The 53,931-nt window shown below is 64.1% G+C and carries 62 protein-coding genes and 1 pseudogene (2 of these 63 cut by a window edge); 24 read left to right on the forward strand and 39 right to left on the reverse strand.

From position 1 onward, the window contains the following. Positions 1 to 115, forward strand: partial view of a nucleoside deaminase gene (locus K3F49_RS35165; RefSeq protein WP_234685554.1) — the 3' end only. The gene continues 344 nt to the left of window position 1, outside the view; 115 of the gene's 459 nt are visible here — the last part of the coding sequence; its start codon lies beyond the left edge, outside the window; its stop codon occupies positions 113 to 115. Here the strand turns inward: K3F49_RS35165 and K3F49_RS35170 are convergent. Beyond that, positions 112 to 1,017, reverse strand: coding sequence for an alpha/beta fold hydrolase (locus K3F49_RS35170; protein ID WP_234685441.1), 906 nt, complete (start codon positions 1,015 to 1,017; stop codon positions 112 to 114). The genes K3F49_RS35165 and K3F49_RS35170 overlap by 4 nt on opposite strands. Before the next feature lie 133 nt (positions 1,018 to 1,150). After that, positions 1,151 to 2,434, reverse strand: coding sequence for a phosphoribosylamine--glycine ligase (gene purD, locus K3F49_RS35175; RefSeq protein WP_234685442.1), 1,284 nt, complete (start codon positions 2,432 to 2,434; stop codon positions 1,151 to 1,153). 445 nt (positions 2,435 to 2,879) lie between these two features. On the opposite strand from purD, the gene K3F49_RS35180 reads away from it, so the two are divergent. Together K3F49_RS35180 and K3F49_RS35185 are read left to right on the forward strand one after the other, a co-directional pair. Continuing rightward, positions 2,880 to 3,620 (forward strand): hypothetical protein, encoded by a 741-nt coding sequence (locus tag K3F49_RS35180; protein ID WP_234685443.1) that lies wholly within the window; start codon positions 2,880 to 2,882, stop codon positions 3,618 to 3,620. A gap of 41 nt (positions 3,621 to 3,661) precedes the next feature. Then, a complete protein-coding gene (locus K3F49_RS35185) occupies positions 3,662 to 3,943 on the forward strand; it encodes a hypothetical protein (protein ID WP_234685444.1) in 282 nt (93 codons plus the stop codon). Here the strand turns inward: K3F49_RS35185 and K3F49_RS35190 are convergent. From K3F49_RS35190 to K3F49_RS35220, 7 genes are all read right to left on the reverse strand, one after another. Then, positions 3,895 to 4,449 carry a hypothetical protein gene (locus tag K3F49_RS35190; protein WP_234685445.1) on the reverse strand — a complete coding sequence of 185 codons (555 nt, stop codon included), beginning with the start codon at positions 4,447 to 4,449 and terminating at the stop codon, positions 3,895 to 3,897. The genes K3F49_RS35185 and K3F49_RS35190 overlap by 49 nt on opposite strands. Before the next feature lie 68 nt (positions 4,450 to 4,517). Beyond that, a complete protein-coding gene (locus K3F49_RS35195; RefSeq protein WP_234685446.1) occupies positions 4,518 to 4,715 on the reverse strand; it encodes a hypothetical protein in 198 nt (65 codons plus the stop codon). 89 nt (positions 4,716 to 4,804) lie between these two features. Beyond that, on the reverse strand, positions 4,805 to 5,614 hold the full coding sequence (locus K3F49_RS35200; RefSeq protein ID WP_234685447.1) for a pPIWI-associating nuclease domain-containing protein: 810 nt from the start codon (positions 5,612 to 5,614) through the stop codon (positions 4,805 to 4,807). Next, the gene (locus K3F49_RS35205; RefSeq protein ID WP_234685448.1) at positions 5,611 to 6,180 is read right to left on the reverse strand and encodes a hypothetical protein; all 570 of its coding nucleotides are present in this window, start codon (positions 6,178 to 6,180) and stop codon (positions 5,611 to 5,613) included. The genes K3F49_RS35200 and K3F49_RS35205 overlap by 4 nt, the downstream gene beginning before the upstream one ends. Before the next feature lie 294 nt (positions 6,181 to 6,474). After that, entirely contained in the window at positions 6,475 to 6,774 is a 300-nt protein-coding gene (locus tag K3F49_RS35210) for a winged helix-turn-helix domain-containing protein (protein ID WP_234685449.1), read from the reverse strand. After that, positions 6,774 to 7,325 carry a hypothetical protein gene (locus K3F49_RS35215; RefSeq protein WP_234685450.1) on the reverse strand — a complete coding sequence of 184 codons (552 nt, stop codon included), beginning with the start codon at positions 7,323 to 7,325 and terminating at the stop codon, positions 6,774 to 6,776. The genes K3F49_RS35210 and K3F49_RS35215 overlap by 1 nt, the downstream gene beginning before the upstream one ends. Then, entirely contained in the window at positions 7,322 to 8,332 is a 1,011-nt protein-coding gene (locus tag K3F49_RS35220; protein WP_234685451.1) for an alpha/beta hydrolase, read from the reverse strand. The genes K3F49_RS35215 and K3F49_RS35220 overlap by 4 nt, the downstream gene beginning before the upstream one ends. A gap of 119 nt (positions 8,333 to 8,451) precedes the next feature. Between K3F49_RS35220 and xseA the strand changes: the two genes are divergently transcribed. After that, positions 8,452 to 10,092, forward strand: coding sequence for an exodeoxyribonuclease VII large subunit (gene xseA / locus K3F49_RS35225; RefSeq protein ID WP_234685452.1), 1,641 nt, complete (start codon positions 8,452 to 8,454; stop codon positions 10,090 to 10,092). A gap of 173 nt (positions 10,093 to 10,265) precedes the next feature. Here xseA and K3F49_RS35230 read toward each other — a convergent pair whose 3' ends face one another. Together K3F49_RS35230 and K3F49_RS35235 are read right to left on the reverse strand one after the other, a co-directional pair. Beyond that, entirely contained in the window at positions 10,266 to 10,415 is a 150-nt protein-coding gene (locus K3F49_RS35230) for a hypothetical protein (protein WP_234685453.1), read from the reverse strand. 135 nt (positions 10,416 to 10,550) lie between these two features. Next, complete coding sequence (locus K3F49_RS35235; RefSeq protein ID WP_234685454.1) at positions 10,551 to 11,381, reverse strand: dienelactone hydrolase family protein; 831 nt, start codon at positions 11,379 to 11,381, stop codon at positions 10,551 to 10,553. 180 nt (positions 11,382 to 11,561) lie between these two features. Between K3F49_RS35235 and K3F49_RS35240 the strand changes: the two genes are divergently transcribed. After that, positions 11,562 to 11,789: a DUF2093 domain-containing protein gene (locus tag K3F49_RS35240; protein WP_234685455.1), complete on the forward strand. Its 228-nt coding sequence runs from the start codon at positions 11,562 to 11,564 to the stop codon at positions 11,787 to 11,789. A gap of 16 nt (positions 11,790 to 11,805) precedes the next feature. Here the strand turns inward: K3F49_RS35240 and K3F49_RS35245 are convergent, their stop codons facing one another. Both K3F49_RS35245 and K3F49_RS35250 read right to left on the reverse strand, forming a co-directional pair. Beyond that, the gene (locus K3F49_RS35245) at positions 11,806 to 12,111 is read right to left on the reverse strand and encodes a hypothetical protein (protein WP_234685456.1); all 306 of its coding nucleotides are present in this window, start codon (positions 12,109 to 12,111) and stop codon (positions 11,806 to 11,808) included. 160 nt (positions 12,112 to 12,271) lie between these two features. Continuing rightward, positions 12,272 to 12,511, reverse strand: a complete 240-nt coding sequence (locus tag K3F49_RS35250; RefSeq protein ID WP_234685457.1) for a DUF1127 domain-containing protein — start codon at positions 12,509 to 12,511, stop codon at positions 12,272 to 12,274. A gap of 159 nt (positions 12,512 to 12,670) precedes the next feature. Here K3F49_RS35250 and K3F49_RS35255 point away from each other — a divergent pair, with 159 nt between their 5' ends. Continuing rightward, a complete protein-coding gene (locus K3F49_RS35255) occupies positions 12,671 to 13,732 on the forward strand; it encodes a winged helix-turn-helix domain-containing protein (RefSeq protein ID WP_234685458.1) in 1,062 nt (353 codons plus the stop codon). Between the two features lie 134 nt (positions 13,733 to 13,866). Here K3F49_RS35255 and lpxK read toward each other — a convergent pair whose 3' ends face one another. The 6 genes from lpxK to K3F49_RS35285 are packed head-to-tail and all read right to left on the reverse strand — an operon-like array spanning position 13,867 to position 19,415. Further along, positions 13,867 to 14,883 carry a tetraacyldisaccharide 4'-kinase gene (gene lpxK / locus K3F49_RS35260; RefSeq protein ID WP_234685459.1) on the reverse strand — a complete coding sequence of 339 codons (1,017 nt, stop codon included), beginning with the start codon at positions 14,881 to 14,883 and terminating at the stop codon, positions 13,867 to 13,869. Further along, positions 14,876 to 16,234: a 3-deoxy-D-manno-octulosonic acid transferase gene (locus K3F49_RS35265; RefSeq protein WP_234685460.1), complete on the reverse strand. Its 1,359-nt coding sequence runs from the start codon at positions 16,232 to 16,234 to the stop codon at positions 14,876 to 14,878. The genes lpxK and K3F49_RS35265 overlap by 8 nt, the downstream gene beginning before the upstream one ends. Then, positions 16,197 to 16,910, reverse strand: coding sequence for a lysophospholipid acyltransferase family protein (locus K3F49_RS35270; RefSeq protein WP_234685461.1), 714 nt, complete (start codon positions 16,908 to 16,910; stop codon positions 16,197 to 16,199). The genes K3F49_RS35265 and K3F49_RS35270 overlap by 38 nt, the downstream gene beginning before the upstream one ends. Further along, a complete protein-coding gene (locus tag K3F49_RS35275) occupies positions 16,907 to 17,152 on the reverse strand; it encodes a DUF4170 domain-containing protein (protein ID WP_234685462.1) in 246 nt (81 codons plus the stop codon). Before K3F49_RS35275 ends, K3F49_RS35270 begins: the two co-directional genes overlap by 4 nt. A 60-nt stretch (positions 17,153 to 17,212) precedes the next feature. After that, positions 17,213 to 18,025: an inositol monophosphatase family protein gene (locus tag K3F49_RS35280; protein WP_234685463.1), complete on the reverse strand. Its 813-nt coding sequence runs from the start codon at positions 18,023 to 18,025 to the stop codon at positions 17,213 to 17,215. Continuing rightward, a complete protein-coding gene (locus tag K3F49_RS35285) occupies positions 18,012 to 19,415 on the reverse strand; it encodes a TldD/PmbA family protein (RefSeq protein ID WP_234685464.1) in 1,404 nt (467 codons plus the stop codon). Before K3F49_RS35285 ends, K3F49_RS35280 begins: the two co-directional genes overlap by 14 nt. 279 nt (positions 19,416 to 19,694) lie before the next feature. Here K3F49_RS35285 and K3F49_RS35290 point away from each other — a divergent pair, with 279 nt between their 5' ends. Then, positions 19,695 to 20,213, forward strand: coding sequence for a DUF6101 family protein (locus tag K3F49_RS35290; protein WP_234685465.1), 519 nt, complete (start codon positions 19,695 to 19,697; stop codon positions 20,211 to 20,213). Positions 20,214 to 20,314: 101 nt separating this feature from the next. Here K3F49_RS35290 and ubiA read toward each other — a convergent pair whose 3' ends face one another. Then, entirely contained in the window at positions 20,315 to 21,256 is a 942-nt protein-coding gene (ubiA, locus tag K3F49_RS35295; protein WP_234685466.1) for a 4-hydroxybenzoate octaprenyltransferase, read from the reverse strand. Then, positions 21,253 to 21,912, reverse strand: a complete 660-nt coding sequence (locus tag K3F49_RS35300) for a hypothetical protein (protein WP_234685467.1) — start codon at positions 21,910 to 21,912, stop codon at positions 21,253 to 21,255. The genes ubiA and K3F49_RS35300 overlap by 4 nt, the downstream gene beginning before the upstream one ends. Positions 21,913 to 22,123: 211 nt before the next feature. Here K3F49_RS35300 and K3F49_RS35305 point away from each other — a divergent pair, with 211 nt between their 5' ends. After that, positions 22,124 to 22,879, forward strand: coding sequence for a 16S rRNA (uracil(1498)-N(3))-methyltransferase (locus K3F49_RS35305; protein ID WP_234685468.1), 756 nt, complete (start codon positions 22,124 to 22,126; stop codon positions 22,877 to 22,879). A gap of 15 nt (positions 22,880 to 22,894) precedes the next feature. Here K3F49_RS35305 and K3F49_RS35310 read toward each other — a convergent pair whose 3' ends face one another. Beyond that, complete coding sequence (locus K3F49_RS35310) at positions 22,895 to 23,839, reverse strand: helix-turn-helix domain-containing protein (RefSeq protein WP_234685469.1); 945 nt, start codon at positions 23,837 to 23,839, stop codon at positions 22,895 to 22,897. A gap of 70 nt (positions 23,840 to 23,909) precedes the next feature. After that, positions 23,910 to 24,416, reverse strand: a complete 507-nt coding sequence (locus tag K3F49_RS35315; RefSeq protein ID WP_234685470.1) for a hypothetical protein — start codon at positions 24,414 to 24,416, stop codon at positions 23,910 to 23,912. Between the two features lie 222 nt (positions 24,417 to 24,638). Between K3F49_RS35315 and K3F49_RS35320 the strand changes: the two genes are divergently transcribed. From K3F49_RS35320 to K3F49_RS35345, 6 genes are all read left to right on the forward strand, one after another. Next, positions 24,639 to 24,839, forward strand: a complete 201-nt coding sequence (locus K3F49_RS35320) for a hypothetical protein (protein ID WP_234685471.1) — start codon at positions 24,639 to 24,641, stop codon at positions 24,837 to 24,839. 263 nt (positions 24,840 to 25,102) lie between these two features. After that, positions 25,103 to 26,254 carry an ATP phosphoribosyltransferase regulatory subunit gene (locus tag K3F49_RS35325; RefSeq protein WP_234685472.1) on the forward strand — a complete coding sequence of 384 codons (1,152 nt, stop codon included), beginning with the start codon at positions 25,103 to 25,105 and terminating at the stop codon, positions 26,252 to 26,254. Positions 26,255 to 26,257: 3 nt separating this feature from the next. Next, entirely contained in the window at positions 26,258 to 27,235 is a 978-nt protein-coding gene (hisG, locus tag K3F49_RS35330; protein ID WP_234685473.1) for an ATP phosphoribosyltransferase, read from the forward strand. An 81-nt stretch (positions 27,236 to 27,316) separates the two neighbouring features. Beyond that, positions 27,317 to 28,363 (forward strand): glycosyltransferase family 2 protein, encoded by a 1,047-nt coding sequence (locus tag K3F49_RS35335; RefSeq protein WP_234685474.1) that lies wholly within the window; start codon positions 27,317 to 27,319, stop codon positions 28,361 to 28,363. After that, on the forward strand, positions 28,360 to 29,205 hold the full coding sequence (locus K3F49_RS35340; RefSeq protein ID WP_234685475.1) for a ChbG/HpnK family deacetylase: 846 nt from the start codon (positions 28,360 to 28,362) through the stop codon (positions 29,203 to 29,205). Before K3F49_RS35335 ends, K3F49_RS35340 begins: the two co-directional genes overlap by 4 nt. 132 nt (positions 29,206 to 29,337) lie before the next feature. Further along, positions 29,338 to 30,159: a DUF2076 domain-containing protein gene (locus tag K3F49_RS35345; protein ID WP_234685476.1), complete on the forward strand. Its 822-nt coding sequence runs from the start codon at positions 29,338 to 29,340 to the stop codon at positions 30,157 to 30,159. 62 nt (positions 30,160 to 30,221) lie between these two features. Here the strand turns inward: K3F49_RS35345 and K3F49_RS35350 are convergent, their stop codons facing one another. Together K3F49_RS35350 and K3F49_RS35355 are read right to left on the reverse strand one after the other, a co-directional pair. Then, entirely contained in the window at positions 30,222 to 30,440 is a 219-nt protein-coding gene (locus K3F49_RS35350) for a hypothetical protein (protein ID WP_234685477.1), read from the reverse strand. A 117-nt stretch (positions 30,441 to 30,557) separates the two neighbouring features. Next, the gene (locus tag K3F49_RS35355; RefSeq protein ID WP_234685478.1) at positions 30,558 to 31,373 is read right to left on the reverse strand and encodes a L,D-transpeptidase; all 816 of its coding nucleotides are present in this window, start codon (positions 31,371 to 31,373) and stop codon (positions 30,558 to 30,560) included. 311 nt (positions 31,374 to 31,684) lie between these two features. Between K3F49_RS35355 and K3F49_RS35360 the strand changes: the two genes are divergently transcribed. After that, a complete protein-coding gene (locus K3F49_RS35360) occupies positions 31,685 to 32,464 on the forward strand; it encodes a protein phosphatase CheZ (RefSeq protein ID WP_234685479.1) in 780 nt (259 codons plus the stop codon). An 81-nt stretch (positions 32,465 to 32,545) separates the two neighbouring features. Here the strand turns inward: K3F49_RS35360 and K3F49_RS35365 are convergent, their stop codons facing one another. Beyond that, on the reverse strand, positions 32,546 to 33,067 hold the full coding sequence (locus tag K3F49_RS35365; RefSeq protein WP_234685480.1) for a hypothetical protein: 522 nt from the start codon (positions 33,065 to 33,067) through the stop codon (positions 32,546 to 32,548). 318 nt (positions 33,068 to 33,385) lie between these two features. Between K3F49_RS35365 and K3F49_RS35370 the strand changes: the two genes are divergently transcribed. The 3 genes from K3F49_RS35370 to K3F49_RS35380 all read left to right on the forward strand — a co-directional run bounded on the left by K3F49_RS35370 (position 33,386) and on the right by K3F49_RS35380 (position 36,776). Beyond that, positions 33,386 to 33,682, forward strand: coding sequence for a co-chaperone GroES (locus tag K3F49_RS35370; protein WP_234685481.1), 297 nt, complete (start codon positions 33,386 to 33,388; stop codon positions 33,680 to 33,682). Between the two features lie 117 nt (positions 33,683 to 33,799). Then, complete coding sequence (gene groL, locus K3F49_RS35375; protein WP_234685482.1) at positions 33,800 to 35,428, forward strand: chaperonin GroEL; 1,629 nt, start codon at positions 33,800 to 33,802, stop codon at positions 35,426 to 35,428. 136 nt (positions 35,429 to 35,564) lie between these two features. Beyond that, complete coding sequence (locus K3F49_RS35380; RefSeq protein ID WP_234685483.1) at positions 35,565 to 36,776, forward strand: hypothetical protein; 1,212 nt, start codon at positions 35,565 to 35,567, stop codon at positions 36,774 to 36,776. Positions 36,777 to 36,779: 3 nt separating this feature from the next. On the opposite strand, the gene K3F49_RS35385 is transcribed toward K3F49_RS35380, so the two are convergent. Together K3F49_RS35385 and K3F49_RS35390 are read right to left on the reverse strand one after the other, a co-directional pair. Then, entirely contained in the window at positions 36,780 to 37,178 is a 399-nt protein-coding gene (locus tag K3F49_RS35385; RefSeq protein WP_234685484.1) for an META domain-containing protein, read from the reverse strand. 134 nt (positions 37,179 to 37,312) lie between these two features. Beyond that, positions 37,313 to 38,977, reverse strand: a complete 1,665-nt coding sequence (locus K3F49_RS35390; protein WP_234685485.1) for an L-lactate permease — start codon at positions 38,975 to 38,977, stop codon at positions 37,313 to 37,315. A 314-nt stretch (positions 38,978 to 39,291) separates the two neighbouring features. Here K3F49_RS35390 and K3F49_RS35395 point away from each other — a divergent pair, with 314 nt between their 5' ends. Beyond that, a complete protein-coding gene (locus K3F49_RS35395) occupies positions 39,292 to 41,055 on the forward strand; it encodes an ABC transporter ATP-binding protein/permease (protein ID WP_234685486.1) in 1,764 nt (587 codons plus the stop codon). A 199-nt stretch (positions 41,056 to 41,254) separates the two neighbouring features. On the opposite strand, the gene K3F49_RS35400 is transcribed toward K3F49_RS35395, so the two are convergent. The 5 genes from K3F49_RS35400 to K3F49_RS35420 all read right to left on the reverse strand — a co-directional run bounded on the left by K3F49_RS35400 (position 41,255) and on the right by K3F49_RS35420 (position 46,415). Continuing rightward, entirely contained in the window at positions 41,255 to 42,256 is a 1,002-nt protein-coding gene (locus tag K3F49_RS35400; protein ID WP_234685487.1) for a TorF family putative porin, read from the reverse strand. Positions 42,257 to 42,683: 427 nt separating this feature from the next. Further along, the gene (locus K3F49_RS35405; RefSeq protein ID WP_234685488.1) at positions 42,684 to 43,064 is read right to left on the reverse strand and encodes a histone; all 381 of its coding nucleotides are present in this window, start codon (positions 43,062 to 43,064) and stop codon (positions 42,684 to 42,686) included. 70 nt (positions 43,065 to 43,134) lie between these two features. Further along, complete coding sequence (glcF, locus tag K3F49_RS35410; protein ID WP_234685489.1) at positions 43,135 to 44,457, reverse strand: glycolate oxidase subunit GlcF; 1,323 nt, start codon at positions 44,455 to 44,457, stop codon at positions 43,135 to 43,137. Beyond that, positions 44,454 to 45,692 (reverse strand): FAD-binding protein, encoded by a 1,239-nt coding sequence (locus K3F49_RS35415; RefSeq protein WP_234685490.1) that lies wholly within the window; start codon positions 45,690 to 45,692, stop codon positions 44,454 to 44,456. The genes glcF and K3F49_RS35415 overlap by 4 nt, the downstream gene beginning before the upstream one ends. A gap of 33 nt (positions 45,693 to 45,725) precedes the next feature. Then, positions 45,726 to 46,415 (reverse strand): ArsR/SmtB family transcription factor, encoded by a 690-nt coding sequence (locus K3F49_RS35420; protein WP_234685491.1) that lies wholly within the window; start codon positions 46,413 to 46,415, stop codon positions 45,726 to 45,728. A gap of 180 nt (positions 46,416 to 46,595) precedes the next feature. On the opposite strand from K3F49_RS35420, the gene K3F49_RS35425 reads away from it, so the two are divergent. Beyond that, the gene (locus K3F49_RS35425) at positions 46,596 to 47,072 is read left to right on the forward strand and encodes a putative quinol monooxygenase (RefSeq protein WP_234685492.1); all 477 of its coding nucleotides are present in this window, start codon (positions 46,596 to 46,598) and stop codon (positions 47,070 to 47,072) included. Positions 47,073 to 47,123: 51 nt separating this feature from the next. Here K3F49_RS35425 and K3F49_RS35430 read toward each other — a convergent pair whose 3' ends face one another. Then, positions 47,124 to 48,617: an FAD-linked oxidase C-terminal domain-containing protein gene (locus tag K3F49_RS35430; protein ID WP_234685493.1), complete on the reverse strand. Its 1,494-nt coding sequence runs from the start codon at positions 48,615 to 48,617 to the stop codon at positions 47,124 to 47,126. 254 nt (positions 48,618 to 48,871) lie between these two features. On the opposite strand from K3F49_RS35430, the gene cycA reads away from it, so the two are divergent. Then, on the forward strand, positions 48,872 to 49,267 hold the full coding sequence (cycA, locus tag K3F49_RS35435; protein WP_148755061.1) for a cytochrome c-550 CycA: 396 nt from the start codon (positions 48,872 to 48,874) through the stop codon (positions 49,265 to 49,267). Between the two features lie 117 nt (positions 49,268 to 49,384). Here the strand turns inward: cycA and K3F49_RS35440 are convergent, their stop codons facing one another. Next, complete coding sequence (locus tag K3F49_RS35440) at positions 49,385 to 50,341, reverse strand: alpha/beta fold hydrolase (protein WP_234685494.1); 957 nt, start codon at positions 50,339 to 50,341, stop codon at positions 49,385 to 49,387. 329 nt (positions 50,342 to 50,670) lie between these two features. On the opposite strand from K3F49_RS35440, the gene K3F49_RS35445 reads away from it, so the two are divergent. Next, a complete protein-coding gene (locus tag K3F49_RS35445; RefSeq protein WP_234685495.1) occupies positions 50,671 to 50,853 on the forward strand; it encodes a hypothetical protein in 183 nt (60 codons plus the stop codon). A gap of 7 nt (positions 50,854 to 50,860) precedes the next feature. Here K3F49_RS35445 and K3F49_RS35450 read toward each other — a convergent pair whose 3' ends face one another. The 3 genes from K3F49_RS35450 to ykgO all read right to left on the reverse strand — a co-directional run bounded on the left by K3F49_RS35450 (position 50,861) and on the right by ykgO (position 52,120). Next, entirely contained in the window at positions 50,861 to 51,121 is a 261-nt protein-coding gene (locus tag K3F49_RS35450) for a hypothetical protein (protein ID WP_234685496.1), read from the reverse strand. 125 nt (positions 51,122 to 51,246) lie between these two features. After that, a complete protein-coding gene (locus K3F49_RS35455; protein ID WP_234685497.1) occupies positions 51,247 to 51,885 on the reverse strand; it encodes a tetratricopeptide repeat protein in 639 nt (212 codons plus the stop codon). Positions 51,886 to 51,994: 109 nt separating this feature from the next. Beyond that, positions 51,995 to 52,120: a type B 50S ribosomal protein L36 gene (ykgO, locus tag K3F49_RS35460; RefSeq protein ID WP_006611362.1), complete on the reverse strand. Its 126-nt coding sequence runs from the start codon at positions 52,118 to 52,120 to the stop codon at positions 51,995 to 51,997. A gap of 303 nt (positions 52,121 to 52,423) precedes the next feature. On the opposite strand from ykgO, the gene K3F49_RS35465 reads away from it, so the two are divergent. Then, positions 52,424 to 53,308, forward strand: a complete 885-nt coding sequence (locus tag K3F49_RS35465) for an amidohydrolase family protein (RefSeq protein ID WP_234685498.1) — start codon at positions 52,424 to 52,426, stop codon at positions 53,306 to 53,308. 91 nt (positions 53,309 to 53,399) lie between these two features. Here the strand turns inward: K3F49_RS35465 and K3F49_RS35470 are convergent, their stop codons facing one another. After that, a complete protein-coding gene (locus tag K3F49_RS35470) occupies positions 53,400 to 53,747 on the reverse strand; it encodes a MerR family transcriptional regulator (RefSeq protein ID WP_234685499.1) in 348 nt (115 codons plus the stop codon). Positions 53,748 to 53,831: 84 nt separating this feature from the next. On the opposite strand from K3F49_RS35470, the pseudogene K3F49_RS35475 reads away from it, so the two are divergent. Further along, positions 53,832 to 53,931, forward strand: a pseudogene (locus tag K3F49_RS35475) (zinc-dependent alcohol dehydrogenase family protein) (it continues 911 nt past the right edge of the window).

Consider the following 53,931-nt stretch of genomic DNA (forward strand, 5'->3'; position numbering starts at 1 on the left):
CGGCGTGCGGTTCTTTGCCTCGCCAACCTGCCACCACGCCCCGGATGTCTATTCCGGGGTCGGCGAGAGCGAGGCGGCGCGGCTGCTCAAGGAGTTCTTTCGCGAGCGGCGCTAGCCACCTGCGAAGAACGCGCGCAGCGCCTTTGCGGTGACGTCGGGGTTCTCCTCGGTGAGGAAGTGGCCGGAATCCACCGGCTGGCCTTCGAGATTGGTCGCCCATTGCTTCCAGCTATCGAGCGGCGTCGCAGCGGCCTGGGCGATGCCGACGCCACCCCACAGCGCCAGCATCGGGACGGTGATCTTCTTGCTGGAATCGAAATCGGCCTTGTCGAGGTCGTAGTCGAGATAGGCGCCGGCGCGATAATCCTCGCACATCGCGTGTATGCGGGCGGGATCGCGGAACGGGGCGATGTAGTGCGCGAGTGCGCGCTTGTCGATCGCGTCCAGCGTCTTCGACTTGGTCTGGCTCGCCATCTTGAAGCGCAGGAAGAATTCGCCCTGGCCCGAGATCAGCGTCTCCGGCAGCGGCGCGGGCTGGGCGAGAAAGGTCCAGTGATAGATCTTCAGCGCGTAGGCGCGGTTCATCCGCTCCCAGTAATTATAGGTCGGCAGGATATCGAGCACGGCAAGCTTCGACAGCCGGCCGGGATGATCGAGCGCCAGCCGATACGACACCCGGCCGCCGCGGTCATGGCCGGCGAGCGCGAAGTGGACGTGGCCGAGTTGCTCCATTGCCTCGACCATGGCCTTGGCCATCGCGCGCTTGCTGTAGGGCATGTGCAGCGCGTCGCTCTCGGGCATGTCGGACCAGCCATAGCCCGGCAGGTCGGCGATGATCAGCGTGAACCGGTCGGCCAGCTGCGGCGCGACGCGATGCCACATCACATGCGTCTCGGAGAAGCCGTGCAGCAGCAGCAGCGGCGGCCCCTTGCCGCCGACGCGGGCGAAGATGCGGCCGAAGGAGGTGTTGATCCATTCGGAGGCGAAGCCGGGATAGAGGTCGGCGAGATCGGACATGAGCTCCATCACCCCAGAACAAGAATGTCGAAAACAACCCCATGCACAGTAGCCAAGTTCAGGAGCTGCCTGCACATTTTTGGAGTGCCGACGGGCGCGGCCGGAATTTGCGCGCCCGCGCGAAAAACGCCGGTCAGCCCCGCGCCTTCTCGGCTTCCACCGCCTGCCAGCCGATGTCGCGGCGGCAAAAACCTTCCGGCCAGTTGATCCGGTCGACGGCCTGATAGGCGCGGGCCTGCGCTTCGGTCACGGTCGCCCCCAGCGCGCAGACATTGAGCACGCGGCCGCCATTGGCGAGGATGGCGCCGTCCTTCGCGACCGTACCGGCGTGGAAGATCTCGACGGTGTCGACCCGAGCCGCATCATCGAGCCCCTCGATCCGCGTGCCCTTCTGGTAGTCGCCGGGATAGCCCTTCGCGGCCATCACCACCGTGAGCGCGGATTCCGGATACCAGCGCAGATCGAAATTCTTCAGCTGCCCGTCGCAGGCGGCGAGGAACGCCGGCACGATGTCCGACATCATGCGCAGCATCAGCACCTGGCACTCGGGATCGCCGAAGCGGACGTTGAACTCGAACAGCTTTGGGCCCTGCGTCGTCAGCATGATCCCCGCATAGAGAATGCCGCGGAACGGCGTGCCGCGCTGCTTCATGCCGGCGACCGTCGGCAGAATGATTTTTGCCATGATCGCGTCGTGGATCGCGGGCGTCACCAAAGGCGTCGGCGAATACGCGCCCATGCCGCCGGTGTTCGGGCCGACGTCGTGGTCGAACACGCGCTTGTGGTCCTGCGCGGAGGCCAGCGGAATGGCGGTCTCGCCGTCGCACAGCGCAAAGAAGCTGATCTCGCGGCCGGGCAGAAACTCCTCGATCACGACCTCAGCGCCGGCTTCACCAAACGCGCCCTCGAACATCATGGCGATGGCGTCCTCGGCCTCGCGCACGGTTTTCGCGACGACGACGCCCTTGCCGGCGGCAAGCCCGTCGGCCTTCACGACGATCGGCGCGCCCTGGCTCTGCACATAGGCGCGCGCGTCCCTGGCGTTGGTGAATCGCTCATAGGCGCCGGTCGGAATGCCGAATTCGGTGCAGAGCGCCTTGGTAAAGCCCTTGGAGCTTTCGAGCTGGGCGGGGATCCTGTTCGGCCCGAACGCCTTGATGCCGGCCGCGGTGAGATCATCGACGATGCCGGCCGCCAGCGGCGTCTCCGGGCCGACTACCACGAGCTCGACCGCGTTGGTCTTGCAGAAGTCGATCACGGCCGCATGGTCGGCAACATCGAGCGCCACGCATTCCGCCTCGCGCGCGATGCCGGCATTGCCCGGCGCGCACCAGAATTTGGTCACCAGGGGAGAGGCTGCGATTTTCCACGCCAGGGCATGTTCGCGGCCGCCGGAACCAAGCAGGAGAATGTGCATCGAAGGCTCGAAATGAGGGGTTTTGCTGAGGGCGGAGGTCGCACGAATCGGCGCGGGTCTCAAGGGGAAACGCCCCGAACTCCCCGTCATTCCGGGGCGCGGCTGCTCCTCTTCCTCCCCCCCTTGAGGGTCACGATCAGACCACTTGCCGCTACTACATGGTTTCCCCGGGCGGTGTCTGTGGAGTGTCGGGAATAGCAAAACTGCACGGATTTCCATACTTTATTGCGTCGCCAGTGGTCTGCTCATTTGACGATGATCGAGCGCAACCACAGGTCCTGACTTGCAAGCTGCGCCCAGCGTGCCGCAATGTCCGCTTCTAATAGATGAGCTGACTCAGGTCGTGCTGGCTACCGAGGGCAGCCTTTGACCCACAACGGACTTGGTCGATTTGTCCGATTTGAATGAAGCTCTTAATATTGCTGAAGGGCCGTAGGCGATAGTGGTGGACGATAGCAGCATCATCGGAACCCAACGCAAGATCGCCATGTTACGTGTCGCCATAACCGTGACGGCAGCCCTCTTCTCGTGCGCAACAGCCTTAGCTGATCCACCGACATTTTCCTTGTCAGATCGTCCATCACTAGACGGTCGATGCATCGGCGATAAGGGCGTCGGTGATCTGGATCGGTCAGAACAGGCGTGCTTAGAACAGGTCGGCGACCTAGCCCGCCGGGTAGGACCGGCATTGCAATTGAAATTTCACAACGGGCTGGCGCGGGTCTACCTCAATGAAGACGCCAAATGTCAGACCCCCAAAGCAGAGGGCTGCGTCAAATATCGACTGACCGGATATTTTCCCAAGCATGATCTGTTGCTGATCGAAGTAGGCTATCGGGAGGGTGGGAGTTGGCTTCTGGTGCACCTCGATAGCGGCAAGACATCGGAGATCGTTGCGCCCCCGCACTATTCACCGGCCAAGCTTTGGCTTGTCTCCGTCGCTTCGGGCGTCGGGCCTTCGGGACCGCCTGACGGAATTGATATTGTCCCGGCCACGTCCGATCTCTCTCCCAAGGAATGGCACTACCGGAGCCCGGATGATGATCAATGGCTTTATGAGTTTGCAGGCTGGGAGGGCGATGATCATGTCAAGCTGGTGGCAACATCAACTGAGACACCAACGAAGCGCGTAACCGCTTCTGTCGAACGCCGGAACGGCGATTGGCATTTTGCAGGGCCAAACTAGACACCTGCCACTCGCAATCGCGTGGGATGGAATAAAAAGTCATGACCGATACCGAGAGGAAGCTCTTGATAGCGCTCGTCGCCATGGTTCACCAACATCTGCACGAGCATGGCGATGAAGTTGACAATCTCGCGGAGTCCGCCGGAGAGCGTGCAATCCAAGTACTTGCGGACTTTGGACTGATGGAAATGGTGAATACCCGCTTTGGGCGGTGGACAGAAGCGGGCAAGAAATTCTCTGAAGAAATCGGGTATGTGAGTCGCGGGCCAGCCGACTATCTGGGCTCGGTGCGATTGGTTGGGAGGCCTGATCCGGATGACTGAGCTGCCATGTCCGCCTCATCAGGGAAATTGCCTATCCGCTGCCAAGTGGTAGCGAGATTGTTTGGGGTATTGAAAAGTCGCCAATCAACGTCACTCCCGAAGCGAGTTACGGGATTAGAGAATTCCTTGAACCCCAATCGCTGCCGAACATCGCCGCCCTCCTGCAAGATCGGCTGAACGTAATACTTAACGGAGACAACTCGCTTTGTTGTCCGAAAAAACTTCATTGCCACATCACGCAGGATGGCCAACGACTCTGGGTCTTCATCCCATGCATACGGATATTTCACGAACAGGATTGCGGGTTCGCCTTCCGGAAACTGCTTCCGCCCCTTCCTAAGGGTGTTCTCTACCGAGGTTGGCGAAAATTCTTGGCCCTCAATTTTGCACTTGGCGTCAGCACAGGCGAACAGACCGTTGGGCAGCTTCACCAAAATATCGTAGTCATGCCCCTTTTTCATAATCGGTGTCACATACTTGAATTCAATGCCGTGGATGAAAAGCATCCGGCCAAGAGCCAGCTCCGCGAGCGACGCCTCGATGTCTCCAGTTCGCATACGATCAACGCAAGTGCCTACCCCTCAACCTGCTGAAGATTGTACAGCACCTCCGCCAGGTCGATGATTTTCGTATGGCCAATGGCCATAGAGAGATGGTCCGTTTCATCAAGCGCGAGCACGTTGGGCTTAGCGCCCGGCAAGATGTGCCTTGTTACCCATTCCTCGCCGATAATCTGATTGAGTACCGCGAGGGCTAGGTAGACGCTGGCCATCTGCTTATTGAGCTCGTTATGCTCCCTTAACAAATTCGCATGAGTGCGACGGAGCGCTTCAGGCGTTATGCGACGGAACGTCACTTGACTTAGATCTCCAGAATTTCGTGGAAGATGGCGACGATGTACCTTTTGATTTGGAGAACAGCCTTGCGTTCCGTTCCAACATGAGCCGCGACAGAGGATCGGTCGTAGACCGCGCGAAAGAGGCTCCCCACCAGTTCATCAATCGTCAAGGCCGTCTGCTCCGGTACCACCCCTGACGATTTGCTCTCGCCCCTCGCCTTGCGGATGAAGCGAACCTTTTGCTTCATCGTCGGGCCTTTTCTGTCTGGCTCGCGCTTATACCCCTCGGACGCCTCGACATCGGCGTCAGGGGCCAGATGATCCAATGTTTCTCGGAACGCCTCGCGTAGTTCTAGCGCGGGACCGCGAAACGAGACCCGATTGTCGTCGGCTAGGTCCGCGATTGCCTGCCGGAATGAGAGCGAGGCAGACGGTACGAGTCCCTCCAAGGTCTCGATGATGCGCTGGTCCTCGTTGGTGATGGCGACCTCCACCTTGACCGATCGCCCGCGATCCCTCTCCAGTTTGGCGACCACATCAGGGGAAATCTCCCGAAGCACGCGGAACGCCGCTGCGTACTTCGATTTCGCACTCTCGGCCTCGGCGAGCCGAATCAGGGTTTCGAACTCATCCGACAAAAGCTGAGCTTCTTCTTCGAGCCCAGCGCCGATAAGCCCGAGCTGCAAGTTCTGAAAGAACGACTGTCCCAGGCCGCGAGCTTCCTCCCGCAGCGGAATTGACTTAACCCTAGCGCTGGGGACGCGATTGATCTTCTTTTGGACCTTTGAAGCTTCTGATATGAGCGCCCGCCAATCATCGACGGTGTCACTCATCGCTTGCCTTTCTTTACTGCCTTCTTGACCGACCGGCGCGTCGATTTCGCGCCAGCGTCCTTGTTTGGCAGCTTATGGGCCACGAGGTTATGCCCGACCGAGTTAAGCCTATATTGGCCGCGTTCTAGGGCGTTGAGGTAGCCCGCGTTCTTAGCATTAGTGAGCGTCATGCTTCCGGTGGCCGTGGGCAGCTCGAAATCAGCCTGGATGAAATAGGGCTTGATGTCCTCCGGCGTAATGTAATCACGCCGCTCTGCCGGGGGCGCAAGCTGTGCAAGATAATAGGCCATCACCGCCACCTTCTCGTTCATCGTGTTTGGCGACTTGAGAGCGGCAAACGACCTGATGTCCTGTCCCGGTTGATCCGGGATAGGCGGCGTGGCTGGGGTTATGGGCGTGGGTGGGGTCGGCAAACCAGGATGCTGCATTGGAGCCGGTGCCGCGCCAAGCGATATACCAAGACGCTTCATAACGAAGTCCAGCGCGTGCTCTCGGGCCTCCTTATCGAGGGGCGTCAGTGCCTCCATCAGTGTAGAAATTGCCTTTACGACCTCGTCCTCAGCCATGCCTACCCCCGGTCAATAAAAAAGCCGAGACATGGTCTCGGCTAAAAACCTCAGGTAGCAGATTCCTCCCGGATAGGCTACCAGACGTTGTCGGCTTTCAACTGCTCCCGGATCTGCTGATCCCGCAGGGATACGGCCTCCGCCGTGACGACCACGAGGCAAATCAGCGCCAGGCCGAATAGCTGCTTACCGGTCATATCCACTTGGTCCGGTGGTTATCCTCGCCAATAGCCAGGTCCAGCAGAGCCCGAAACGGAAGACGCAGCGTCGTCGCCCGGTACCACGCTGGAGGCGCTAAACCTGCCCCCCCGCAATAATCTCCTGCAACGTCGCCACATGTCGCGCGAACGCGCCTCGGCCCGCCGCTGTGGCGGTCACCGTCGTCTGCGGCTTCTTGCCGACGAAGGCCTTGTCCACCGAGACGTAGCCGGCCTTGGCGAGGGTCTCGATATGCGCGCCGAGATTGCCGTCGGTGGCGCCGGTGAGCTTCTTCAGCCGCGCGAATTCCAGGCCTGACGCGACCGGCAGTGCGTTCAGAGCCGCCATGAGCTTCAACCGCAATGGCTGATGGATGATGTCGTCAAGCTCGGCCATCAGATTCGCCGCATCCAGAGGCCGCCCAGGATCAGGCCGCCGCCGTTGACGAAGGCCATCCAGAGCGGGAATGCCTCGCCGATCCAGAAGAAGCCGATCAGCGTCAGAGCGATGATGCCGAGGCCAATCGCGACGAATGCAGTGCCGAACCAGAGACCGGCGAGCGTGTAGAACAGCATGAAATAGATCGGCCAGAATGCACCGAGCTGGCGCGGGCCGAAATGACCGAGCATGTTGGTGCAGATATAGCCGAACGCGAAGAACAGCACGAACACCAGCACAAGTCTGATATCGAAGGCGGCGCCCTGGACGTGCGGTGGACTCAGCAGGCGGATCGCGACCAGGCCGCCGACACCGAGGATGTCGACGGCGGGCCAGGCGTAGACCGCGTAGTATGGCCAGAGCCAGGTGACGACGTTGCCTGCAAACACCAACACGCCCCACCAGATGGCCGCGAGGCTGGCCAGCTCATAGAGCTGCGATTGCTTGACGCGCTGGACGATGTCGTCGATCTCGGCCAGCGCGGCGGATGCCTGCTTGCTGTCGATCACGACTGCCCTGCCCCGCGCGTTGCCACGTCCTCCGCGATCGCATTGACCGCCTTCGGGTTCGTGACGATGCCGTTGTGGTTGACGCCCTCGATCAGCTTGACGTCCACCGAGGGCTTCACCGCCTGCACGGCCTCGGCATATTTGTCGGAGATCATCATCTCGTCCTCGACACCGCCGAAGATCGTCATCGGATGCGTTACCGCCGGCAGATCGAGGCGATAGCCGTGCGTGGCGAAATTGCGCATCAGGCGGTCGGAATAGGTCGCCGTCAGAATCCGTTCCGAATTCGCAGGCACGGCGAAGGCGAGGACCGGCAGCTGCGCGCAGCAGTCGATGCCAAGCTTGCGCAATGCGGCGAGGGCGAGGAAGCGCGGGATGTCGGCATTGGCCCAGCCGCCGGAATGCGGCTTGTTGGTCGGTGCATCATAGCCGAGATAGGGCGCGACCAGCACGGTGCGGACGAACAGATCCTGCACGATCGGCGTCGCGGCGACGCGCAGCGAGAAGCCGCCGCCGGCGGAATGGCCGACCAAAGTGAGCGGCAGGTCCGGCGCGTTCTTGCGGACATGGGCGACGAAATCGACGAGGTCGTCCTCGAGCTGGCCGACATAACCGATGTCGCCGCGCGTGCCGGAGGCGCCGTGGCCGCGCGTATCAAGCGCCCAGGTCTCGACGCCATGCGCCGCGAATGCCGCGGTCAGGGCGTGATTGACCGTGCCGGACGAGCCGGACGAGCCGTGGATAAAGATCGCGCCCCGGTCCGTGGCCGTGCCCTTCGGGGCGTAGTGGCGGAAACCGAGCCAGGTGCCGTCGCGCGCCTGGAAACGCTCGAGCGGCGGAAGCGTGGACCAGTCGACGCCCTTGGCGGACTCCGAGACCGATCGCATTTCGGCGGGCCGCTGCAGCGGGGTCGCGATCAAGGCGGTGAAGATCAACACCACTGCGCCGACCGCGCACAGACCCCATTTCAGCAAGCCCAGGACACCTCGCAGCAATCGCATCGCCATGGTCCATACTCCCTGATCAGATCGTCGATAGAGAACTCTATAATACAGAGTACTCTCGTGTTCAAGTCCGGGATTGGCGCCGTGCTGCGAAAATCCTTAACGTCGGGTCCGACCCCAAAATGCCGAATCGTTTGCCGATGCCGCCTGCGGAACAACTGAACAACGCGCCCGAATTCACCGTCTCCGAGCTCTCGCAGTCCCTGAAGCGAACGGTGGAGGACACCTATGGCCATGTCCGGGTCCGCGGCGAAATCTCCGGGTTTCGCGGCGCGCATTCCTCCGGCCATTGCTATTTCGCGCTCAAGGACGAGAGCGCCAAGATCGAGGCGGTGATCTGGAAGGGCGTGCACGGCCGCATGCGCTTCAAGCCCCAGGAGGGGCTCGAGGTCATCGCCACCGGCAAGCTCACGACCTATCCGGGCTCCTCCAAGTATCAGATCGTCATCGAGGCGCTGGAGCCGGCCGGCATCGGCGCGCTGATGGCGCTGATGGAGGAGCGCAAGAAGAAGCTCGCCGCCGAAGGCCTGTTCGACGAAGCGCGCAAGCAGCTCTTGCCGTGGCTGCCGGAGGTGATCGGCGTCGTGACCTCGCCGACCGGCGCCGTGATCCGCGACATCCTGCACCGGCTCGAGGATCGTTTCCCCCGCCACGTGCTGGTATGGCCGGTGAAAGTTCAGGGCGAAGGCTCGGCCGAGCAGGTTGCGGCCGCGATCCGCGGCTTCAACGCGATTGCCCCGGGCGGCAAGATTCCGCGGCCCGACGTGCTCATCGTCGCGCGCGGTGGTGGCTCGCTGGAGGACCTCTGGTCGTTCAACGAGGAGATCGTGGTCCGCGCAGCCGCCGAGAGCATGATCCCGCTGATCTCGGCGGTCGGCCACGAGACCGACATCACGCTGATCGACTTCGTCGCCGACAAGCGCGCGCCGACGCCGACGGCGGCGGCAGAGATGGCGGTGCCCGTGCGCAGCGATCTGTTCGTCGAGGTCGCCGATCTCGCGCGGCGCACCCGCGCCTATTGGCAGCGTGCTCATGAGAGCCGTCGCAGCGAATTGCGCGCCGCTGCACGTGCGCTTCCCGCGGCGTCCGACCTGCTCGCGATCCCGCGGCAGCGGCTGGATTCGGCGGGCAGCGCCCTGCCCCGCGGGCTCAAGGCCAACACGCATTCGCATTTCCGCAGGTTTACCGCCGCGAGCTCGAAGTTGACGCTGCGGGTGCTGCACGGGCAGATTTCGCAGGCCGATCACCGGCTCACCGTGTGCGGCGAACGGCTCGGACTGTCCGCCGGCTCGCTGCTGCGGCAACGGCGCGACCGTTTTGCTGGATTAGAGGTACGCTTGCGCGCCTCAAAGCTCTCCAACGCGCAAGCCCAGCGCAACGCCATTGCCCGCCAGCGCGAGCGCACGCATCGGCTTGCCGAACGCGCCAACCGCGCGCTGGTCACGTTGCTGCAGCGGTTCGATGCCCGCGTCGAGAACAGCGGCAAGCTGCTCTCCGCACTGTCCTATCGCGGTGTGCTCGCCCGCGGCTTTGCGCTGGTGCGCGACGAAGCCGGGCATCCGCTGCATTCGGCCGACAGCGTCGGGCCGAACGCGCGGCTCGCGATCGAATTCGCGGATGGACGCGTGAGCGCGACCGCGGATGCGGATCGGCCGGCGCCCGTGGCCAAGCGCGCGCCGGCGCAGCCGAAGGCGGCGGCGCAGGACGCAAAGCCAGCGCCGAAGCGCGTGGGCAAGCCGGTGGATCAGGGCAGTTTGTTTTAGAGGGGCGCGAAAGCGGCGGCGCACCGCTCTCACGCCGTCATTGCGAGGAGCTCGCGACAAAATTGCGAAGCAATTTTGCGCTGATGCGACGAAGCAATCCAGAGTCTTTCCGCGGAGAGACTCTGGATTGCTTCGCTTCGCTCGCAATGACGGGCGTGGAGACAGCCTCGCCCCTAGCGGCAGGACAATCCCGCGTCGATCGTGGTCCAGAAGCCGCAATGTTCCGGCGTGAGTTGCGGCGCGCCGGCGCGGGCTTCGAACAGGAAGATCACCACGGTGAAGACGACCAGTGCGGATGAGAAGATGGCGAGGCGGTTGCGCATGAGAGATGCGTTTAGCCGACATCATGGTCGAACTAAGGCGCCGACGCCAGGTGAAACCGGCGTGAGGCGTGAACCGTAGTTCCTCGGGCGGCCCCACCTTCGCTCGACCGAGCTACGGCGCGGCAGGCCCGCGAGCTATCGCGCCAGCCACTCCGCGACGTCCTTCTGCGACTCCGCGCGCGCCTCGGAATCGGTGCCGAGATGGCCATGCTCGGGAACGGCGGCGTCGGTGCTGCCGGCGAGTGCGTGCAGCGGCGTGTTGGCGCGGTCGAAATCGTGATAGGCGCCGGGATAGACCACGATGCGCGCGAGCGCGCTGCGGCCGTGGGCGCCATCCACCATCTGGCGGCAGGCCGGCGGCGACGAGACGTCGTCATTGGCGCCGATCAGCACCAGGGTCGGCACCCGCGTGCTCCAGCCGAGGCCGGCGGAGATGCGGCAATCCGGATAGAACGCAATCGCCGCGCGGAAATCCGGTCCCGCATCACGCGCCACGCTCTGCGGACGCACCGCCCAGAGCAGCGCGCTGGCGCCGTTGGCCCAGCCCATCAGGCTGACACGGTCACGCGCCACCCAGTTCTGCTTCATCAGCCAGGCGCGCGACGCCGCGATGTCGGTGACGCGCTCGCGCCGCGCCTTGACGTGCATCTCCTTGACGCGGCATTGCGGCCCGAGCTCGCGCGAGCCGTAGCTGTCGGGCAGCAGCACCGCATTGCCCGCCTTGAGCAGGCGCTCGGCCCAGTCGCGATAACGCGGCTGGACGGAATCGGAATGGCTGCCGAGGCCGCCGCAGCCGTGCAGCGCGATCACGGTCGGAAACGGCCCCTCGCCCTCGGGCTTGAAGAGTTGCGCGTGCAGGACGCCGGACGACAGCGGAATCTCGACCTGCGCAGGTGCAGGTGCCGGCGCAGCATGCGCGGCCGCCATCAGAAGCATTGGGAACAGGGCGGTCAGTCGAAGGCGCATCGGACTCTGTCGCAGGAGGTGCCGCACGGCCTCAAGCACTATCATGCGCAAACGGCGGCAAAACATCACAAACCGGTGGGTTTAACGGGCGGACAAGCCACCCTATCTATGCTACATCCGGTCCAACACATCGTGCCCCCAAGGTCTTCCAAGGAGGGCCATCCACGGAGACTTTCGACCGTGCTGAACAAGTTCGGCCCCTCGGGCCATGGCGAAGCCCAGGTGCAATATCTCGACGGCGATTTCCGCGTGATCTCGCCGGGGACATTCGTGCGTTGCGCCATCACCGACACGCGGATCCCGCTCGACGAACTGAAATACTGGAGCGTGGATTTGCAGGAAGCCTACGCCACGCCCGCCGCCGTGCTGCAGCGGCATTTTCCGAACGCGCCAAAGCCGCAGCCGTGAGCCCCCGCCCGCGCGGCTATTGCTGCTCGGGACCATCCGCGCCCACGCAAGTCTTGATCGCACTCTTGCGCGCTTCGCCGACCACCTTCTGATCAATCGCCTGCTTCAGGCAATCGAGCCGCGCCTGCGCCATGCAGAGCTGCATCTGGTCGCGCTTGTCCTGCCCCTTCAGATTTTGCGTCGCGCCGAGGCAGGTGACGCGCTTGGTCGCGGGAACCGGTACCGTGGCGGTCGGCGCCGCGGGAGCCGGCGTCGTTTGCGCGAACGCCGGCGTAACAATCAGACAAAGACTGGCGGCAACGGCCGCAAGAGGCAATTTCATCGCATTCTCCAGGATCGCACGAGATCGATAGGGGTTTTGCTATGAATGCCGGCTGAATGACGAGGTGCCGCAGGGTGGGCAAAGCGCAAGCGTGTCCACCGATTCCGTTCTGCCAAGGACACGTACCCGCGGCAAAGTTTGCCGACGGCAGATTCCGGATCTATTCGGCGCTTGGGCTGCCCCGAGGATCGATGTCCCGGTGCGACGCCACATAGTCAATCTCGCCGCGCGTGGTACCGATATCGAGCAATTCATGGTCACTGAGGCCGGACAAGATCGCATGCACCCTTTGGCGCTCGAGTCGGTCCAGAACCAAGTCCCTAACTCTCCTAAGAAATCCAACAGGTTTGATCGGGCCGAAGGTCCGGGGCAATCCGATTGTGTCGTAGGTCGTGCTCATCGCGGTAGCTCCGCTGACTGATCCACCGCCACAACGTTGCCACGTCAGGATCGGGCGCACTTGATATTCGGCTTACATTTTCCTGACCGAAGGCTTATTCTTTCCGGCAATCGATGCCAGGCCCTCAACGGACGAAGGGCAAGCTTGGGGAATGGTGCCATGCGCTATTTCTTCGAGGACTGTGTACTGGACACCGACCTGCGCGAGTTGCGCCGCGGGTGCAATGTCGTGGCGACAACGCCACAGGTTTTCGATCTGCTCACATATCTGATCCGCAACAGGGATCACGTCGTCAGCAAAGACGATCTCGTCGACGCAATCTGGAGCGGTCGCATTGTATCGGACGCAGCCCTGACGACCCGATTGAACGCCGTCCGACGTGCGATCGGCGATTCCGGCGAGCAACAGCGGCTTATCAAGACGTTTCCGCGAAAGGGCTTTCGCTTCGTAGGCGCCGTACAAGATGAGGATCGGCAACCCGAAGCCGCGACGGACGGAACGGTTTCCGTCCGGGATCTCTCTGAGAAAGCGATTGGCCGACAGCAATCCGATGGCCGGCGTCACCCCAGAGATCGCTGGCAGCTAACCGGCAGGGCGCTGACGGCGGCTGTCGTGATCGGCACACTGGCCTTTGGGCTTACCGGTTACCGGAATGTCGGGAAGACAGTCCCCACTGACGTCATTCGGGCAGCGCAGAATATCCAACCAGAACCGACAGTCCGGTCCGAGGGCCCGCTTCGTCTCTCCATCGTGGTGTTGCCGTTCGCCAACCTCAACAACGATCCGGAGCAGGATCATCTTGCTGACGCCATCACGGCGGATTTGGCAGCGCACCTCGCACGGACGCCCGCCACTTTCGTCGTTGGCCGTGAGACCGCGTCTGCCTACAAGAACAGAGCGGTCGCACTTGAGGAGCTCGGAACGCGTCTCGGCGTCCGCTGGGCCGTACAGGGCGCAGTGAAACGCACCGGAGATCGGGTGCGGGTGAACGTATCGCTCACCGATCTTCAGAATGCCCACGACATCTGGTCAGATTGGTTCGACGGCGACGATACAAATCTGGCTGGCTTGCAGGCCAATATCGCTGCGCGGCTTCTCTGCGTTGCGCATCTGCATCTCCGTCACTATGAAGAAGCCATCGAACAGTGCAGCCGCTCATTAAATATCACCGGCGTCAAAGCTTACATCAGTCTGATCCGGACTCGCGGATCGAAGGCATGAACGGAAACGATGCCGTAGGGCCGTAGGCTGGGCAAAGCGCAGCGTGCCCACCACCTGTCTCCGAACGCGAACAGATCGTGGGCACGGCGCTATGCGCCTTTGCCCACCCTGCGAGACCGGCGGCTGCTACGAGATCATCGCGTGCTGAAGCGCCGCTCGCGGGCCTTGTAGAGATGATCGCTGATCAATTGCCGCAGCTTGGCGGGATCGCCGAACTCGAGCTGGACGGCGAAGGGCGCGATGCCGTCGGGCACGCCCTCGATGCCGCGCAAGCGCGCGAGATCTTTTTCCGTCGTCACCAGGATGAGCTGCTCGCGCCGGGCGTCGGCTGCGAGCGCCAAGAGCTCATCCCGCGAAAACATGTGGTGATCGGCGAAGGGACGCGTGCGTGCGACCTCGATACCGCAGGCTGCCAAGCTGCGGAAGAAGCGCTCGGGATCGCCGATGCCGGCAAAGGCGAACACCCGCTTGCCGAACAGCTGCGCGACCGCGGCCGCGTCCGGCTTCAGGCGCGCGCGCAGAACCGGCTTGCCGCGCGCGGAAATCTTCGATGCGACATGATCCGCGGCATGGCCGTCGCCGATCAGCACCAGCGCGTCGGTGCGCGAGAGCTGCGCCTTCAGCGGCGCGCGCAGCGGACCTGCGGGAAACACCTTGCCGTTGCCGAGGCCGCGCTCGCTGTCGATCACGATCAGCGAGGCGTCCTTCAACAGACGCGGGTTCTGAAAACCGTCGTCCATCAGGATCACGGTGGCGCCTTGCGATTTCGCCAGCGCGACACCGTCGAGGCGGTCGCGTGCGACGGCGACGGGGACGTCGCGCACCATCATCAGCGGCTCGTCGCCGATGTCGGCGGCGGTGTGACGTTCGCGATCGACCATCACCGGACCGTGCAAGCGTCCGCCGTAGCCGCGGCTGAGCACCACCGGGGTCTCGCCGAGCTCGCGCAGCAGCTTCGTCAGCGCCAATACGGTCGGCGTCTTGCCGGCACCGCCGACATGGTAATTGCCGACGCAGAGCACGGGGATGCCGGCGTCAAATCCCCGGCGCGCCATGCGGCGTGCGGTGATGGCGCCGTAGAGCGCGCCCAATGGGCTGAGCAGATGCGACTTCGGGGAACGCGGCCGGTACCAAAAGGCCGGCTCACGCATTGGCGGCTCCCATCTCGATCCGCAGCTGCATCAGATACGGCTCGAGCGCCGTCATGGTGCGGTCGAGCGCGCCGCCGAGCTCCTCGACCACGCCTGAGCCTGCGCGCTGCATCTTGTCGCGCGCGGTCGGCTCGGCCAGCAGCAGGCCGAGCTGCTTGACCAGCGCCTCCTGCGTGTCGGCCTGGCGCGCACCGCCGCTGCCGTCCAGCGCCTCGTAGACATCGGCGAAGTTGAAGACGTGCGGACCATGGACGATGGCCGCACCGAGCTTGATCGGCTCGATCGGATTCTGGCCGCCATGGCGGATCAGCGATCCGCCCATGAACACGATCGGCGAGAGCCGGTAGAACAGGCCGAGCTCGCCCATGGTGTCGGCGACGTAAATGTCGGTCGCAGCGGTCGGCAGTTCCTCGCGCGAGCGCAAGGCCGGCTTCAGGCCGGACGCGGTGATCAGTCCCGCGATCGAGGAGCCGCGATCCGGGTGCCGCGGCACGATCACGGTCAGGAGCTGGGGGAAGAAGCCGACGAGGTTGCGATGCGCCGCGACCAGCATCTCGTCCTCGCCCGGATGCGTCGAGGCGGCGACGATGATCGGCCGCCCGCGCGTCATCATCATCAGCCGTTCGAGTTTTGCCGGATCGGCCGGCGGCGCCGGCACGTCGAGCTTGAGATTGCCGGTGGTCACGACGTCGCGGCTGCCGAGCGTGGAGAAACGCTCTGCATCGGTCTTCGACTGCGCGAGACAAATATCGAAGCGCGACAGCAGCGCCGAGATGGTGCCGTGCATCCGTCGCCAGCGCGGGAACGAGCGCGGCGACATCCGCCCGTTGATCAGCACCATCGGTACCCGGCGCGCCGCGCCCGCCAGAATCAGGTTCGGCCACAAGTCGGATTCGATGAACAGCGCCAGCGACGGCTTCCAGTGATCGAGGAAGCGCGCGACGTAGCGCGGGGAATCATACGGCACGTATTGATGGATGACGTCGGGCGGAAAACGCTTTGCCACCACGGCGGCGGAGGTGACCGTGCCCGAGGTGAGGAGGATGCGCAGATTGAGATCGCGCAGCCGTTCGATCAGCGCGGCCGCCGCCAGCACCTCGCCGACGCTGGCGCCGTGGATCCAGACCAGCGGGCCATGCGGCCGGACGTCCTGGCTGAGCCCCCGCCGCTCGCCGACGCGCGCGGGATCTTCCTTGCCCTGCTTCAGCCGCCGCTTGATCAGCGCAGGCGCGAGCGGCACCAGGCCCTTGGCCAGGCGCCGATACATCCGCAGCGTCATTGGCAGGGACTTGGGCAGCGCATGGGGCAGCGAATTAGCCATCTGCAGGTCCCGGGCGGCCGAGCTGCGCATAGGCGCGGCGGGTGGCTTCGTTCAGCGTGTCTTCCAGCTCCTGCCGCAACGCTTCCATGGTGGCGGCATCGGCATCCGGTGGCACGTGGATTTCCTTGATGCCGATCAGGGCGCCCCGCCCGAACGGCAGGTTGATGGTGGTACGATCCCAGTTCTTGAGCCGGATGAAGCGGCTGGTCGCCATTGCGAAAGGCATGATCGGCCGCCCCGATTCCCGTGCCAGCATGATGATGCCGAGGCCGGCCACGCGCGAGCGCTTGGGGACATCGGCGGTCAGCGCGACATTACAACCGTCCTGCAGCGTGTACACCATTTCCCTGAAAGCGCCGACGCCACCTTTGCGGTGGAAAGCGCCGCCGTGGTCTCCGGAACCCCGGATGAGGCCGATGCCCAGCCGCTCGACGGCGATCGCATTGAACTCGCCGTCGCGATGCCGCGAGATCAGGACCTTGGCCCGGTAGGACTCCTTGGTCTTGATGAACGGGGTGAGGAAATGCTGGCCGTGCCAGAACGCGAAGATCGCCGGGATCTGCGGCTCAACGATGTCATAGACATCGGGCGGATCGAACGTGAACTTGTTGGTCCGCCAGACCAGACGCAGATATTCGGCCGCCAGGACCCCGACGGCACGCTGAAACCAGCTGCTTCGCAGCGTATTGCGAAGCAGTTTTTTCAACGTGCCTTCGTTTCTTGATTCGGGTCGAGCAGCCGATGGAGATGGACGATGAAATAGCGCATCTGGGCGTTGTCGACCGTGCTCTGCGCCTTGGCGCGCCAGGCGACGTGCGCCGCCGCATAGTTCGGATAGAGGCCGACGATTTCGACGTCGTCGAGATTCTTGAAGGTGTTGTGCTCGAGATCGAGCAGCTCACCGCCAATGACGAGATGAAGCAGTTGTTGCGGGGCACTATCAGACATGGCTTCTGTTCCTAAGAGGCTGCCCGGCAAAGCAGTGTTCGACAAGCACGACGACAGCGCTCAGGCCAGGGGACGATTTCGAAAATGCGCGACAATGCTCGCATGACGATCGCGTCCCGCTGCCACCAGCACCCCGTGCGTCACTTCCCGACGATTATAGAGGATGGGATCTCCGGAGAGGTCGCTCATCCTACCATCCGCTTCCTGCACGATCAAATCGGCCGCCGCAAGGTCCCAATCATGGCTGTTGCCCCCCGCAAAAGCCGCATCCAGCCCGCCATGGGCGACCCGGCAGAGCCGAAGCGCCAGCGAACCGATTCGCGGATGCAGCTTGATGTCGCCGCCGCTTGTATTGAGTCGCTCGACCATCGGCTTCGGGCCGGCGACCCGGGCGAAGTCGAGCGCGGTCCCGCCCGATGCCCGAACAGGCGTGCCATTGAGCGTCGTGCCCTGGCCGCGGGCGGCGAAAAAGAATTCGTTGGAGGTCGGCGCGAACACCGCGGCCAGCACGGGCGAGGCATCCTCGACCAGCGCGACGCTGACGCACCAGTCGTCATGGCCGCCCAGATAATTGCGGGTGCCGTCGATGGGATCGACGATCCAGGTCAGCCGCCGCGACAGCCGCGTGGCATCGTCGGCGCTTTCCTCCGACAGCCAGCCATAGTCCGGCGTGGCGCCGCGCAAGCGTGCTTCGAGCAGGTCGTTGACGGCGATGTCGGCTTCCGAGACCGGCGAGGATGCGCCCTTGGTCCACGTCTTCAGCTCGGTGCGGAACATCGACTGCGCAAGCCGGCCCGCCTCCCGCACCGTGTCTTGCAGCAGTGCCGCGTCGCGCGTCAGAACGTTTGCGTCAAGACCGTCAGCGTCCGCCAAGCGTCAGTCCTTCAATGCGCACCGTCGGCGCATTGATGCCGTAGCGGAACTCGAGATTGTTGGCCGGCTGCATCGACTTGAAGATCTCGAACAGATGGCCCGCGATCGTCACCTCGCTCACGGCATAAGTGAGCTCGCCGTTCTCGATCCAGAAGCCGGAGGCGCCGCGGCTGTAATCGCCGGTGACGCCGTTGACGCCCGAGCCGATCAGATCGGTGACGTAGAAACCCTGCTTGATATCGGCGATCAGCTCAGTGGGCGTCGGCGTGCCGGGCTCGAGATGCAGATTGTACGGTCCGGGCGACGGCGAGGACGACACGCCGCGATGGGCGTGGCCGGTGGTGGTGAGCCCGAGCTCGCGCGCGGTGGCGCAGTCGAGCAGCCAGGTCGTCAACACGCCCTCGTCGATCAGCGCGGTCTTCTTCACCGCGACGCCCTCGGCATCAAACGTCTGCGAGCGCAGGCCGCGCTTGCGCAGGGGATCGTCGATGATGCGGATGTTCTTCGCAAACAACTGCTGGCCGAGCTTGTCTTTCAGGAAGCTGGTCTTGCGCGCGATCGAAGCCCCGTTGATGGCGCCGACGACGTGGCCGACCAGCGAGCCGGCGACGCGCGGGTCGAATACGACGGGCACCTTGCAGGTCTCGACCTTGCGCGGATTGTAGCGTGCCACGGTGCGCTCGCCGGCGGAGCGGCCGACGGTCTCAGGCGACAACAGATCGGCACCGTGCGGCGCCGAGGTGAAGTCGTAGTCGCGCTCCATGGAGGTGCCTTCGCCGACGATCGCGGTGGCCGAGATGCCCTGGCTCGAGCGCAGGTATGAGCCGTGGAAACCGGTCGAGGTGACGAGCACCATGCCGCCCATGCCGGCGGAGGCCGAGGCGCCGCCGGACTTCGACACGCCCTTCACGGCAAGTGCTGCAGCCTCGGCTTCAAGTGCGCGGCGCTCGAGTTCGGCAGTCGCAGGCACATTGGGATCGAGCAGATCGAGATCGGGGAAGTCGCGCGCGAGCAGCGCGGGATCGGCGAGCCCGACATATTTGTCCGACGGCGCGACCCGCGCCATCGCGACCGCGCGTTCGGCAAGCTTGGTCACCGCATCGCCGCTGGCGTCGTTGGTCGAAACCACGGCCTGGCGCTGGCCGACGAGAACGCGCAGGCCGACATCGTCGCCCTCGGACCGCTCGGATTCCTCGACACGACCGTCGCGCACTTCGACGCCTTGCGAGACGCCGCGCACCGCTACCGCATCGGCCGCATCCGCGCCGGCGCGCTTCGCCGCCTCGACCAGACGCTGAGCGAGATCGGACAGCGCGGACTGATCGAACAGGTCGCGATTGGACTTTGAAGAGTCCTGGGGCGAAAGCGTCGAGCTTGGTGAAGGGTTCACAAACGAAATCCAGTTGGGGCGCGGGAGGTTTCGGGGCGATCAGGGGCCCTGAACACCAGATGTGCCCAAATGGTGCGGACTTCAAGCATTATCAGCCTGCAAAACGCTCAGATTCGCGGCTTCGGCGCAACGTCTCGTCAATCATGCGTGCCAAGGTCTTGTCAATCATGGCGGGCGGTGACGCTGGATTAACCAGCCTTTTTAAGCGGTTTCGAAAACGGGCGCGCTAAGGTCCTCGCATCGACCGGGAACATAATCCTGGCGGGGAGAATTAAAGCCGTGAGGCGTCAAACAGCAACATGCGGGGCCAACCCCGCCGGGTCGAGCCGCGGCTTGCGGCTCGACCCTCTTTCCCTTCCGGTCCGCTTCGATGCGCATGATCCGCGCGCCGACGGCTACACCAGGCAAATCGAGCTTCATCGCGAGCGTGTCGTGCTGCGTCGTGCCGTCCGCGGCATGCAGATGGCGATCAACGTCCGCGTCAGCGACTTCACCGGCGTCGCGTTGCGCGGCAATGACGAGGCGCAGACCCTCGTCCTGGTGCATCGCGATCCCTCACTGTCCGTTCCCCTGCTGGTCAGTGCCGATGGCGACGATCTCGCCGAGGCCTGGGCCGTGTGGAGCGAAATCTTTGCGCTGCCGCAGCTCGACGAAGCGGCCCGCAAGCCGGCACCGCGTCGTCGTCGCCGCAACGCGATCCGCGACCGCCGTCCGAAATTCTTGATGCGCCGCCGCACCGCCATGGCGCGCGAGCTGCCGGTTCATCGCCAAGAACGCGAGATCATTGCAAGGAATTAAGCGGCAATCACAGGTGCCGGGTGGACAAAGCGAAGCGTGCCCACCTTTCCATCGAAATCATTGAAAGATCGTGGGCACGGCGCTTTGCGCCTTTGCCCACCCTACGAGACCTGCGACGCCCGCATCATCGCGTCGCCCAGCAATCCCGCAAACAGCAGCGCCCCCGCATATTTGTTCGAGTAGAACAGACGCTTGCACAATTCCGGATCCTCGATCCGGAGCCGCATGATCTGCCACGCCAGATGCGCGGCGAAGGCCGCAAGCCCGATCCAGGCCGGCCAGCGCGCATCGCCTGACGCCAGCGCGACACCAATCAGCATCACCGATAATCCGTAGAACAGGATCAGCGCCTGGTGCGTATGCGCGCCAAACAGGCGCGCGGTGGACTTGATGCCGATCAGCGCGTCGTCCTCAGCGTCCTGATGCGCATAGATGGTGTCGTAGCCGATCACCCAGGCAATCGCGCCGGCGTAGAGCACCAGTGCGGTGACGTCGATGCGCCCGAAGGTGACGGCGAATCCCATCAGGGCGCCCCAGGAGAAGGCCAGCCCGAGCACGATCTGCGGCCACCAGGTGATGCGCTTCATGAAGGGATAGATCGCAACGATCAGGAGCGAGGCGATGCCGGTCAGAATCGCGAAGCGGTTGAACTGCAGCAGCACCACGAGCCCGATCAGGGCCTGCGCGACCATGAAGGCCAGCGCCTGCTTCGTTGTCACCTGCCCCGACGGCAGCGGCCGCGAGCGGGTGCGCTCGACCTTGTCGTCGAGGTCGCGGTCGGTGATATCGTTCCAGGTGCAGCCGGCACCGCGCATCACGAAGGCGCCGATGAAGAACAGCACGATGACAAGCGGGAGGCGATGAACATCATGCGCCATGCCGCTCGCGAGCGCGGCCGACCACCAGCACGGCATCAGCAAGAGCCAGGAGCCGATCGGACGATCGAAGCGGGACAAGCGCAAATACGGCCGCGCCCATTGCGGCGCGAGCGTATCGACCCAGTTGCCGGTGGAATCGGCAACGCGGGCGGATGTGTCGCTCATCGGGTGAGGACGTTGCCGTTGAGCGTGTCGAAGGTGCTGCCGCCCTTCTTGCCGGCATTGGCTTCCGGCGCCGAACCCGAACCCACCACTTCGCTGAGCGACGGACCGGCAGGACCGCGCGGCTGGTTCTGCATCTGCTGCGCAACGTTGCAGACCTTCGTCGCCATGGTCTCGGTGTTCTTGTGGCCGTCCTTCATCTGTGCGCCGACGTTCGGCGGGATTCCGCATTTGGCGGCGTGAACCTCGATGTATTTGATCATCTTGGTCTCAGCCTGGCTGAAATTGCGGATCAGCTTGCAGGCCTCGTCCGGCGGCGCGTGCCGATCGCTCGCCGCCTTGATCAGCTTGCCGCGCTTCTCGGCTTCCTCGCGGAGCGGTATGAAGGCCTTCATGCAGTCCTCGCCGGGACCGCCTTGCGTCGGCGGGGCCGCGCTGAAGGCGCCGGCACCACCGATCGGGGCCGCGCCGTTGGTCGGGAACGAGGCTTGCGGCGCGCCGCCGACGGAGGCGACCGGCGCCGAACCGTTCACGGGCGGAAACGCGGAATCGGGTGCGGACCGACCCGGCAGCGGCGCCGGGAACCCCTGCGCGTGGGCGCCAGCAGCACCCATGGTGAGCAGGGCGGCAGTGATCGGGACCATCAATCGACGGATCATCAAGATAGTCTCTCCGGCAGGAGCAAGCGGGGCTCGGCGTCTTCCCAATTGAAGCGCAACCAGCGTGCTCGCGATTTTACGATTCCCGCCAGCGCTTAACAACCCGTCGAATAGGGCAAGAGCGCGGCGCGCCGACGCACCGATTCGGCAATATTTACCCCCGAAACGGCGGCTTTCGGTTAAGAACGGCGGCGAATCGGACTTTTGATCAATGCCTTCCCACGATTTTCGCGCGCCCCGCCTGTTCGTCGAGACCTCCCTGGCCCAGGATGCCAGGGTTCCGCTCGACCGTGATCAGAGCAACTACCTCGGCAATGTGCTGCGGCTTGCCGCCGGGGCAGAGGTTTTGGCCTTCAACGGCCGCGACGGCGAATGGCAGGCCGCGATCGAAGGTCGCAAGCGGCCCGACAATCTCGTCATCCTCCAGCAAGTGCGCCCCCAGGATCGGCTGCCCGACCTCGCTTACGTCTTCGCCCCGCTCAAGCACGCCCGGCTCGATTACACGGTCCAGAAGGCCGTGGAGATGGGCGCCGCCGTCCTGCAACCGGTCCAGACCCGGTTCACCCAGGCCTCCCGTGTCAACACCGAGCGCATGCGCGCCAATGTCATCGAGGCCGCCGAGCAATGCGGAATCCTGAGCCTCGCCACCGTGGCCGAACCCGCGCCGCTCGAGCGCTACCTCAGCCAGCGCCCCACCGACCGCCTGCTGGTGTTCTGCGACGAGGCGGCCGAGGTCGAGAATCCCATCCAGAGCCTGCAACAGGCGCGCGCGTCCGGGCACGGTATCGACGTCCTGATCGGTCCCGAGGGCGGCTTCGCCGAAGAAGAGCGGGCCCTGCTGCTGCGCCAGCCAAAAATCCTGCGGCTGGCGCTGGGCCCGCGGATCCTGCGGGCCGACACGGCCGCGGTGGCAGCGCTGGCGCTGGTGCAGGCCGTGCTGGGCGATTGGGGCGGCACGCGCGACTAAAGCGCGATCTTCCTTCTAGCTGTGCTCCCGCACAGATCGATGCAGGGTCTCGGACGGCAACTCGCCGAACGCCGCCCTGTAACTCGCCGCGAACTCGCTCAAATGCCAGAAGCCATGGGCAATGGCGCAGGCCTTCACGCTGCGCCGTCCGGGGCCGGTGCGCAGCTGCCGGCGCACCGACCAGAGCCGCAGGACTCGGCTATAGCGATGCGGGCTCATGCCGCAAATGGCCTGCGTCGCACTCTGGAGGGTCCGGACCGACACGCCCACGCGCTCGGCCATTTCGGTCGTCTTGAGCCAGATCGTCAGATCGTGCCGGATCGATCTTTCCATGTCGGCGACGATCTGGAGGTAGCTCTCCGTCGTGGCGTGCACGGACCTGCTGTCCACGCTGGTCTGGATGGCGCCGTCGATCGCGTTGAGCAGCGATTGCTCGACAACCGCGCGCGACGTCGGCTCGTTCAGGAAGTCCGGATCATTGGCGGCGGTTTCGAGCGTTGCGGAGATCAGGCCGCGCAGCGAGGCGAGCACGTCCGATGTCGGGCTCAGCAAATGATAGCCATCCAGGCGAGACCAGGGCTCGCACGCGGGCGGCGTGAAGTAGACGACACCGATCAGACGGCCGACCGGCTCATAGACCAGGCAATCGGACGCGCCCTTCAGAATGACGATCGAACTACCGATCGACTGCCCGTTGATGCGGGTCGAGGTCACATGATCCATCGGCACCACCACGGCGGCGGCATGCGCCAGCTGATAACCGCGAATGATGCGCGGGAAGGTTTTCACCAGCGACAGGCTCAGGGTCGGCAGGCTGAGCCGCGCGCGCATGATCGCAGTCGACCCGGCCGCCAACGGCATGCTGGACGCACCGGCATATCTCTCGCTGTCGCCGAAATGATCGATGTCATACGACTGGAGCTCGAGCGCCGATGATGGCTTGAGCCCCTGGAACGACAACAGACGCTCCGCAGCGCCTCTTTGAACGCCATCGCGAGCAATGTTGATGCTTTGACCCATGTCCAGCCGCTTACTTCGCTTTCTTCGTCGCCACCACGACTTTGGCGGCACTCAGATCATCCGGTCCGTCGATGCCGGCGCGCTTGAGATCGCGCAGCAGCTTCGTCAGGTGCAGCATATTGGTCTTCTGTAGCTCGTGGTTGTTGCCAAACTTGAATGCGTTCTGCTCGGTCACGATCAACCCGGCCTTGGTCTCCGCGAGAATTTTCCGCCGCTTCAATCCCGCCACGCGACGGCGAACCGTCTCCAGCGGCAGGCTGAGGAAGCGCGAGAGTGCCGCGCGGGACACGCCCTGCTTGATCACATCCGGCTCGACCGTGTGAATGCTGGAAAACTTCTCGTCCAGCGACGGGTCGTTCATCACATTGATAACGTTCGCATTGAGAATCGCATGAACGATCAGAAGGTCCATCGGATCGAATTCGTCGTAGTTCCGGAACATCTCGCTGATCGAAAACAGCATGTAGGCCAGTGTGTGGCGCGAGACCGTCCGGATGATATCAGAAGCATTGCGCATGAATCAGAAACCAACATTCATCTTGTAGACGAAGGCAGCAGCGAGCGTATCATCCGGCATACCCAAATTGAGTATGCGACAACTTGCCGGCCGTCCTCAATCTCATTGTGATGTCGGAGTCTGTGGTCGCTGCGCCGCGCTGAAACTTCGGTGCTGCACCACCGTATCTAACGATTCGATGATGCCGGCTCCGTTCCGCCGGCGGTCGCGAAATGAATGGTCATGAACGACGATGCTGGGGGACGCCTGGAGCTGCATCTGATCAAAGCATTTCTCGGCATCACTGACGCGCGCAAGAGGCAGAGAATTCTCGATCTGGCGGAGCAGCTCGCGGATGACGCGGCATCGGACACCTCGGGACCGGCCCCGACCAGGAACGCGACTGTGGAAGATCGCAGAGAAGGTCCCGGTCGAGTCGACTGAATGGCGCGGCATCCCCTCGCGGGACGGCCGCATCAGCAGCACGGAACTCAACAACCAGGTATTTTATTACCTATATACCGATGCGGCGGCGAATCCGGCCGAGCTTATCCGGACAGCTCCAAACTCGTTAAGCGATTGATCCTTTGGAGGTCGAAACCGTTTTCCGGCCATGCTAAGGGCAGCGCCAATTCCTGTGCCTCCCTTGGCACCCCCTTTGGCTTCTCCTTGCCTGCCCGGTTCCGCCGGGATGATGGACCCCTGTTATGACCGCGACTGCCACCTCAAATGCTGCCGGCTCCGCCGCCTGGGCGGATACGCTGCTGTTGTCGTTTGCGCAGGCCGGCTACGTCAGGGCCGAGCCCGCCATCCTGCAGCCGGCCGAGCCGTTCCTCGACCTGTCCGGTGAGGACATCCGCAAAAGCCTCTATCTGACGACGGACCTGTCCGGCGAGGAGCTCTGCCTGCGCCCAGACCTGACGATCCCCGTGGCGCGCGACTATCTCGCCTCCAGCCGCGCCGGCCAGCCGGCCGGGTTCAGCTATCTGGGTCCCGTGTTCCGCTACCGCAGCGGGCAGGCCAGTGAATTCCTCCAGGCCGGAATCGAGTCGTTCGGCCGCCAGGATCGCGCGGCCGCGGATGCCGAAACGCTGGCGCTGGCACTGGAGGCGACCGCCGCTTTCGGTGTGCGCGACGTCGAGATCCGCACCGGCGACGTGGCGTTGTTCAACGCATTGCTCGACGCGCTCGACCTTTATCCGGTCTGGCGCCGCCGCCTGGTCAAGGACTTCCATCGCAAGATCAGCCTGGAGCAGGATCTGGAAGGGCTGGCTCGCACCACCGCAACCACGCGCAGCGAATATGAGGGTGTGCTGGCCGCGCTCGCCGGCTCCGATCGCAAGGCGGCGCTGGCCTTCGTCTCCGATCTGATGTCGATCGCCGGCACCACCAATGTCGGTGGCCGCACCACGGCCGAGATCGCCGACCGCTTCCTCGAGCAGTCGACGCTGAAGGGCGGCGCGCTGCCGCGCGAGGCGATCACCGTGCTGAAGCGCTTCCTGTCGATCTCCGGCAATCCGGATGATGCAATTGCCGAGCTGCGCGCGCTGACCGCTGATGCGAAGCTCGACCTTGCCGGCGCGATCGACCAGTTCGAGAGCCGGATCGGCTTCATGGCGGCGCGCGGCATCGACGTGAAGACCACGCGCTTCTCGACCGCGTTCGGGCGTGGCCTCGATTACTATACCGGCTTCGAATTCGAATTGCATCACAAGGGCAACGGCGCCGAGCCGCTGGTTGCCGGTGGCCGCTACGACGGACTGATGACCCAGCTCGGATCGCCGGCGCCGATCCCGGCCGTCGGCTTCTCGGTTTGGGTGGACGCGCTGACCAGAATCGGCCGCAAGGTGGGAGCTTAAGTCATGAGCGCGCCATTCGTTCTGGCCGTTCCCTCCAAGGGCCGCCTGCAGGAAAACACCGAGGCCTTCTTCGCCCGTGCCGGGCTGAAACTGTCGAAGGCCGGCGGCGCCCGCGACTATCGCGGCACGCTTGCAGGCCTCGACAATGTCGAGGTCGCCTATCTTTCGGCGAGCGAGATCGCATCGCAGCTCGCCCGCGGTTTCGCGCATCTCGGTGTCACCGGCGAAGACCTGGTGCGCGAGAATATCGCCGACGCCGACAAGCAGGTGTCGCTGATCGACGGGCTCGGCTTCGGCTATGCCGACGTCGTGGTCGCGGTGCCGCAGGCCTGGATCGACGTCCGCACCATGGCGGATCTCGACGACGTCACCACCGGCTTCCGCGAGCAGCATCACATGCGGATGCGGGTCGCGACCAAGTTCGTCAACCTCACCCGCAGCTTCTTCCAGAGCCGCGGCATCACCGATTACCGCATCGTCGAGAGCGCAGGCGCGACCGAGGGCGCACCGGCGGCCGGCAGCGCCGAGCTGATCGTCGACATTACCACGACGGGTGCGACGCTCGCCGCCAATGGCTTGCGGGTGCTCGACGACGGCGTGATCCTGCGCAGCCAGGCCAATCTGGTCGCCTCAAGGGAGGCCGACTGGTCGCCGCAGGCCCGCGAGACCGCCCGCGTCATCCTCGACCACATCGCCGCCCGGGCCCGGGCCAACAAATACCGCGAGGTCCGGACCCGCTTCCGGCAATGCGACGCCGCCCTGCTCACCGAGGCTCACAGCCGTTTCGGCGTCGAGGCGCCGTTCGGCGGACCGACCTCGTCGGGCATGCTCACGCTGCACTGCCCACCCGGCCAGCTTTACACGCTCGCGAGCTTTCTGCGCGAACATGGCGCCGAGACCGTCTCGGTCGTCTCGCTCGACTACGTGTTCGACCGGGAGAACCCTCTGTTTGCCAAGCTCGAAGCGTTCCTGCGGCGGTGAGCCTCAGGTCCGTTCAGCGTAGCGACAGCAAGCCGCAGCTACCATATGCTGTTGACCTCGACGCCTCTGGAACCTCGATCGATGATACTGGGCTCTGACGTTTCCGCCCTGACCACCACCGCAGCGAGTGCCGCCGCGAAGGGGCTGTCGATTGTCGTCCCCGTCTACAACGAAGCGGCGGGCCTCGCCGTCCTGCACCAGCGCATCTGCGAGATCGCCAAGACCTTGCGGCAACGCTACCGCCTTGCCTGCGAGGTCGTTTATGTCGACGACGGCAGTGCGGACGCAACGCTGTCGATCGCCCGTTCGCTGCCGGCCGACGCGATCGACATCCAGGTGGTTTCGCTGTCGCGCAATTTCGGCAAGGAGGCGGCGCTGATGGCCGGCCTCGACCACGCCCGCCTCGGCGCGGTCATGTTCATGGACGGCGACGGCCAGCACCCGCCGGTGCTCGTCGAACAGCTGGTGCGGCACTGGATCGAGGACGGCTATGATGTCGTCTATACGGCCAAGGCACATCGCGACAACGAGCCCTTCCTGCGCCGAGTCGCCGGGCGCGGCTTCTACGCGCTGATCAATTGGGGCGCTCGCCAGAAGATCCCGGAAGACGCCGGCGACTTCCGTTTGCTGTCACCGCGCGCGGTCGCGGCACTCAGGCAGCTGCCGGAGCGCAACCGCTTCTTCAAGGGGCTCGCAAGCTGGATCGGCTTTCGCCAGATCCGCGTCGACTACGAGCCGGCGCCGCGCACCCACGGCGTCACGACCTTCAGCGCCGCGCGTCTGCTGGGTCTGTCGATCGAAGGCGTGACTTCGTTCTCGGTCGCACCGCTCCGCTTCGCGAGCCTGCTCGGCGTCATCCTCGCCGGTGGCGCCTTCCTGTTCGGCCTCTCGATCCTCTGGGAGGTCTGGACCACCGGCAAGCAGGTGCCCGGCTATCCCTCGCTCGTGATCGGCCTGATGACGATCGGCGGCGTGCAGCTCATCATGATCGGAATCGTCGGCGAATATATCGGCAAGATCCTCTCGGAGCTGAAGGCGCGTCCGATCTACTTCGTCGCCGAGCACAGCGAAAAGCATTTCGAGGCCGACAAGGCCGGCGACGCATCCAGCAGGACCGCAGCCGAATGAGCGCGGCGGCAGCGCCGCGGCCGATCTGGCTCTGCGCCGACGATTACGGCATCAGCCCGGGCGTCAATCGTGCGATCCGCGACCTGATCGAGCGCGGACGCCTCAATGCGACGTCTGTGATGATGGTCGGCCCCGCGATCGAGCCGAGCGAGGTCGAGGCGCTTCAGGCTGCCGTGAAGGCGAGCCCGCGCTGCGCGATCGGATTGCACGTGACGCTGTCGGCGCCGTTCCGCCCCCTCACCATGCATTTCCGTCCGCTCGACGGCGACATGTTCATGGCCTTTCCAAAACTGCTGCGCGCCGGATTTCTGCGACGGCTCGACAGCGAGTTCTTTCGCAACGAGGTCAGAGCGCAGCTCGCCGCTTTCGCGGAAGCCTTCGGCCGCGCGCCCGATTTCGTCGACGGCCACCAGCATGTGCAGCTGTTTCCGCAGGTGCGCGACGGCTTCGTGGAGGCCGTCAGCGAAGCGGCGCCAAACGCCTGGGTGCGCCAGGGCGGACGTGACCTGCCGCTGGCGCAACGGCTGGCTTCACCAAAGGCAATGGTGCTCGATATCCTCAGCGCACAATTCCGCCGCCGCGCGGTGCGCGCCGGCCTTGCGTTCAATCCCGCCTTTGCCGGCGCCTATGATTTCACCCGCGCGGCCGATTTCGGCGATCTGATGCGGCAGTTCCTGGAAGGTCTGCCCGAGGGCGGCCTGGTGATGTGCCATCCCGGCTTCGTCGACGAGATCCTCGCCGGCCTCGACCCGATGACGGATGTCAGGGAACGCGAGCATGCCTATCTCGCGAGCGACGCCTTCCCGCGGCTTCTGGCGGCCAGTCACGTGACATTGGGATGAAACCCACGACAGCCAGGGCCGGGGGGCCGGGGCAGTCTGTCGCATACCGAAATTTAATCCGGCCGCCACTGTTGGGGCCACAATGGAACCCTACATCCCGCTTGCGCTTGTTTTGCGCGAGGGAGACAGATCATGACGCCGCAGGAACGCCAGCTCGTCGACGAGCTTTTCGACCGGCTTTCGAAACTGGAAAATGCACCGCGCGATCCCGACGCGATCGCCGCGATTTCAGACGGCTTACGCAAGGCGCCGGGCGCAGTCTATGCGCTGGTGCAAACCACGCTGTTGCAGGACGAAGCGCTGAAGCGCGCGCATCACCGCATCCAGGAGCTGGAAGCGGACCATGCGCTGGAGCAGCCGCAGTCCGGCGGCTTCCTCGACACCATGCGTGACACGTTGTTCGGCTCGAGCCCGTCGCGCGGTTCGGTTCCGAATGTGCCGCCGCGTGACTCCCGGCCGGTCTGGAACAGCGGCCAGGCAATGCAGCAGGCCCAGCCGGGACAACCCGGCTACGGCCAGCCGCCTTATGGTCAGGCCTACGGACAGGGCCAGGGTTATGGTCAGGGCTACGGCGCCCCGCCGGTCGGCGGTGGCGGCGGCTCGTTCCTGGGCACGGCAGCGGCGGCCGCGGCCGGCGTGGTCGGCGGCTCGCTGCTGCTCTCCAGCATCCGCGGCATGATGGGCGGCGGATCGCATCAGGCTTTTGGCGACACCAATGCCTTGGGCGACCGCAGCCCTTGGAGCAGCGACCAGTCCAGTGGCTCGCTGGCCCGCGATGCCGGTCTCAACGACATCGGATCGAACCGGGATTCGCGTCAAGGCTTCCTCGACCAGGCGTCGAACGATCGCGATAACGACGACCAGAACTACGACAACAACGACAACGGCAATACGGACCTGGCCGACGACAGCGACTTCGGTGGTGGAGACGACGACGGCAGCGACTACGCCTGAGCAAGTCCGACCCGCAAAGCAGAACGGCCGCCAAAGGGCGGCCGTTTTGTCAGTTGCGGCGGTCAGCCGCCCCAGTACGGATAGGGATTGGGATTGTATTCGGCCGGCGCCGAGTACGGGACCGGGCGAGGAACATAGGCAAAGCCCTCAGCCGCGCGCGGCGTGAGCTGGGGGGCGAAGGTCTGGCCGGCAGGGGCGACATGGCGCCGATGATGCACGGTGCCCGCACCAGCCGAGGCGGTCAGAGCGACGAGAACACCCAAAGCCAAGATCGTACGCATCGCATTGCTCCAAGGTGAGTAGCTATGCGCACCCACATAGGACCAGGGCATTACCGCACCAATCCGCCGCTCCTTCACGACTGCTCACATCTGCGGCATCTCTGAAGCCGCAGGCCCTCACATCACCACGACCTTGGTGCCGACATTGACGCGGCCGTAGAGGTCGATGACGTCTTCGTTGCGCATACGGATGCAGCCGGAGGAGACGTTGGTGCCGATGGTCCAGGGCTCGTTGGAGCCGTGGATGCGGTAGAGCGTGGAGCCCAGATACATCGCGCGCGCGCCAAGCGGGTTTTCCGGGCCGCCCTCCATGTGCCGCGGCAGATCGGGGCGGCGTGCGATCATTTCCGCCGGCGGCGTCCAGTCCGGCCATTCGCGCTTCGCCGTGATCGACTTCACGCCGCTCCAGGTGAAACCCTCGCGTCCGACCCCGATGCCGTAGCGCATCGCCCGGCCGTTGCCCTCGACGAGATAGAGAAACTTGTTGTTGGAATCGACCACGATCGTGCCGGCAGTTTCCTTGCCGCTATAGTCGACGAGTTGTTTCTCGAATTTCGGATCGAACGTACGCTGCCGCGGATCGATCGCCTCCTGCTGGAGAGCTGCGCCTTGCTGATATCCACCCTGCATCTGCGGCCCGCCCATCGGCGGCAGACGGCGTAGATCGTTGTAGCCGGGCTGCTGCTGATAGATTGACTGCTGCGGCTCATAGGCCGGACCGCGGCCGGGCCCATCGCCGAACAGGAACTCGATGAAGCCGCCGCCCATGTTGGCATTGGAGACGACGCGCACCGGCGGCGGGACGACACGCGGCTGGTAGAGCATCGGGGGCGGATCGTTCGGCACCGTGTTGTCGAAAGCTGCGGCGCGATCAGCGCCGACAATGAAGGCGCAAGCGCTGCCGAGCAGCGCGACAGACATTTTCTTGAACATCGACGTACTCTGTACTGTTTCGTCTAGTTGCATTCGCCGCCGAACGCGTTGGTTGTGCGCGTCCTCGACGTGGTCAATAGAGAGCAAACTCCGTTTCGTTTGGTAAACGGGAGCGGCGTTTCGATTCACCACGTCGCGATCGGCGCGGCAATTTGTCGATCAGCGTTTATTTTCGATGAAGGGCCGAGCCTCATGGTTAATCGCCCGTTTGCATGCCGTCGCGCGCAACCGCACGACAGTTCCGGTTGTGAACCTCGTGTTAAATCGCTTCTGCCTACAAAGACGCGTGAATGAGGTGGGGGGAGTTCCTGATGGCTATTCACCGCAAGCGTTTTCGTGTCGAGGATATCGCCGGTGGCGAGATGCCAATTCTTGACGTAGCAGAAGAGGCAGGCCCGATGCATAGCGAGATTATGGCGGAGCTGCGCGCGATCCGCGCACAGATGGCAAAGGGCGCGGTGCCCTTGACCGGCAGCGCAGCCATGGCGGCGATCGACGCCTCCACGGCGCGGGAGCTTTCCGACGCACGCACGATGCTCGATACCTATCGGGCCCAGATCGAGCAGTGCGAGAAGCTGAAGGTCGAGCTCGACCTCATCCATGACGCCATCGACCGCACCAAGCGCGAGATCGCGACCCTGCACGGTAAGAGCTTCGACGGCGGCGAGATGGCCAAAGTCAATGGCGAGCTCGGCGCGGTGGTCGGCGGTACCGAACAGGCGACCCAGCAGATCCTCGAAGCCGCCGAATCGATCGACCAGGCGGCATCCGCTCTCGGCAAGGTCGACTCGATCGACCAGCAGAAGCGCCTCGCCGACGACATCCAGGAACGCGTCATCTCGATCTTCGAGGCCTGCAACTTCCAGGACCTGACCGGCCAGCGCATCAGCAAGGTCATGACCACGATGAAGTTCATCGAGCAGCACATCAATGCGATGATGGACATCTGGGGTGGCGTCGACGCGATCAAGTCCCACGTGCCGGCGCAGGTCGACACCCGCAGCGAGGACGACAAGCTGCTCAACGGCCCGAAGCTCGCCGGCGACGTCGGCCACGCCTCGCAGGACGACATCGACGCGCTGTTCGACTAAGCGAACGCGACAGAGAGACAAACGAAACGCCGGCGCGAGCCGGCGTTTTTTGTTGTCTTCGTGGTGAGGCCGGAAGCCCGATCACGCCTTCGGCGCGCAGCGGACGTAGACCATGTTGCCGTAGCGGGTGGCGGCGTCCTTGTCGACGAAGCGGGTGATCATGACGCGGCCGTCGAAGGAGACGATCTCGCGGTCCTGCTCCCCTGGGGTCGGGCCGGGTGGGCCGATATAGTTCTTGCCGCTCGGCGAGCCCTTCAGCCGCAGTTCCTGCGGCGTGGCCTGGTCGGCGAGATGCATGATCACGCCACCGGAGGAACCGGCGCCGATCACGTAGGGATTTTTGCACTGGGCTCGCGCCGCCGCCTCGGTGCGGGCGCGGTCGGCCGGGTTCTGGAACGAGGCGAGACCCCAGCGGCCGACGATCTCGTCGGCGCGGATCGAGGCCGGCATTTCCGGCGCGACGCCGGGCTCGGCCTCGGGGGCCGGCTGGGACGAGGAGAAGGACGGCAGGCTCATGCCGCCGCCGCAGGCGCCGAGCAGCAACGCCAGGCAAGAGGCGGCCGCCAGATTAGCAACCGTGCGCGCGTGAGCTGAACTGATCATGGCATCCCCCCGAACAAGACCATGGCCGCATCCCTTTCGCAGCCAAGCGCAAAACCGCAGCCGTAGCAATGACGTCCTAATATACGCCAGCGCCGCGAACGAGTTTCCAGTGCCACCATCCTATATCCGCCTCACCAATCGCTTAACCACCTTTGCTTGACAGGATCGCAGCCAAGCCATATCCCCTGCGCACTATTAGCACTCGGAAAGATCGATTGCTAAGCGCGCCGTTCGATCCTCGGAAAGAGGGTGGACGGGAGCGCCGCCCCCACCCACTTCCGCTGCTTTCGGAAAAGCGAGCCTCCAAAGGGAAACGTCATGGCTAAGTCCAAATTTCGTCCGCTGCATGACCGTGTCGTGGTCAAACGTATCGATGCCGAGGCAAAAACCAAGGGCGGCATCATCATCCCCGACACCGCCAAGGAAAAGCCGTCCCAGGGCGAAGTCGTCGCCGTCGGCCCCGGTGGCCGCGACGAGGCTGGCAAGCTGATCCCGATCGACCTCAAGGTCGGCGACGTCGTGCTGTTCGGCAAGTGGTCGGGCACCGAGGTCAAGATCGACAACGAAGACCTCCTGATCATGAAGGAGTCGGACATCATGGGCGTGATGGCCTAAGGCCAGACGCCTGAACGGCCGCTGAATGCCATGCCCGGATCATCAGGTCCGGGCATCCATCATTCGGCCGCACAGCACCAAACAAGACACATCACGAAACACGAGGGATTCCAGACCATGGCTGCCAAGGACGTCAAGTTTTCCGGAGACGCGCGCGATCGCATGCTGCGCGGCGTCGACATTCTCGCCAACGCCGTCAAGGTGACGCTCGGCCCGAAGGGCCGCAACGTCGTCATCGAGAAGTCGTTCGGCGCACCCCGCATCACCAAGGACGGCGTCACCGTCGCCAAGGAGATCGAGCTCGAGGACAAGTTCGAGAACATGGGCGCCCAGATGGTGCGTGAGGTCGCCTCCAAGACCAACGACCTCGCCGGCGACGGTACCACCACCGCGACCGTACTGGCCCAGGCCATCGTGCGCGAAGGCGCCAAGGCGGTTGCCGCCGGCATGAACCCGATGGACCTCAAGCGCGGCATCGACACCGCGGTCGCGGCCGTCGTCAAGGACATCGAGAAGCGCGCCAAGCCGGTTGCCGCCTCCTCCGAGGTCGCCCAGGTCGGCACCATCTCGGCCAACGGCGACGCCGCCATCGGCAAGATGATCGCTCAGGCGATGCAGAAGGTCGGCAACGAGGGCGTCATCACGGTCGAGGAAAACAAGTCGCTCGACACCGAAGTCGACATCGTCGAGGGCATGAAGTTCGACCGCGGCTATCTGTCGCCCTACTTCGTCACCAACCCCGAGAAGATGACCGCCGAGCTCGAGGACGCCTACATCCTCCTGCACGAGAAGAAGCTCTCCGGCCTGCAGGCCATGCTGCCGGTGCTGGAAGCCGTGGTGCAGTCGGGCAAGCCGCTCGTCATCATCGCCGAGGACGTCGAGGGCGAGGCGCTGGCGACCCTGGTCGTCAACCGCCTGCGTGGCGGCCTCAAGGTTGCCGCCGTCAAGGCGCCGGGCTTCGGCGATCGCCGCAAGGCCATGCTGGAAGACCTCGCGATCCTGACCGGCGGTCAGCTGATCTCCGATGATCTCGGCATGAAGCTCGAGAACGTCACGGTGAAGATGCTGGGTCGTGCCGGCAAGGTCGTGATCGACAAGGAGAACACCACGATCGTCAAGGGCGCCGGCAAGAAGCCGGAGATCGAGGCCCGCGTCGGGCAGATCAAGGCCCAGATCGAAGAGACCACCTCGGACTACGACCGTGAGAAGCTCCAGGAGCGTCTCGCCAAGCTCGCCGGCGGCGTCGCGGTGATCCGCGTCGGCGGCGCGACCGAGATCGAGGTCAAGGAGAAGAAGGACCGCGTCGAGGACGCGCTCAACGCCACCCGCGCCGCGGTGCAGGAAGGTATCGTCCCCGGCGGCGGCGTGACGCTGCTGCGCGCCAAGAAGGCGGTCGGCCGTCTCACCAACGCCAATGCCGACGTGCAGGCCGGCATCAACATCGTGCTGAAGGCGCTGGAAGCTCCGATCCGCCAGATCTCGGAGAATGCCGGCGTTGAGGGCTCGATCGTTGTCGGCAAGATCCTCGAGAACAAGTCCGAGACCTTCGGCTTCGACGCCCAGACCGAGGAATATGTCGACATGATCGAGAAGGGCATCATCGATCCCGCCAAGGTGGTGCGCACCGCGCTGCAGGACGCCTCCTCCGTGGCCGGCCTGCTGGTGACCACCGAGGCGATGGTCGCCGAAGCGCCGAGGAAGGACACCCCGTCCGCGCCGGCCGGCGGCGGCATGGGCGGCTTCTAAGCCGATCCTCATCTGACAGTGTTGCGAAGGCCGCCTCCGGGCGGCCTTCTTTTTTGCCGACACTGGCCTGCGCTTCAACCGGCGGCCAAAACCCACTACGGTGGCGCCCGATTCCATTCGTTCGAGGATTTCGTCGATGCGCGCGCTTCTGGTTTGTTCGACAGCCCTTTTGGCCGCCCTGCTCTCCGTCTCGCCCGAGCTCGCCTCTGCCCAGATGAAGCTGTCGCCGAAGGCCACGGCGCCCGGTGGCATGGAGACGCGCTATTTCACCTCGATCGACGGCCTGATGGACGGCAATGCCGACGTGATCCTGAAGGAGACGCGTCAGGGCAAGACGGTCACCGCGGCGGTGCTCGACGTCTGCTACCCCGTCGCCAAGAACTCCGACCGCAAGGACCGCTTCGTCGTCAATCTCCAGATCGCGGGCCAGACGCTGAGCGGAACGACGCAAAGCCTCGGCGCAAAGGCGCCGGTCAGCGTCAAGCTCACGCGCAAGCCGACCGGCGACACCTTCGAGTTCCGCGGCCAGATCGGCATCGGCCAGGCCGTGACCGAAGTGACCTCGCCCGACAATGCCGATCTCAGCGAGAAGGAATTTCTGGACAACCAGACCACCGACGACGGCATCACGCCCCAGCCGAAGGATTTTACCGAAGTTTCCCCGGAAGCGATCGCGGTCAAGGTCAAGCTGGATAACGCGACCGACTTCTTGAAGAGCCTCAAGGGCCAGGACGTCGAGGTGACGCTGGCAAGCCTTTCCGTCGGCTGCGACGCGCTGCGCGCCGGCGAGCAGACCATCAATATGTCGGTCGATCCGGAGCGCTCGGCCGCGCTGCTCGCGAAATTCAAGGCGATGCCGGGCGTCACGGCCGCCGGCTGGACCGTGGGGCTCGCCGAGATGGACCGCACCATCCGCATTCCCGCCGCCGACTGGCGCGACGGCGACAAGATCAACCGCGACAAGCTTGCCACTGCAATTGCCGGCGTGCTGAGCAAGACGCTCGCGGCCAAGCCGGCTTCGCAGAGCTTCAACGCCGCCACCGGCAAACTCAAGCTCGTCTTCAAGCGGCCGAACCAGGATTTCCCGGCGCTTGAGCTTACCGACACGATCGAGGTGTCAGGCCTCGTCTCCGCCGACAAGCCAGGGACGACCGACAGACTGATGGTCTGGATCGGCAGCCCCTCGACCACGACCGCCGATGAGAGCAGCGGCGCAAAGCTCAACGTGTCGGACGAGGCGACGGCCGACGAGGAAGCCGACCAGCCCGACGACAACGGCTCGCTCGAGGCGCTCGCCAAGGAGCTGAAGGGCCAGCGCTGGGACGCCGACAAGTCGGTGTGGAAATAACCGTCAATTCCCGTTGGCGCGAAACCGCAGCTGCTTCGGGCCGATCAGCGTGAGCACGTCGCCCTGGCGCTTCCAGGTCTCGACGGCGGCGAGAGCGGCGACGAGTTCGTCATCGGCCTGGGCTTTTGCCGGCGGACAGGACCGATCCTGAATTGCGCCGGGAACGAAAATCACGGTGTTGCCGGCCACCGAGAACTGGCCCTTGCCGCCCTTGCACCAGAGCTCGACCACCACCTCGCCATTGTCACCGATCTCGAGGTTCGGAATTCGTTTCGAACCGGGCTGCGGCACGGCCTCCAGCGTCATCTCGGTGCCGAACGGAAAGCCCTCTTCCGCACGCGCAACGGCGGACATCACCAGCGACGCAGCCGCCGCGCACACCATCTGCTTCAACGATATCATGAGACCTCTCGACCGACCCGCTTCGCGGTCTTTTATAAGACGGCAAAGCCTTTGAGAAGGTTCGCCGATTCAAGGCACAAAAAACCCCGCGGGACGATCCCGCGGGGTTTTTCACTGATGCTGGACGTCGCCTGCTACTTCAGCACGAGCTCCGTGAACGGATAGACATAGGCTTGCAACGTCACGAACACACCGACGAGGCAGGCCAGCACGATCGAGTGCCAGAACACGAAGCGCAGGATCGTGCCTTCGTGGCCGTACCAATTGGTCGCGGTGGAGGCGACGACGATCGATTGCGCGTCGATCATCTTGCCCATCACGCCGCCGGACGAGTTCGCCGCCGCCATCAGGATCGGCGACAGGCCGAGCTGCTGGGACGTGATCTTCTGGAGGTTGCCGAACAGGATGTTCGACGACGTGTCCGATCCGGTCAGCGCCACGCCCAACCAGCCGAGCAGCGTGCCGAAGAAGGGATAGAGCACGCCGGTTGCGGCAAAGGCGAGACCCAGCGTCGCGTCGACGCCGGACAGGCGCGTCAGCGTGCCGATCGCGAGCATCGCCGAGATCGTGATCAGCGAGATCGCGCAGAGCCGGATAGTACGGCCATATTCGACCAGCAGCCTGCCGGGACCCACGCCCATCAGGAAGCCGGAGATGATCGCCGCAATCAGCATGCCCGTGCCGGTGAAGGACAGATAGGTGAAGCCGAACACCGCCGCCTCCTTGGTCGGTCCTGGCGCGACCGGCGGCATCTTGTTGATCATCTGGTGCAGTTCGGGAACGGCGTAGTTCCAGGTGAAGATCCCGTTCGCCCAGGTCTTGAAGGCACCGTTGCCCCAGATCAACATCACGACGCAAACGATGATCCACGGCAGCAACGCGCTGAAGAGCTCGCTCTGCGTCAGCGGCGTCTTGTCGATCGGCTTTGCGGTCGCCATCGTCGCCGCCGATTCATCATGCCCGCGCAGCGCCGGCGATAGCCATAGCTGCTTCGGCTGCCAGATCTTCAGGAACAGGATCAGCGCGCCCATCGAGATCAGCGACGCACCGATGTCGACGATCCAGGGATTGACGTAGTTCGAGATCACGAATTGCGGGACCGCGAACGTCACGCCGGTGACGAGGATCGCCGGCCAAACGTCCTTCATTCCCTTCCAGCCCGCGAACGCCCACACCACCCAGAACGGCACGATCAGCGAGAACAGCGGCAATTGCCGTCCAACCATCGCACCGAGGATGTAGGGATCTAGCCCCGTGACCGAAGCGAGGCCCTGGATCGGCGTGCCCAGCGCGCCGAAGGCGACAGGCGCGGTGTTGGCGATCAGCGACAGGCCGGAGGCCGCAAGCGGCGAAAAGCCGAGACCGATCAGCACGGCGCCGGTGATCGCCACCGGCGTACCGAAGCCCGAGGCGCCCTCAAAGAAGGCGCCGAAGGAGAACGCGATCAGCAGTAATTGCAGCCGCCGGTCCTCGGTGACGCCGCCGACCGCGCGCTTCAGGAGTTCGAACCGCCCGGTCGTCACCGTCACCTGGTAGAGGAAGATGACGTTGAGAACGATCCAGCCGATCGGGAAAAAGCCGGTCACGATGCCGAGGATCGAGGCGCGGATCGACATGTTCACCGGCATGGTGAAAACGAAAATCGTGATGAGGTTGGTCACGATCACGGCAATGATTGCTGCGACGTGAGCCGGAACGCGCCCGCTCGCGATCAGGACCAGAAGCGTAACGACAGGTATCGCCGCCGCGATCGTCGACAGCACGGGGCTGTGCAGCGGATCATAGATTTGATTCCACATGGTCTTCCTCCCCCACGCATGTGTGCGGCAGCCGGCCCGCGTGGACAGCCGATCCTGCTTGACGCTGGAGCGATAACCCCCGAACTGGACGCGAATTCCTTGCGAATGCAGCGGTTCCCGCCCGCTCACAAGCTCGCGAAATCCCGGAGGCCCCCACCCCGCGCCGTTGAAGCCCATGCTAGGGTTGCAAGCCGCGACAAGCCAACGCAAATTGCAGAACTTGCGACTTTAGTCTAAGCGCACCCAATTTCTGCCATGGCCTCAGCCGCTTGGCTCCAAGGCCGCTGTGCATATCCGTCAGGAGATCCCCCTCTGTGAAGAACATCAGCGCCACGCTCGCGACCGTCTGGCGAATCGCCGCCCCGTATTTCCGATCGGAGGACAAATGGGCCGGCCGCGGCCTGCTCGGCGTCGTCGTCGTACTGGAGCTGACGCTCGTCGCGATCAATGTGCTGCTCAATCAGTGGCAGAACCGGTTTTACAGCGCACTCCAGGCCTACGACCTGAATGAGTTCGTCATGCAGGTCTGGATCTTCCTCGGCCTTGCCTTCGCTTACGTCGGCGTGGCCGTCTACAAGCTTTATCTGAACCAGTGGCTGCAGATCCGCTGGCGGCGGTGGATGACGCAACACTATCTCGGCGAATGGCTCGACGGCGCCACGCATTACCGCATGCAGCTGAAGGGCGACGCCGCCGATAACCCGGACCAGCGTCTCACCGAGGACGTCACGAACTTCGTCGAGCAGACGCTTGTCCTCGGTCTCGGCCTGCTGTCGTCCATCGTGACGCTGGCGTCGTTCATCGTCATCCTCTGGGGTCTGTCCAACAGGGCGCCCCTGCACATTTACGGTACCGATATCGTCATCCCGGGCTTCCTGGTCTGGTGCGCGCTGGCCTACGCGCTCCTGGGTACGGCACTGACGCACTGGATCGGCGCGCCGCTCATCAATCTTTATTTCGAGAAACAGCGCTACGAGGCCGACTTCCGCTTCAACCTGATCCGCGTACGCGAAAATTCCGAACAGATTGCACTCTTGAAAGGAGAGAGCGCGGAGCAAGGTCATCTGCTGCAGCGCTTCGGCTACGTCATCGGCAACTGGTATGCGATCATGAGCCGGACCAAGCGCCTCACCGCCTTCACGGCGAGCTACGGCCAGGCTGCGACGATCTTTCCCTATGTGGTGGTCGCGCCCGCCTACTTCGCCAAGAGCATCCAGCTCGGCGACATGATGCAGACCGGTTCGGCCTTTGGCCAGGTGCAGGATGCGCTGTCCTTTTTCGTCACGGCCTATCGAACGATAGCGGAATGGCGCGCGATCGTCGCACGTCTCGACGGCTTCGAGATGTCGGTCGCGACAGCGGCAAACCTGCCGGCGCATGAGGCGACGATCGAACTCAGGACGGCAGGCGGCAGCCGCACTATCGGCCTCGATAAGCTCTGCGTGTATCTCCCCAACGGCACGCCACTGGTCGCAGCCGACGGCTTCGCCGTCCAGGCGCCGGAGCACGTGCTCGTGACCGGGCCGTCGGGCTCCGGCAAGTCGACCCTGTTCCGCGCCATCGCCGGCATTTGGCCGTTCGGCACCGGCACCATCGCCATCCCCGCGCAGGCGAAGCTGATGATGCTGCCGCAACGCCCCTATTTCCCGATCGGCGCGCTGGGTGACGCCGTGATCTATCCCGCAGCACCCGGCGCATTCCAGGCAACCCAGATCCGGGACGCGGTGATCGCCGTCGGCCTGCCCGACCTCGCCGAACGGCTGGGCGAGGACGGCCACTGGAACCGGATGCTGTCGCTCGGCGAGCAGCAGCGCCTCGGGCTCGCCCGGGCGCTGCTGCATGGGCCGGACTATCTCTTCCTCGACGAGGCCACCGCCTCGCTCGACGAGCCGTCCGAGGCACGGCTGTACCGGCTGCTGGCGGAGAAGCTGCCGCAGGCCACGATCGTCTCGATCGGCCATCGCGCGACGCTCGACGCCTTCCACACCCGCAAGGTGGCGATGGTAAAGGAAGGCGCGATCCATGTGCTTGGCAACGGCGATGCGCCGGTCGAGCCAGAGCCGAGCGCGGCGCGCTGAGATTTCGAGATCGTCATGGCCGGGCTTGTCCCGGCCATCCACGACCTTGCCGGCAGCACAGAACAGAACGTGGATGCCCGGGACAAGCCCGGGCATGACGAGCGAACCTGGAGCGACCGCCAAGCCCTATGGCAACCCGCCAAAAACAAAAGGGCGGCAGATTGCTCTGCCGCCCTCGTTAGTCGTCTCGGGACAAAACTTACTTCAGGTTGGTCATCGCCGTCAGGTCGAAGGACAGCTTGGCGATACCCGCCGCGCCGCACCAGTTGGAGCCGGCGCCACCCGGATTGATCGCGGTCACGCTGGTGGTGCCGGTGGCGTTGAAGGCGCTGGTGAAGGCGTTGCAATCACCCTTGTTCAGGTTGCTGTCGGAGTAACGCAGATCCAGCGTGAACACCTTGTAGGTGAAGCCGACACCGACGTTCCAGGTATTGTAGCTCTTGTAGGGAATGCCGTTGGCATAGATCGTTCCGGGGATGCCGTAGAAGGCGTCCGAAGTGCCGAGCCACTGCCGGCCGAACTCACCCGACACGTACATGCCGAAGCCGGAAGCGCCGAAGGTCGTGCTCGGCGCGATCCACTTCGCGGTCACCGACGCGTAGTCGCCCCAGGCACCCGAGTTCAGGAAGTTCGGCGAGTAGTACTCGTTCACGCCGACCGACCAGCTGTCGTTGATGGTGTAGTTCATCTTGCCGTAGACTTCGAAGAAGCTGACGTCCTTCTTCATGACGTTGCCGTCGGCAAGGAAGATGGTCGTGGTGCTGACGGAACAGACGCCGCCGCCAGGAATGGCGCCGGTGAGCACGTTGTCGGCGCAGCTTCCGCCCGGATACAGGTAGCCCCAGACGCCGATGTCGAACGCGAAGGCGCCGAAGGTCGGGCGGATACCGCCGTAGACGTCGACTTCAGCCGCAGCGCGGTTGGCGAAGGAGATGCTCTCCGCGGACACACCGGCGTACAGCTGCAGGTCCTTGTTGATGTTGTAGCGGGGCTCGAAATAGGCCGCGACCGACGGTTTGTGGTTCGACTGGGTCACGCCGCGGAAGATGTAGTCGCTCATGATCGCGCCACCGAAGGCGATATCCCAGGGATCAAAGGCGGGCGCGGGAGGAGCCTTCAGTGCCTTCAAAGGCATGTCCGCCGCGAAAGCCGAACCCGTCACCATTGCCAGCGCCGTTGCTAACAAAGTTACTTTCTTCATTTCAATCCCCATCACCAGTTCTACCCAGTCGGATTCCCGGAAGCCCCCCGGGGCGTACGACCTGACTGCAAAATTGCGTTACAGCGGCAATCTGAAGGGAGGGGCGTAAAGCGAGAAGCAAAAAACAAGAGCATTTGCCGACTTTTTAGGCGTTCTGACGATTCCACGAAAGGTTGTCAGTCGGTGTTGCTTCTCGATCACATAATTTTCACTCTAAAGTGCACAGAGCGGTCCGGGATACTACGTGGGTCCGCGACGCCATGGCGCGCGTGCTACAAATCAACTGACTCAAAAAAGGGCAGCCTCCGGCATCCGTGGCGGCGATGCAAAAAAGCCGCAGCGTCACCGCTGCAGCCTTCCTGTTGTCGATCGTGGTCAGGGAATGAACCCCGCCGTCAGCGCAAGCTTGGGGCCTACCCCCTGAGACCTAACCCTGCCCTTCGGCCGGCGTCGGTTCCGCAGAAGACGAAGGCATCGCCCAGCTCGTCTCGGCCACAGGCTCAGGTGCCGGTGCTGCCACTGGAGCTGCGGGCTTCGGCGCGGGAGCTGCCTTCGCCTTCTTCGGTGCTGCTTTCTTGGCTGCTTTCTTGGCGGCCTTCTTCGGTGCCGCCTTCTTCACGGCCTTCTTGGCCGCGGCCTTCTTGGCCGTCTTCTTGGCGGCCTTCTTCGGCGCAGCCTTCTTGGCCGATTTCTTCGAAGACTTCCTGGCGGACTTCTTGGCCGCCTTCTTCTTCGTCGCCTTCTTCGCCGCTACAACCTTCTTGGCCTTTTTTGCCTTCTTGCTTTTTTTCTTACTCGCTTTCGCCATCGTGGTCCTCCTGTTGCCGCCAAACAATGGTCGATCGGGCGCCCTTCAGCCGTCACTTCCGGACGAAAGATCAGCGCGACGCATCCAGTGCTGGCCGCGCCCCGCCCGTAGCCCAATCAAGAAGCTCAATCGTGTGTACGACCGGGACTGACGTGCCACTGGCAATCTGCACCATGCAGCCGATATTGCCTGCGGCAATCATGTCCGGCTTGACGCTCGCGATGTTGGCGACCTTGCGATCGCGCAACCGGCCCGCAAGCTCAGGCTGGAGAATGTTGTAGGTCCCCGCCGAGCCGCAACACAAATGGCTCTCCGGCACATCTTTCACCACGAATCCATTCTTGGAAAGCAATTCTTTCGGAAGGCCCGTGATTTTCTGCCCGTGCTGCAACGAACACGCTGAGTGATACGCGACGACGATGTTGTCCTGCCGCGCGGTGGGTTCGAGTCCGAGGCCGGCGATGTACTCCGTGATATCCTTCGCAAGCGCGGACACCTTCGCCGCATCAGCTGCGAACGCGTGGTCCTCGCGCAGCAGATAGCCGTAGTCCTTGATCACCGTGCCGCAGCCGGACGTCGTCACCAGGATGGCGTCGAGCCCCTCGCCAGCGGCCTCCTTCTGCCACGCCGTGACGTTGGCGCGGGCCCGGCCCAGCGCATCGTCATCGTGTCCGAGGTGATGGGTCAGCGCGCCGCAGCATTGCTCGTCCCTGACCAGGACGACCTCGATGCCGTGACGGGTCAGCAGGCTGATGGCGGCCTGGTTGATGCGCGGCGCCAGCACCTGCTGGGCGCAGCCCTGGAGCAGCGCGACCCGGCCGCGTTTCTTGCCAAGCGCTGCGAACACGCTGCCCGGAAGCGCGCCCGGCGTCGGCAGCCGGCCTGGGGCCAGCGCCAGCATCGCCTTGAGGCGCTGGATCAGGCCGGGCGTGGCCGAGGGCCGCGGGGTCGGCAGGAAGACAGCAAAGGGTCGGGCCAGCTGCGCCAGCCGCATGCTGATGCGAAATCGTTGCGGGTCCGGCAGCACGAAAGCCAGCACCTGCCGCAGCAGCCTCTCGCTGAGCGGCCTCTGATAGCGCTGCTCGATCCTGACCCGGGCCTGATCGACGAGGTGCATGTAGTTCACCCCGGAGGGGCAGGTCGTCATGCAGGACAGGCACGACAGGCAGCGGTCGACATGCTTGACCACCTCGGCTGTCGGCGCCTGGTCCTTTTCCAGCATCTCCTTGATCAGGTAGATGCGGCCGCGCGGACTATCGAGTTCGTCGCCGAGCAGCACATAGGTCGGGCAGGTTGCGGTGCAGAAGCCGCAATGGACGCAGGCGCGCAGGATCTTGTCGGCTTCCGCGATATCGGGGTCGGCGAGCTGCGCCAGTGTGAATTCGGTCTTCATGCCGTAGCGCCCCGCCTCAAGCGTCCCCGGTTCAAGATCGACTTCGGATCGAAACTGGCACGGACCCGCTCGCTCAGCGCGGCAATGCCTGGCGCTTGCGGATGGAATACGTCGACAGTGCGCCTGACGTCCTCGGCGGCCCGGATCAGCGTGGCATGCCCACCGAACGCATTGGCCCGCTGGCGCACGGCCGGGGCATGCGCGTCGGCCTTCGGCGGCAGCGCCGCCCAGATCAGCCCGCCGCCCCAGTCGTAGATGACATCGCCGCCGGTCTCGCGCGCCAATTGCGTGCCGAGCGCCGCACCCGAAGCCGGCGGACAAACGATTCGCCACACCGGCCAGGCCCCGAGCGCACCCCCGGCCGCGAACGGCAGCACGTCGCGGATGGTCGCCCACAGTGCCGACGACGCGGCGTCCTCGATCAGGGTTGCGGTTCCGAACGGCGCGAGCAATTCGCGCAAGGAGCCGGCGCGATGAGCGGCGGAGGCCGTGATGCCCTCGAGCCGCAGCACCGTCAGCGCCTCGCCCTGACCGGCGATATCGCCAAGCCCATCGGTCCTGACGCGGAAGGCCGATTTCGGCAGATGCGCGGCGGCAGAGACGTCGAAGGGCGAGCCGAGGGCCGCGGTCATCGCCTTGTTCGCGGCGGCCTCGTCGGGCCCGCGCAGCAGCAGCGTCCGCTCGGCTTCGGGCTTCGGCATCACCTTCAGCGTCACCTCAGTCATCACCGACAACGTGCCCCAGGAGCCCGAAAGCAGCTTGCAGAGGTCGTAACCCGTGACGTTCTTCACCACCTTGCCGCCGGTCTTGAAGCTGTCGCCGAAGCCGGAGACGGCATGCGCCCCCAGGAGATGGTCGCGCGCCCCGCCCGCCTTGATCCGCCGCGGGCCGGCCAGCCCGGCCGCGATCATGCCGCCGATGGTGCCGAGCGCCGGCGTGCCGAGCAGCGGCGCGGTATTGATTGGCTCGAAGGCGAATTGCTGGTTCTTGGCATCGATCAGCGACAGCACGTCGGCCAGCGGCGCGCCGGCCTGGAGCGTCACGATCAATTCATTGGGTTCGTAGGAGGTGACGGCATTCAGCGCGGAGAGATCGAGCACGGCATTGGTCGACATTGCGTGGCCAATGCCGCGCTTGGAGCCATGACCGATGATCTCGAGCGGCTGCTCATTGGCAATCGCCGCGCGCACCACCTCTTCGACGTCCTTGGCGTCTCTGACCCTGAGCGTATCCACGCGTCTAGCGGGTAACGATATTTGGTCCCAAAATCAAATGCGGACACCGAACAGCGAGCGGAATGCGTCAAGCCCGGTATCGGTGATCTCGACGGAGCGCCCCTGCGGCCTGCGGCGGATCCAGTCCCGCTGGAACGCCAGCTCGGCGAGCGCCGCCCCAGCCCGCCCGGCCAGATGCGGCCGGCGTTCGCTCCAGTCGAGACAGGGCCGGCACAGCACCCGCCGGTGCCGCGCCGACGGGCGGAGATCGAGACCGAAACTGCCGAGAAACGCCGTGCCCACTTCCGTCAGCTCACCGACCTCCTGGTCGAGAACCAGATAATCGCGCTCCCGGAGCGCGTCGGCGAGGGCGACACCGAGCTCGCCCGCGAGGTGATCGTAGCAGGTCCGGGCTCGCCGCATCGCGGCATCGATCCGCGCCGGCGGCCGCGAACCCAGCGGACCGGTAACTGCGACCGTCATCATGCCCTCCAGGATCTGCGCGACCAGCGGCGTAGCCAGCCGGTACAACCGCCGCGGTCCCCGCCGCTCGACTTTCAGAAGCGCGTGCTGCACCAGCCGGCCGAGATGCCAGCTCGCCGTCTGCGGCGTGACGCCGGCGACCAGCGCCAGCTCGCCCGCCGTCTGCGCGCGTCCATCCATCAGGCGCGACAGGATCAGGGCGCGGCCGGGATCGGCGATAAGGGCGGCCAGGTCAGCGAGTTCGCGTGCGATGGTCGGCATGGCCGGCTCCGGCATGTGACGAAAACCCATCGCGCTTGTCGCACGGGACGTCGCCGCAACGTTTCGATCAGGATCGAAACGTTCACGACATCGACATTTCGATCACCGGCGAATCCAACCGGCGCGCCGTCGCGACATGGTGGCAGCGATCGCGATCGAGACGAAGCAACGGAGGCACAGATGGAGCGATCGACACATGCGCGGCCAGCGCCGCGCGCACGGGAAGCCTTCAGCCGCAGGTCGGTGATCACCATCCTCGCGATCTATCTCTCGCCATGGACGGCGACGCCATCCCAGGCACAGGAGCAAGGAGCAAAGACAATGAACCACTATGCAACACAGAAATCGATCAGCGACGCCGTCGACGGCGGCGGCCTACTCGTGGTCGCGCAATGGGAGGCGAAGCCCGGCGAGGCCGACAGGATTGCCGCCATCCTCGACCGCTTCCTTCCGGAGGCGCAGCGCGAGGACGGCGTCAAGCTCTTCCTGATCTCGCGGGCAAAGGACAATCCGGCGCAGTTCCTGTTCTACGAACTGTTCCGCGACGAAGCCGCGTTCAAGGCCCATCAGGAGAGCGCGCATTTCAAGACCTACATCGCCGGCGAAGCGCTGCCTTTGCTGGCGAAGCGTGAGCGCGCACAGTACGGGTTGCTGTAACGGCTGCTGGAGGGAAGCGCTCGCGTCGCAAGCTCTTCCCTCCACAGGATCCTAGAACCTTGGAATATCGGGGAATGCCACTTTACCCGCATGGACATGCATGCGGCCGAGCTCGGCGCAGCGGTGGAGGGTGGGAAACACTTTTCCGGGGTTGAGCAGGCCCTGCGCGTCGAAGGCGCATTTCAGCCGCTGCTGCTGGTTGAGGTCGATCTCGGTGAACATGTCGGGCATGAGATCACGCTTCTCGATGCCGACGCCGTGCTCACCGGTGAGCACGCCGCCGAACTCGACGCAGGCGCGCAGGATGTCGGCACCGAAGGCTTCGGCGCGCTCGATCTCGCCGGGCTTGTTGGCATCGTAGAGGATCAGCGGATGCAGGTTGCCGTCGCCGGCGTGGAACACGTTGGCGCAGCCGAGCTGGTACTTTTCCGAGAGCTCGCGGATGCGCGCCAGCGCCTTCGGCAGCGCGCCGCGCGGGATGGTGCCGTCCATGCAGAGATAGTCGGGCGATATACGTCCCACCGCGGGAAACGCGGCCTTGCGCCCGGCCCAGAACAGATTGCGCTCGGCCTCCGAGGTCGAGATCTGGCAGGTGGTCGAGCCACAAGCGTTCGCGATGGTCTCGACGCGCGTGATGAGCTCGTCGACCTCGATCTTGGGACCGTCGAGCTCGATGATGAGCAGCGCCTCGACATCGAGCGGATAGCCGGCATGAACGAAGGCTTCGGCGGCGTGGATCGCGGGCTTGTCCATCATCTCCATGCCACCGGGAATGATGCCGGCGCCGATGATGCGCGCCACGCATTCGCCGGCCGCCTCCACTTGCGCAAAGCCGACCATCAGTGCGCGCGCCGTCTCCGGCTTCTGCAGGATGCGCACGGTGATCTCGGTGATGACGCCGAGCAGGCCTTCCGAGCCCGTGATCACGCCCATCAGATCGTAGCCGGAATGCTCCGCCGACTTGCCGCCGATGCGCAAAATCTCGCCGCTCATCAGGACAATCTCGCAACCGAGCACGTTGTTGGTTGTCATGCCGTATTTCAGGCAATGCACGCCGCCGGAATTTTCCGCGACGTTGCCGCCGATCGAGCAGGCGATCTGCGAGGACGGATCGGGCGCGTAATAAAAGCCGGCATGCGCAACCGCCTGGCTGATCGCGAGATTGGTGACGCCGGGTTCGGTGACGACGACGCGGTTGTCGAAATCGATCTCGCGGATGCGCTTGAACTTGCCGAGACCCAGCAGCACGCCATCTTCCAGAGGCAACGCGCCGCCGGACAACGAGGTGCCGGAACCGCGCGGCACCACCTTGATGCCGTGGGCGGCACAATATTTCAGGACGAGCGAGACCTGCTCGGTGGTGTCGGGCAGCACCACGACCATCGGCGGCTGCCGATAGGCGGTCAGCCCATCGGATTCGTAGGCCCGCATCTCGGCAGGCGTATCGATGACGCCTTCGCCGGGCACGATTGCGCGCAATGCAGCAACGATCTCCGCGCGGCGCGCGAGCACCGCCTGATCGCTCGCGGGCATCATGATGGCCATGATTTATCCTTCCGGCTCACGCCGCGTGATCGATTTGTCGCGACAAATCAAGCACGTTCGGAGCTATTTGGGTAGGCCATCCGAAAGTCGGAGCAACGATCTCGGGCCGAGTTCGCTCTGGGACAAGTAGGAAATCATGAAACCTGTCATGGTTTCGTGGCTTGTCCAAGCCGAGCGGGCCGTGCCAAAACCGGCAGGGTTCGACGATCGCCGACCGAATAAGATCCCACCGGGAAAGAGACGAAGAGCACCCTATGAAAAAACTGACTTTTGGCGCGCTGATGATCCTCACCGTCACTGCCACGGCCACCAGCGCGATGGCGCAGGATGCCGCGGCCGGCAAATCGTCGTTCAACAAATGCCTGGCCTGCCATGCCATCGGCGAGGGCGCCAAGAACAAGGTCGGCCCCGAGCTCAACGGTCTCGACGGCCGCAAATCCGGCACCGCGCCCGACTATAGCTACTCGGATGCGAACAAGAATTCCGGCATCACCTGGAACGAGGCGCAGTTCAAGGAATACATCAAGGATCCGAAGGCCAAGATCCCCGGCACCAAGATGGCGTTCGCCGGCATCAAGAACGAGACCGAGATCAACAATCTCTGGACCTACGTGTCGCAGTTCGACAAGGACGGGAAGATCAAGCAGTAAGCAGGTGAACGGCGGCCGCTAGAGCTTCGGTCTGATTGAATCAGAACCGAAGCTCTAGCTCTTTGTTTTGACGCGTTTTCTTCACGCGAACCGGTATCCACTTCGCTCGAAAACGCTTTAGCCCGCGGCCGCCTGCGCCGGGGCGATTGTCCCGATCATCGTCTCGATCTCCGTCTTCACGAGATCAGGCACCGCGTTCTGCACCATGTGGCCGAGATCGGGCAGCACGATCAGCTTGGCGTTCGGCACTGTCGCGGCGAACGGGCGCGCGTGGATGTCGGTCTTCACCGTCTTGTCGGGCGCGCCGGCGATGATCGTGACCGGCACCCTGATCTCGCCGTAGCGCGGAGCCTGCTCGGCCACCGACGCCTTGAGCGTCACCAGATCATAGGCATTGGCGATGAATTCGCGCGGGCGCAGCAGCAGCGGCGTCGCGGACTCCTTCACGAAACCGTCCGGCATCGTCTGCGGGAGGAAGACGTTGCGCGCGCCGGCCGCGGCGACGAAATAGCCCAGCGGCAACGTGATCGTGTAGGCGAGCAGCGGGCCGATCACCGGCGTTGCGATGATCTCGTTGTAGCGGCCGACGCCGCCGCGCCAGGGATGGGTCACCGGCGCCAGCATCACGAGGCCGGCGACGCGGCTTGCGTGATCGAGCGCCAGCCGCGCGCCGAGCGCGCCGCTCCAGGAATGCACGACGAAGACCGCACGATCGATCCCGAGTTTGCCGAGCGCCGCGTCGATCATCCGCGCCTGGATGTCCGGCGTCGAATCCTGCCGTCGCGCGCGCGTGCTCCAGCCGTGGCCGGGACGGTCGATCAGGATGACGCGATGCTGCTTGGCCAGGAGCTCGCCGAGCGGATGCCGCATTACTTCGAGGTTGGAGCTCGCGCCATGCACCAGCACGATCGGCAGGCCGGCATCGCGCGGGCCGATGTCGACGACGTGGAGCACGGCGCCATCGACCGCGATCATCCGGCCCTGCGGCGGAAAGGCACGTTGCACGACGACAATTCCGGCCTGCGTAACCAGCGCCAGCAGCACCAGCGCCGTCACGGCTGACATCACGATCATGGAGAGAGTCCGGGCAATCCAGGGCACATCGCAGTTACGGGTTAGCCAGGCGGCAGTTTCGCTCAAGGCGGCTCAGCGCTTCCACCGGAAGTGCCGCCCTGTGGATATGTGCATAATTGCCGAACCAAAAGCTCAATTGAATCAATGATTGTAAGTGGTACCCCATAAGCTCCGGACCAGCTTCATGCAGTCGTCATCGCAGCTTCCTTATAATCGCCACGGTCGGTTCCGCCATTGAGACTCGGATGGGCGCCGATCCCTCCTCGCAACCTCAGGGGATGTGGGAAAGACCGGCAGGATTGTCCTGGTTTGAACCGGAGGATTTTTCGATGAGCTTGAGATCGAACGATACTGCAATCGACGAGATCGTCGCGAGCTGCAACGGTGACCTGCGCGGTGCCGTGCGGGCGCTGCTCCTGATCAACGAGCATCTCGAGACGGAACTCGCAAAGGCCTATGCCGCGGCCGCCGATCACGGTCTTGCGGAACGCGGCAGCAGCGTCCTGCACTAGCCGAAGGTTAGCCTGCGCCGTCCTCGGCCTTCTGCTCGTCGGGCGTGAGCGCGGGACAGGCGCGAATGGTCGAGCGTGCCAGCTTGGCATCGTCCTCGGATTTGTAGGGTCCGTCGCCGAACCAGATGTCGCCGTCGATGACCGGATTGCTGGTCACGATGTTGCATTTGCCGGTGGCGCGATTGCCGACCACCCAGAACAGTCCGTCGGCAAGGCTCATCGTTCCCGATGCCAACAGCAAGCTACAAGCAAAGATCAAACGCGTCATGGCTTTTGCTCCTGCCATGCAGGTAGACCTGCGGCGGCGCCGGCAATAGTCCTCGCGACGTCGCGCCTCCGATCGTGGTTAATCGGCGGACGCCACGACCGCTCAAGAAATGATCGAGTTAGAGGCTAGATGTCGCGGCCTTCGACCTTCTCGGTCAAAGCCTTCACCTGATCGGGAATCTTCTCGAGGTGCGGATTGACGGCGAGCGCCTTGCGATAGGCCTCGAGCGCGCGCTTCTCGTCGCCGACGTCCTGCATGATCATGCCGAGCCCTGCGAGCGCGCCGAAATGACGGGGCTCGCGGATCAGCACCTCGCGGATGTCGGCGAGCGAGCGGGCATAGTCGTTCTGCATGTAATAGAGCGTGGCGCGGCGATTCCAAGCTTCGATATAGTCGGGGCGGAGCTTGACGACCGAGTCCAGCAACTTGATCGCGACATCGATCTTCTTCGCATCGACGGCCGCCTTGGACCGCGCCATCAACAGCGCTGCGGTGTCGCTCGGGGTCTGGAGCCAGATCGCCCAGATCCGTGCCTCGACATGCTTGGCGCTGTCTTCGTCGGGGGCGGCCTTCAGCGCGCCGAACAGGAAATCGAGATTCTTGGTGCGCTCGGCCTTGGGCAGCTTGGGCGGAGGCTCGGGCAGCTTCTTCTGCTGCTTCGCCGGCGGGGCCGGATCATCCTGCGCCAGCGCCGGCGCAAGGCCGGCCGCTCCGAGAACCAGGGCCAGACACAGGGTACGTGCGAAAGGGAATCTCACTGCCATGGTCAAAGTCTAAACGCGCAAAGCCGCCCTTGCAAAGCAGGGCGGCGTCAAACTCGTGTGAGACGGTGGTCTTGCGGGGCGCGCGTGCGCGAGGCGACCGCGAGGGCGATCAGCCCTGGCGAGCCTTGAAGCGGCGCTGCACCTTGTTGATCACATAGACCCGGCCCTTGCGGCGGACCAGGCGGTTGGCGCGATGGCGACCGCGCAGCGACTTCAACGAGTTACGGACCTTCATGGCAGAATCCTGAACGTTCGAAAGGCCGTGTTCGGCACTACCGTTTCGGCACGCGCGAATGTGGCAAAATGAAATCTTTCCCGCAGGCGGACGGCCGCCCGGGATGGGGCGGTTCTTAAGGCATGGCGGGAGGTGATGTCAATGTTAACTGCCCGGTTCCGAACCGGCAAATTCGTGAAAACAACCCCATGCACAGTAGAAACGGCCGGATCGGCCCGATCTGTCCATGCCCTCGGTCAAGGGTTCGCTTGCCAAATTCGTTATATCATATAATCAATTTGGCAACCCGTCGGGAGGACACCAATGCCGAAGCTGAAGCTGCCGAACATCGACGATGTCGTCGCCATCGACATCCACACCCATGCCGAGGAGCCCTGCGGCTGCCATGCCGACGATGGCTACGACGACTTCCAGGCGCAGATGGCCGAGTATTTCAAGTCACCGAACAAGCATCCGCCGACCGTGCCAGAGACCGCGGCCTACTACCGCTCCAAGAACATCGCAGCCGTGATCTTCCCGGTCGATGCCGAGCGCGAGACCGGCTTCCGCCGCTACAACAATTACGAGATGATCGAGGCCGCCTCCGACCATCTCGACGTCCTCATCCCCTTCGTCTCGATCGACCCGCACAAGGGCAAGCTCGGCGCCCGTGAGGCGCGCAAGCTGATCGAGGAATACGGCGTTCGCGGCTTCAAATTCCATCCGACCATGCAGGGCTTCTACGCCAACGACCGCATGGCCTATCCGCTCTACGAAGAGATCAACAATGGCGGCGCGATCGCGCTGTTCCACACCGGCCAGACCGGCGTCGGCTCGGGCATGCCGGGCGGCATGGGCATGCGGCTGAAATATTCCAACCCGATGTACATGGACGACGTCGCGGCCGATTTCCCCGACCTCAAGATCATCCTCGCCCACCCCTCCTTCCCCTGGCAGGAAGAGGCGCTGTCGGTCGCGACCCACAAGCCGAACGTCTATATCGACCTCTCGGGCTGGTCGCCGAAATACTTCCCGCCGATCCTGGTGCGCTACATCAACTCGATCCTGCAGGACAAGATGCTGTTCGGCTCGGACTGGCCGGTGATCACGCCGGACCGCTGGCTGTCGGACTTCGCCAAAATCGACATCCGCGACGAGATCCGGCCGAAGGTGTTGAAGGCCAACGCGCGGAAGATTTTGGGGATCTAGGTGAGTCTTCAAAACCTCGCGGAGTCTGTGAGCGCTCCGCAGCATACGCTGCGCAGCGTCCGCCAACGGCGGACGTTCGCACGATCTGCGATCAATTCACGCTCGCCAGATAGCCCGCCAGAATGGTCCGGCTTTGGCTCAGCATCTCGATGCGTTCGTCGATCAGACCGACCTGCTGGGCCAGTATTCTTCGTAGCTCGTTGCAGGGCGTGAACGCCGGATCGTTGTTGCGCACGCACGGGAGCAAGCGCTGAATCGTGTCGAGCGTCATTCCGGCCGCGCCAAGCATTTTGATCCGCCGCACGGTTTGCTCTTCGTCCGGGCCATAATCGCGGTACCCGGACTCGGTCCGCAATGGCGCAAGCAGTCCTTCGGCTTCGTAGTAGCGCAGCATTCGGACGCTGACGCCCGTCCTCCGGGAGAGCTCGCCAATTTTCATCTGAAAACCTCTTGACCCTTACAGCGCTGTCAGACCCTACGGGCTGTGCTCATCCAAGTCATGCCGCTTGTGAAGGGTGCAACGATGAAAGCCTACCATTTGAACGGCCATGCCGATGCTGGCCAGCTCGTACGAACCGACGTCAGCAAACCTGAACCCGCCGGTGGCGAGGTCCGCATCCGCC

The organism is Bradyrhizobium monzae, assembly GCF_021458635.1.
Lineage (GTDB): Bacteria > Pseudomonadota > Alphaproteobacteria > Rhizobiales > Xanthobacteraceae > Bradyrhizobium.

Coding starts and splice junctions, on each gene's coding strand:
- K3F49_RS35170 (WP_234685441.1), bottom strand. CDS start 1,017: ATGTCCGATCTCGCCGACCTCTATCCCGGCTTCGCCTCCGAATGGATC.
- purD (WP_234685442.1), bottom strand. CDS start 2,434: ATGCACATTCTCCTGCTTGGTTCCGGCGGCCGCGAACATGCCCTGGCG.
- K3F49_RS35185 (WP_234685444.1), top strand. CDS start 3,662: ATGACCGATACCGAGAGGAAGCTCTTGATAGCGCTCGTCGCCATGGTT.
- K3F49_RS35190 (WP_234685445.1), bottom strand. CDS start 4,449: ATGCTTTTCATCCACGGCATTGAATTCAAGTATGTGACACCGATTATG.
- K3F49_RS35195 (WP_234685446.1), bottom strand. CDS start 4,715: ATGGCCAGCGTCTACCTAGCCCTCGCGGTACTCAATCAGATTATCGGC.
- K3F49_RS35200 (WP_234685447.1), bottom strand. CDS start 5,614: ATGAGTGACACCGTCGATGATTGGCGGGCGCTCATATCAGAAGCTTCA.
- K3F49_RS35205 (WP_234685448.1), bottom strand. CDS start 6,180: ATGGCTGAGGACGAGGTCGTAAAGGCAATTTCTACACTGATGGAGGCA.
- K3F49_RS35210 (WP_234685449.1), bottom strand. CDS start 6,774: ATGGCCGAGCTTGACGACATCATCCATCAGCCATTGCGGTTGAAGCTC.
- K3F49_RS35220 (WP_234685451.1), bottom strand. CDS start 8,332: ATGGCGATGCGATTGCTGCGAGGTGTCCTGGGCTTGCTGAAATGGGGT.
- xseA (WP_234685452.1), top strand. CDS start 8,452: ATGCCGAATCGTTTGCCGATGCCGCCTGCGGAACAACTGAACAACGCG.
- K3F49_RS35230 (WP_234685453.1), bottom strand. CDS start 10,415: ATGCGCAACCGCCTCGCCATCTTCTCATCCGCACTGGTCGTCTTCACC.
- K3F49_RS35235 (WP_234685454.1), bottom strand. CDS start 11,381: ATGCGCCTTCGACTGACCGCCCTGTTCCCAATGCTTCTGATGGCGGCC.
- K3F49_RS35245 (WP_234685456.1), bottom strand. CDS start 12,111: ATGAAATTGCCTCTTGCGGCCGTTGCCGCCAGTCTTTGTCTGATTGTT.
- K3F49_RS35250 (WP_234685457.1), bottom strand. CDS start 12,511: ATGAGCACGACCTACGACACAATCGGATTGCCCCGGACCTTCGGCCCG.
- K3F49_RS35255 (WP_234685458.1), top strand. CDS start 12,671: ATGCGCTATTTCTTCGAGGACTGTGTACTGGACACCGACCTGCGCGAG.
- lpxK (WP_234685459.1), bottom strand. CDS start 14,883: ATGCGTGAGCCGGCCTTTTGGTACCGGCCGCGTTCCCCGAAGTCGCAT.
- K3F49_RS35265 (WP_234685460.1), bottom strand. CDS start 16,234: ATGCGCAGCTCGGCCGCCCGGGACCTGCAGATGGCTAATTCGCTGCCC.
- K3F49_RS35275 (WP_234685462.1), bottom strand. CDS start 17,152: ATGTCTGATAGTGCCCCGCAACAACTGCTTCATCTCGTCATTGGCGGT.
- ubiA (WP_234685466.1), bottom strand. CDS start 21,256: ATGAGCGACACATCCGCCCGCGTTGCCGATTCCACCGGCAACTGGGTC.
- K3F49_RS35300 (WP_234685467.1), bottom strand. CDS start 21,912: ATGATCCGTCGATTGATGGTCCCGATCACTGCCGCCCTGCTCACCATG.
- K3F49_RS35305 (WP_234685468.1), top strand. CDS start 22,124: ATGCCTTCCCACGATTTTCGCGCGCCCCGCCTGTTCGTCGAGACCTCC.
- K3F49_RS35315 (WP_234685470.1), bottom strand. CDS start 24,416: ATGCGCAATGCTTCTGATATCATCCGGACGGTCTCGCGCCACACACTG.
- K3F49_RS35320 (WP_234685471.1), top strand. CDS start 24,639: ATGAACGACGATGCTGGGGGACGCCTGGAGCTGCATCTGATCAAAGCA.
- K3F49_RS35325 (WP_234685472.1), top strand. CDS start 25,103: ATGACCGCGACTGCCACCTCAAATGCTGCCGGCTCCGCCGCCTGGGCG.
- hisG (WP_234685473.1), top strand. CDS start 26,258: ATGAGCGCGCCATTCGTTCTGGCCGTTCCCTCCAAGGGCCGCCTGCAG.
- K3F49_RS35335 (WP_234685474.1), top strand. CDS start 27,317: ATGATACTGGGCTCTGACGTTTCCGCCCTGACCACCACCGCAGCGAGT.
- K3F49_RS35340 (WP_234685475.1), top strand. CDS start 28,360: ATGAGCGCGGCGGCAGCGCCGCGGCCGATCTGGCTCTGCGCCGACGAT.
- K3F49_RS35345 (WP_234685476.1), top strand. CDS start 29,338: ATGACGCCGCAGGAACGCCAGCTCGTCGACGAGCTTTTCGACCGGCTT.
- K3F49_RS35350 (WP_234685477.1), bottom strand. CDS start 30,440: ATGCGTACGATCTTGGCTTTGGGTGTTCTCGTCGCTCTGACCGCCTCG.
- K3F49_RS35355 (WP_234685478.1), bottom strand. CDS start 31,373: ATGTTCAAGAAAATGTCTGTCGCGCTGCTCGGCAGCGCTTGCGCCTTC.
- K3F49_RS35360 (WP_234685479.1), top strand. CDS start 31,685: ATGGCTATTCACCGCAAGCGTTTTCGTGTCGAGGATATCGCCGGTGGC.
- K3F49_RS35365 (WP_234685480.1), bottom strand. CDS start 33,067: ATGATCAGTTCAGCTCACGCGCGCACGGTTGCTAATCTGGCGGCCGCC.
- K3F49_RS35370 (WP_234685481.1), top strand. CDS start 33,386: ATGGCTAAGTCCAAATTTCGTCCGCTGCATGACCGTGTCGTGGTCAAA.
- groL (WP_234685482.1), top strand. CDS start 33,800: ATGGCTGCCAAGGACGTCAAGTTTTCCGGAGACGCGCGCGATCGCATG.
- K3F49_RS35380 (WP_234685483.1), top strand. CDS start 35,565: ATGCGCGCGCTTCTGGTTTGTTCGACAGCCCTTTTGGCCGCCCTGCTC.
- K3F49_RS35385 (WP_234685484.1), bottom strand. CDS start 37,178: ATGATATCGTTGAAGCAGATGGTGTGCGCGGCGGCTGCGTCGCTGGTG.
- K3F49_RS35390 (WP_234685485.1), bottom strand. CDS start 38,977: ATGTGGAATCAAATCTATGATCCGCTGCACAGCCCCGTGCTGTCGACG.
- K3F49_RS35400 (WP_234685487.1), bottom strand. CDS start 42,256: ATGAAGAAAGTAACTTTGTTAGCAACGGCGCTGGCAATGGTGACGGGT.
- K3F49_RS35405 (WP_234685488.1), bottom strand. CDS start 43,064: ATGGCGAAAGCGAGTAAGAAAAAAAGCAAGAAGGCAAAAAAGGCCAAG.
- glcF (WP_234685489.1), bottom strand. CDS start 44,457: ATGAAGACCGAATTCACACTGGCGCAGCTCGCCGACCCCGATATCGCG.
- K3F49_RS35420 (WP_234685491.1), bottom strand. CDS start 46,415: ATGCCGACCATCGCACGCGAACTCGCTGACCTGGCCGCCCTTATCGCC.
- K3F49_RS35425 (WP_234685492.1), top strand. CDS start 46,596: ATGGAGCGATCGACACATGCGCGGCCAGCGCCGCGCGCACGGGAAGCC.
- K3F49_RS35430 (WP_234685493.1), bottom strand. CDS start 48,617: ATGGCCATCATGATGCCCGCGAGCGATCAGGCGGTGCTCGCGCGCCGC.
- cycA (WP_148755061.1), top strand. CDS start 48,872: ATGAAAAAACTGACTTTTGGCGCGCTGATGATCCTCACCGTCACTGCC.
- K3F49_RS35440 (WP_234685494.1), bottom strand. CDS start 50,341: ATGATCGTGATGTCAGCCGTGACGGCGCTGGTGCTGCTGGCGCTGGTT.
- K3F49_RS35445 (WP_234685495.1), top strand. CDS start 50,671: ATGAGCTTGAGATCGAACGATACTGCAATCGACGAGATCGTCGCGAGC.
- K3F49_RS35450 (WP_234685496.1), bottom strand. CDS start 51,121: ATGACGCGTTTGATCTTTGCTTGTAGCTTGCTGTTGGCATCGGGAACG.
- K3F49_RS35455 (WP_234685497.1), bottom strand. CDS start 51,885: ATGGCAGTGAGATTCCCTTTCGCACGTACCCTGTGTCTGGCCCTGGTT.
- ykgO (WP_006611362.1), bottom strand. CDS start 52,120: ATGAAGGTCCGTAACTCGTTGAAGTCGCTGCGCGGTCGCCATCGCGCC.
- K3F49_RS35465 (WP_234685498.1), top strand. CDS start 52,424: ATGCCGAAGCTGAAGCTGCCGAACATCGACGATGTCGTCGCCATCGAC.
- K3F49_RS35470 (WP_234685499.1), bottom strand. CDS start 53,747: ATGAAAATTGGCGAGCTCTCCCGGAGGACGGGCGTCAGCGTCCGAATG.